The sequence below is a fragment of the Streptomyces sp. NPDC007917 genome (assembly GCF_042959105.1).
In the GTDB taxonomy this organism is placed as follows: Bacteria; Actinomycetota; Actinomycetes; order Streptomycetales; family Streptomycetaceae; genus Streptomyces.
In genome coordinates this window covers 516,759-574,309 of the sequence record NZ_JBIBKK010000001.1, presented here as the reverse complement: position 1 = coordinate 574,309, position 57,551 = coordinate 516,759, and the positions used below count along the sequence as shown (strand labels likewise).

Here is a 57,551-nt window from a genome sequence, read left to right as displayed (position 1 = left end):
GCGCTGCTGCGCCTGCTGGCCGAGGGGCGCGTGACGGGGTGACCGGCCGCGGCCGGCGCGTGAGCCCCGGGACCACGCGGCGGAGCCGCATACCGATACTGCGCCGACTGTGTAAACGGCTACAGCCGCCCGAGCTCCGGGCCGCGACCCTGAAGAAGGCACAGGGAGCGGGACCGTGTGCGACGGGGGTGCACGCGGCCCAGCGCCCGGCACCGGAGAAGGGCGGCGGAGCGGAGCACGGGGGCAGAGCCCCGCCGCCCACTTCGGCCGGAGCCCTGTGACGTGACACGAAGGACGGCGGGGCGATGAGCGGACCGGAAGCCACCCACACGGACGGCCGGACCTGGCGGACCACTTCGCGGGAGGGCTTGCGGGAGGACTCCCGGGAGGACTCGTGGGAGGAGCGGACCGGCACGCGCCTGGACCTGCCCGGGCACGGCATGGACAGCCCGCTGGGCACCGTGGGCGAGGCGGGCGGCGCCCGGGCGGCCCGCGAGGCGTGCGCGAACCTGCACACGGACGCGCGTCCCCACACCGCCCGCCACCCGGACGGGGCCGCCCCGGTGGGCCCGCTCCCCGAGGGGCCGGTGGCCCACGACGAGCTCGCCCGGCTGCGCCGTATCCACCGCCGGGGCCCGGGCTACGCCGCCATGCGGGAACACCTGCGCCGCACCCATCTCCTCGCGCTGTGCGGCGAGCCCGGCTCCGGGCGCGGCTGGACCGCGCTCGCGCTCCTGGCCGAGCCGGCCGAGGCGACGGGCGGCGGGGTCTGGCGGCTCGGCGCGGCGCCCTGCCCGGCCGCCGGTCACGGCGCCGAACACCCCGCCCCGGTGGGCGAGAAGACCGAGCGGGGCCACGGCTATCTGCTCGAACTGCCCGCCGGGCCCCCCGCGGAGGCCCTGCTGGACCGGTTGCGCGCCCACTTCGCCGAGCACGAGGCGTTCTGCGTCGTCCTTGTTTCCGGCGTTTCTGGCGTTTCCGGCGTTTCCGGCGGCGAGGCCGCCGACCGCCTGCTGCGCGGCCGCCGGCACGCCATGGCGTACGAGCCCCCGGCCGCCGCCGACGTGCTCGACGCACACCTGGCCGACCTGCTGGCCGACGAGCCGCCCGACCTCCTCCGCCGGGCCCGCGCGAGCGCCGTGAGCGCGGAGGTGACCGAGGCCCTGGGCCTGGAGGAGCCGCTGCCCGCTGAGGCGGCCCGGCTGGCCGGGCACCTCGCCGAGCACGCCCGGGGCGCGCTGTCCGAGGCGGAACTGCTCGCGCGCTGCCGGTCGTTCGCCCCGCGCCAGGCGCGCGAGTGGTTCGCGGACGCCGGCCGGCCCGGCACCCTGCCCGCCGCGCTGCCCGCGCTGCGCCGGGCGGCGCAGCGCATCGCCCTCGCCGTCTTCAACGGCTCGGCCCACAGCGTTACCGCCGAGGCCGCCGAACTGCTGGCCTGGGAGCTGGCGGTCACCCTCGACCCGCAGTACGCGCCCGGGCGCCCGCCGTTCACCGCGCCCGCCGACGCCCTGTGCGCCGTCGCCCGCGCGGTGCCGGGGGAGGGCGTGGAGGACCTGGGTGAGGCGGCCGTGCCGGTCCGTACGGTGTGGTTCCGGGGGCGCGCACTGGCGCCCGCGGTGCTCTTCGAGGTGTGGGACCACCACCACAACACCCGCGGCCCGATGTCCCGCTGGCTGCGCGGGCTGTGCGACGACCCGCGGCCCCAGGTGTGGGTGCGCGCCGCCGTCGCCGCGGGCGTGCTCAGCGCCCGCGACTACCTGTACGGCCTCACCGAACTGCTGCTCCCGCTGGCCCGCGGCGACAGCCCGGTGCAGCGCATGGCGGCGGCGACCGCGCTCGCCGAGGCGGCGCGCGACGCCGACGTACGCCCCGCCGTGGCGGGCCTGCTGAGCGGCTGGGCGGCGGGCGGCGACGAGCGGGAGCGCGAGACCGCCGCGCTCGCCCACGGCTACGGCCTGGTGGCCGGCTCGGTCACCGCGTCCCTGGAGGAGCTGGCCCGGATCGCCGCCGCCGACGGCGGCTCCACCGCCTCGTACAGCGCCGTGCGGCTGCTGGCCGGGGCGCAGCCCGGGACCGTACTGGCGCGGCTGGCCCACTGGCTGGGCGACACCCGCCGCTCCCGCCGCGACCTCGCGCTGCTGACGGTGTTGCGCGCGGTCGGGACCCGCACCTCGCATCTGTGGGGGCTGCGGGAGGTGCCGGAGCTGGCGCCGTACGCCGCCTGGCCGCTGGCCACGGCGCTGCTGGCGGCCCGCCCCCAGTGCCGGGCGGCGCTGGCCGAACTGCTGCGGGCCGCGCTGACCTGGGCCAGATCGGCCGAGGCGGCCGAGGACGCGCTCGTGGGCTGGATGCGGCGGGCGGCCGGGGACGAGCGGCAGCTGGCGGTGTTGTGCGACTTCCTGCCGCTGCTGGCGCAGGAGGGCCACGAACCGCTCGACGCGCGGGCCGCCGCGCGGATACGGGAGGTGCTGGAAGCGCTGTGAGGAGAACGACGGCGATGGTGGATGAGGAGATGTTGGACGAAGCGATGCTGGAGAAGCAGGGGGCAAAGGAGCCGGCAGAACGGACAGCGGACCACGGGGCGGACCCGGCGGATCGGACGCGCCCCGCCGCGAGCGGGCACCTCCCGGCGGTGGCCGGGGGAGCGCGGAGGCTGCGCGAGGCGCTGCGGCAGGGCGGCGAGGCGTTCCCCGCCGCGCTGCGCGAGGCCGACGACGGCCTGCTGCTGAGCGCGCTGGACGGCGGGATGCCCACCGACCGGGCCACCCGCGTCGTCGTGGAGCTGGTGCGCCGCGCCCCCGAGCGCGGTCCGGAGCTCGCGGACGCGGTCTGCGAGAAGGTGCTGCTGGCCAGGCTCTACCTCGACGCGGGGGAGCAGTCGGGCGCCGACGACCGGCTGCAAGTGCGCAACGCGCTGATGCTGTACGACGGCCTGGTCCGCCCCTGCGCCCAGCGCGGCGGCACCCCGGAACTGCTGGCGTGCGTGGTGCCCGCCCTGTGGGCCGCGCGGGGCGGCGCGGGCCGCGAGGTGGTGCGCCGCATCGTGGACTCGCGGCAGCCCACGGGGTTCGGCGAGCGGGCCTGGAAGGAGCTGTTCACCGGCGCGGCCGAGGAGTGCCGCGAGCACGAGGCCGCGGCGGCCGCCACCGCCCGGAGCGGGGCGCGCCGCTGGTGGCCGCGCCGTGGGAGGCCGCGCCGGGAAGGTGACGGCGGCCGGATCGATCTGCAGCCCGGTCAGCTGTGGGTGTCCGTGCTGCTGGGGCTGATCTCCGTGGCCCTGGTCCTGATCGTCGTCCTGGCCGCCCGGTAGCGCGGGCCCCCACGGCCCTGGACGCCCGTACGGAGTTCACCGCGGGGGCGCAGCGGCGAAGATGGAGGCATGGGATTCCATGTGGACTCCGAGGCCGGGCGGCTGCGCCGCGTCATCCTGCACCGTCCAGACCTGGAGCTGAAGCGGCTCACACCCTCCAACAAGGACGCGCTACTCTTCGACGACGTCCTGTGGGTGCGCCGGGCCCGCCAGGAGCACGACGGCTTCGCCGACGTGCTGCGCGACCGCGGCGTCGAGGTGCATCTCTTCGGGGACCTGCTGGCCGAGAGCCTGGCCGTCCCGGCGGCGCGGGCGCTGGTGCTGGACCGCGTCTTCGACGAGAAGGAGTACGGCCCGCTGGCCACCGGCCATCTGCGGGAGGCCTTCGCCGAACTGGGCGGCGCCGAGCTGGCGGGGGCGCTGATCGGCGGCATGACCAAGCGGGAGTATCTGGAGCGGTATCCGGAGCCGGTCTCCATCCGCTTCCACACCATGGAACCGGACGACTTCCTGCTCAACCCGCTCCCCAACCACCTCTTCACCCGCGACGCCTCCGCCTGGGTGTACGACGGGGTGTCCATCAACGCGATGCGCTGGCCCGCCCGCTGGCACGAGACGGTCCACTACGAGGCCGTCTACCGCCACCACCCGCTGTTCGCGGACGGCGGCTTCCACGTCTGGTCGGAGGGGCAGGCGGCCTATCCGTCGACGATCGAGGGCGGCGACGTCCTGGTGATCGGCAATGGCGCGGTGCTGATCGGAATGAGCGAGCGGACCACGCCGCAGGCGGTGGAGATGCTCGCGCGCGGGCTGTTCGCGGCCGGCTCCGCCCGGACCATCGTGGCGCTCGACATGCCCAAGGGGCGGGCGTTCATGCACCTGGACACCGTGATGACCATGGTCGACGGGGACACCTTCACGCAGTACGCGGGCCTGGGGATGCTCCGCTCGTACACCATCGAGCCGGGCGGCGCCGACCAGGAGCTCAAGGTCACCGACCATCCGCCGGAGCACATGCACCGGGCGATAGCGGCCGCGCTCGGCCTGGACGCCATCCGGGTGCTCACGGCCACGCAGGACGTGCACGCGGCGGAGCGCGAGCAGTGGGACGACGGCTGCAATGTGCTGGCCGTGGAGCCGGGGGTGGTCGTCGCCTATGAGCGGAACGCGACCACCAACACCCATCTGCGCAAACGCGGGATCGAGGTCATCACGATCCCGGGCAGCGAGCTGGGGCGGGGGCGGGGCGGGCCGCGCTGTATGAGCTGCCCGGTCGAGCGGGACCCCGTCTAGCCGGGCGCGACCCCCTGCAGGGGCGTGCCCACGATCGCAGGGCCGAACGGGCTTCCGTATATATGCGGTGTCTCGTATAGACTTCCACTGTTCTCTCGCGATCGCACCCTAGGAGCCCGACATGGCGACAGATCTCACCGGCCGCCACTTCCTCAAGGAGCTGGACTTCACCGCCGAGGAGTTCCGCCACCTGATCGCCCTGGCCGCCGAGCTGAAGGCGGCCAAGCGCGCGGGCGCCGAGGTCCGCCGGCTCACGGGCAGGAACATCGCGCTGGTCTTCGAGAAGACCTCCACCCGCACCCGCTGCGCCTTCGAGGTCGCCGCCGCCGACCAGGGTGCCTCCACCACCTACCTGGACCCGGCCGGCTCCCAGATCGGCCACAAGGAGTCGGTGAAGGACACCGCGCGCGTGCTGGGCCGGATGTTCGACGGGATCGAGTACCGCGGCAGCGGGCAGGACGTCGTCGAGGAGCTCGCCGCGCACGCCGGAGTGCCCGTCTACAACGGCCTGACCGACGAGTGGCACCCCACCCAGATGCTCGCCGACGTGCTCACCATGACCGAGCACAGCGACAAGCCGCTGGAGGAGATCCGCTTCGCCTACCTCGGCGACGCCCGGTACAACATGGGCAACTCCTACCTGATCACCGGCGCGCTGCTGGGCATGGACGTGCGGATCGTCGCCCCCCGCGGGCTGTGGCCCGACGAGGCGGTGGTGGAGCGGGCCCACGGGCTCGCGAAGGAGTCGGGCGCCCGCGTCACCCTCACCGAGGACATCGCCGAGGGCGTGGCCGGGGCCGACTTCGTCGCCACCGACGTCTGGGTGTCGATGGGGGAGCCGAAAGAGGTCTGGGCCGAGCGCATAGCGCTGCTCGGCCCCTACGCGGTCACCATGGACGTGCTGCGCGCCACCGGCAACGACGACGTGAAGTTCCTGCACTGCCTGCCGGCCTTCCACGACCTGGGCACCGCCGTCGGCCGTGAGATCCACGAGCAGTACGGGCTGACCTCGCTGGAGGTCACCGACGAGGTCTTCGAGTCCGCTCACTCCGTCGTCTTCGACGAGGCCGAGAACCGGATGCACACGATCAAGGCGGTGCTGGTCGCGACGCTCGGACGGGCCTAGCGCGCCCCGGCCGGGAGGGTGAACCACACCGCCTTGCCCTCGGGGGTGGGGCGGTAGCCCGCCTCCGCGCTGAGGGTGCGGAGCAGCTGCAGGCCACGGCCGCGCTCGGGGACGTCGCGCGGGTCGGGGGAGCCGGAGCGGTGCGGGCCGCCCGGCGCGCCGGGCCCGCTGTCCGGTGCGCCCGCGTCACCTGGTGCGCCGGGGCCGCCGGGCGCGCCCGGCCCGTCCTGTGCGCCGGGGCCGCCGGTCGTGCCCGTGTCGCGGAGGGCGGCCGGCGGGGCCGGGTCCCGGTCGTGCACCTCGACCTGCCACTGGCCGGTCGGCGCCAGCCCCATCACCAGCTCTATGGGCTCGTCCCCGTCCGTGTGCTGCACCGCGTTGGCGACCAGCTCGGCCGTCAGCAGCTCCGCGGCGTGGCGGTCCACGGGCGAGCCGGTGTCCGCGAGGGTGTTGCGGACCAGCGCGCGGGCCAGCGGGACGGCCACCGGAGTGTGTGGCAGGGCGAAGCGCCAGGAGGCGATCGCGGAGGTGGGGTCGGGCACGGGCACGGCTCGGTCCAGTCGGTGTCGGAACCTCGCGGTCTATGGGCGGCGGTCATCGGGGGCGCCTCCCCGTGGTGGCCGGAGGAGGTATGAAGCGGACGATAGCGCCGTAAGAGGCTAGGGACCACTCTTGATGTGACTTATTACCACTCAGTTATCGGGGCGCGGCCTCTCGGGCGGTTCTCCTGGCCGTATTTATCGCGTACTCGTGACGATGGTCACAGGCGAGTGATAACTTCGGAGGGCAGGCACCAGCCGCCCGGCTGAAGGAGGCCCTGGCCCATGAGTCCGTTCACCGGCTCCGCGACCGGGACCGGGGAGTGGCGCCATCTGCGCCTGGCCCTCGACGACGGCGTCGCGACCGTCACCCTCGCCCGCCCCGAGAAGCTCAACGCGCTCACCTTCGGTGCCTACGCCGACCTGCGCGATCTCCTCCCCGAGCTGGCCCGCGAGGGCTCCGTACGGGCCCTGGTGCTGGGCGGGGAGGGCCGCGGCTTCTGCTCCGGCGGCGATGTCGACGACATCATCGGCGCCACGCTCGCCATGGACACCCGCGGACTGCTCGACTTCAACCGCATGACCGGCCAGGTCGTGCGCGCCCTGCGCGAGTGCCCCTTCCCCGTCGTGGCCGCGGTGCACGGGGCCGCGGCGGGCGCCGGCGCGGTGCTGGCCCTGGCCGCCGACTTCCGGGTCGCCGACCCGTCGGCGCGCTTCTCGTTCCTGTTCACCAAGGTGGGGCTGTCCGGCGGCGACATGGGCGCCGCGTATCTGCTGCCGCGCGTCGTGGGCCTCGGCCACGCCACCCGGCTGCTGATGCTCGGCGAGCCGGTGCGCGCGCCCGAGGCCGAGCGCATCGGCCTGATCAGCAAGCTCGTCGACGAGGGCCGGGCGGCGGCCGAGGCAGCGGCGCTGGCCCGCCGCCTCGCCGACGGGCCGGCGCTCGCCCTCGCGCAGACCAAGGCGCTGCTCACGGCGGAGCTCGACATGCCGCTGGGCGCGTCGATCGAGATGGACGCGGCCACGCAGGCGCTGCTGATGAACAGCGCCGACTACGCCGAGTTCCACGCCGCCTTCACCGCCCGGCGCCCGCCCGGCTGGCAAGGACGATGAGCCGGCCGACGCCCCGGCCCACGCCCCAGCCCGCCGCCGAGGCCGCCGCCGTGCCCGCTGCCCAGGCCGCCGCTGAGGCAGTCGCCCAGACCGCCCACGCCCCCGCCCAGCCCGCCGCCCAGGACTCGTCGCGTGCCCGGCGCCCCGGTCGCCGCCCTCTGCGGATCGCCGTGGTCGGCGGCGGTCCCGGCGGGCTGTACGCGGCCGCGCTGCTGTGCCGGATCACCCCCGGGCCCGAGGTCACCGTCTGGGAGCGCAACGCCCCCGACGACACCTTCGGCTTCGGTGTCGTCCTCTCCGACGAGACCCTTGGCGGCATCGAGCACGCCGACCCCGCCGTCCACGCCGCCCTGCGCGAAGCGTTCGTCCGCTGGGACGACATCGACGTCGTGCACCGCGGCCGGACGCTGACCTCGGGCGGCCACGGCTTCGCCGCCCTCGGCCGGCGCCGCCTGCTGCGCATCCTGCACGAGCGCTGCCACGCCCTGGGCGTCCGGCTCCGGTTCGGCACCCCCGCGCCGCCCGCCGCCGAACTGGCCCGCTCGTACGACCTGGTGATCGCCGCCGACGGGGTGCACAGCGCGACCCGCCAGGCCCACCCCGATGTCTTCAGGACCCGGCTGACCACCCACCGCTGCCGCTACATCTGGCTCGCCGCCGACTTCGCCTTCGACGCCTTCCGCTTCGAGGTGGCCGAGACCGAACACGGCGTACTGCAGCTCCACGGCTACCCCTACGCACCCGGTGCCAGCACCGTCATCGTCGAGGCCCGCGAGGAGGTCTGGCGCCGGGCCGGCCTGGACCGGCTGGACGAGCGGGAGTCCACGCGGCGGTGCGCCGAGCTCTTCGCCGACGCCCTCGGGGGCCGCCCGCTGCACGGCAACCGCTCCCAGTGGACCGCCTTCCGTACGGTCGTCAACGAGCGCTGGTGGCACGGGAACACGGTGCTGCTCGGCGACGCCGCGCACACCGCGCACTTCTCGATCGGCTCCGGCACCAAGCTCGCCATGGAGGACGCCGCGGCGCTCGCGCACCACCTCGCGGACCACATCCAGGGACGCTCCTCACTGCCCGAGGCGCTCGCGGCGTACGAGGCCGAGCGCCGCCCGGCCGTCGAGTCGACCCAGCGCGCGGCCCGCGCCAGCCTGGAGTGGTTCGAGAACCTGGCGCTCTACGTGGACCAGCCGCCCCGCCGGTTCGCCTTCAACCTCCTCACCCGCAGTCGCCGCGTCACCCACGACAATCTGCGGCTGCGCGACACCGCCTTCGTGACGGCGGTCGAGCGCGAGGCCGAGCTGCCCCAGGCCACCCCGCCGATGTTCACCCCCTTCCGGCTGCGCGGTCTGACCCTGCGCAACCGCGTGGTCGTCTCGCCCATGGACATGTACTCGGCCCAGGACGGCACGCCCGGCGACTTCCACCTCGTCCACCTGGGCGCGCGGGCGCTGGGCGGCGCGGGCCTGGTGATGACCGAGATGGTGTGCGTGAGCCCCGAGGGCCGCATCACCCCCGGCTGCACCGGCCTGTACGCAGACGCGCACGACACCGCCTGGCGCCGGGTCGTCGACTTCGCGCACTCCGCCTCCCCCGGCACGGCCCTCGGCGTCCAGCTCGGCCACAGCGGCCGCAAGGGTTCCACCCGGCTGATGTGGGAGGGCATGGACGACCCCCTTCCGCACGGCAACTGGCCGCTGGCCGCCCCCTCCCCGCTGCCCTACCGCCCCGGCGTCGGCCAGGTCCCCCAGGCCCTGGACGCCGCCGGGCTCGCCGAGATCCGCGAGCAGTTCGTCGCCGCCGCGCGGCGCGCCGCCCGCGCCGGCTTCGACCTCCTCGAACTCCACTGCGCGCACGGCTATCTGCTCTCCAGCTTCCTGTCCCCGCTCACCAACCACCGCACCGACGCCTACGGCGGCACCCTCGCGGCCCGGCTGCGCTATCCGCTCGAAGTCTTCGACGCCGTACGGGAGGTGTGGCCCGCCGACTCCCCCATGACGGTCCGCATCTCCGCCACCGACTGGGCCGAGGGCGGCACCACCGCCGATGACGCGGTCGCCGTCGCGGCCGCCTTCGCCGCCCACGGCGCGGACGCCGTCGACGTCTCCACCGGCCAGGTCGTCCCCGACGAGCGCCCCGACTTCGGCCGCTCCTACCAGACCCCGTACGCCGACCGGATCCGCAACGAACTCGGCGTCCCTGTCATCGCGGTCGGGGCCATCTCCTCCTGGGACGACGTGAACTCCCTGCTGCTGGCCGGCCGAGCCGACCTGTGCGCGCTCGGCCGCCCCCATCTCTACGACCCGCACTGGACCCTGCACGCCGCCGCCGAACAGGGCTACACCGGCCCCGGCGCGCCCTGGCCGCTCCCGTACCGCGCGGGCAGCAGAAAACCCCCGACGGGCCGCGCCGAACGGTGAAAAATGGCCGGCATGACCATACGCAGAAGGGCTGAGCTGTTCGTCCCCGAGGAGCAGGACCGGCGGCTCGACGCGCCGACGACCGGTGACGAGCGGGGCATCCTCGCCGGCATCCTGGCGGCCCAGCGGGCGACCCTGGAGCTGAAGTGCGCGGGCCTGGAAGGGGAGTTGTCCCGGCGCTCGGTGGAGCCCTCCACGCTCTCGCTGCTCGGCCTGGTCCGCCATCTCGCCGATGTGGAGCGCCGCTGGTTCCGGCGGGTGCTGGCCGGGCAGGACGTGCCCCTCCTCTTCTCCACCGAGGCCGAGCCCGACGGGGACTTCGACGGCGCCGTGCCCGATCCCGCGGTCGCCGCCGAGGCCTGGCGGGCGTGGCGCGCGGAGGTGGCGTTCTCCGAGGCCTTCGTCGCCGCCGCGCCCCACCTGGACATCACGGCCGACGACGGATGGCGCGGGGCGGTCTCGCTGCGCTGGGTCCTCATCCACATGATCGAGGAGTACGCCCGGCACAACGGCCACGCCGACCTGCTGCGGGAGCGGATCGACGGCGCGATCGGCGTGTGACGTGCCACCCGCCACGCGTCACCCTCCACCCGCCACGCGCCAGGCGTCAGGCGCGTGTGGCCGACAGCGCTTCCCGTACGTACGCGGCGCCCGCCTCGTACAGCCGGTCGTGCAGCGCCGTGAACACCTCCGCCGCCCGGGCGCCGGGCCAGTCCCGCGGCAGCAGGGCGGGCGGCAGCCCCGGGTCGGCGTAGGGGAGGAAGCGCCAGGAGTCCAGGGCGAGGACGTAGTCGCGGTAGGCGTCGCCTCGTGCAGGGGCGGCCGGTATGGCGCGTCCCGCCCAGCGCTCGAGCACCGGTTCCTGGGCGTCCAGGAAGGCGCGGTGCAGCTTGGCCAGCTGCTCCAGGTCCCACCAGCGGCGCACCGCCCGCTCCGTCGGCTCGAAGGCCGCGTGGGCGCCGCGGAAGAGGTCGACGTACGGGGAGAGTTCGAGGCGGGCCAGGGTGTGCCGGGTCTCGTCGTAGAGGTGGTCGGGGGCGATCCACACCCCGGGCGCGGCGGTGCCGAAGCCGAGCCGGGCCAGCCGTGAGCGCAGCAGATGGCGCTTGTGGCGCTCCTGTTCGGGGACCGAGAAGACGGCGAGCAGCCAGCCGCCCACGGCCTCATCCGCGCAGCCGTCGGGGCGGGCGTAGATGCGGCGGTCGCCGTCGTCGAGCAGCTGGCGCGCGTCCTGGGAGAGCGCGTATCCGGCGGCCCCGGCGTCCGTGCGGTCGGCGACCAGCAGCCCGCGCCGCTTGAGGCGGGAGACGGCGGAGCGCACGGAGGGCGCGTCCACGCCCACCGCGCCCAGCAGCCGGATCAGCGCGGCGATGGGGACGGGGCCGGCGGGGCGGCCGGCGCCGCCGCGGCCGTAGGCGCCGTAGAAGGTGACGATCAGGGAGCGAGGGGTGTGCTGGCCGGTCACGCGCTTACTTTAAGGCGCTGTTCGCACCCGGCTCACCGCGCTGCGCGCTCCCGTCCCGCAGCAGATAGCGCTGGAGCTTGCCGGTGGCGGTGCGGGGCAGGGCGTCCAGGAAGACGAACTCGCGCGGGCACTTGTACGGGGCCAGCTCGGCGACGGTGAACTCCCGCAGCGCGTCTGTGGTTTCGTCCGTACGCGCCACGCCCGGCCGCAGCACCACGTGCGCGACCACGACCGTGCCCCGCCGCTCGTCCGGCCGCCCGGTCACCGCGGCCTCCACCACATCGGGGTGGCGCAGCAGCGCGTCCTCGACCTCGGGGCCCGCGATGTTGTACCCGGCCGAGATGATCATGTCGTCGGCGCGTGCCACATACCGGAAGTAGCCGTCCGCGTCGCGGACGTAGGTGTCTCCGGTGAGGTTCCAGCCGTCCCGTACGTACTCGCGCTGCCGCTCGTCCGCCAGATAGCGGCAGCCCGTGGGCCCGCGCACCGCCAGCAGCCCGGGTTGGCCGTCCGGAACGGGCCACAGCCCGCCATCCGCGACGTCATCCGCGAAGTCCACCACCCGCGCCTCGAACCCCGGCACCGGGACCCCGGTCGTGCCGGGTCGGATCGCGTCGTCGGCGGCGGAGATGAAGATGTGCAGCAGCTCGGTCGCCCCGATGCCGTTGATGATCCGCAGCCCGGTCGCCCGGTGCCATGCCTGCCAGGTCGTCGCGGGCAGGTTCTCACCCGCCGATACGCAGCGGCGCAGCGAGGAGATGTCGTACGGGCCGCCGTCCGGCGCCGCGCCGTCCAGCCGCGCCAGCATCGCCCGGTAGGCGGTCGGCGCGGTGAACAGCACGGAGATCCGGTGGTGTGCGATATCGGCCAGCAGCCGCTCGGGGCCGCCCCAGTCGGACAGCAGCGCGGAGGCGCCCGCGCGCAGCGGGAAGACGACCAGGCCGCCGAGGCCGAAGGTGAAACCGAGCGGAGGGCTGCCCGCGAACACGTCGTCCGGGCGCGGCCGCAGCACCTGCGCCGAGAAGGTGTCGGCGATGGCCAGCACATCGCGGTGGAAGTGCATACAGCCCTTGGGCCGCCCGGTCGTCCCCGAGGTGAAGGCGATCAGCGCCACGTCGTCGGCGGAGGTCGCCACCGCCTCGTACGAGGCGGGCGCGGTGGCCGCGAGCCGCAGCAGGTCCCCGGGGCCGTCCCCGCCGTAATACGTCGTCCGCAGCCCCGGCACCGAGGCCTTCGCCAGGTCGTCGGCGCACCGGATGTCGCACAGCGCGTGGCGTATCCGGGCCAGTTCGCAGACCGTCGCCAACTCCCGGGACCGGTGGGCGGCCAGCACGGTCACGGCGACCGCCCCCGCCTTCATCACCGCCAGCCAGCAGGCGGCCAGCCACGGCGAGGTGGCCCCGCGCAGCAGCACCCGGTTGCCGGGCACCACGCCGAGCGGGCCGGTGAGGGTGTGTGCGATCCGGTCGACGTGGGCGCGCAGTTCGCCGTACGTCCACACCTCGCCCGTGGCGGCGCGCACCGCGACCCGGTCCGCGCCGAACCGCTCGACGGTGCGATCCAGCAGCTCGGCGCCGCAGTTCAGGCGATCGGGGTAGGGCGGCCCCGGCAGGTCGAGGAGGAAGGCCGGCCACTGCTCGGCGGGCGGCAGATGGTCGCGGGCGAAGGTGTCGGTATGGGCCGAAGGCCTGAGCTCCATCGAGGACGCGCCCCCTATGCCTGCCCCTGTGCCTGCACATGCCTGCCTGAAGTCGCCTTGTCAGCGTAACGTGATGGTGACGACAGTCAACAGATCGCGATAAACACTCCACGCCGAAGGGGCTGAGGCGCCCCGGAGGCAAAACCGAGTTACTGGGGGTGACCGGTGCCGTCGTTCGCACTCGATCCGAAGCAGCGGCGCTGGTGCGCCGAAGTGCGCTCCCTCGCCCGCGACCTGCTGCGCCCGCTCGCCGGGAGCGGCCGGCCCGGCCGGGTCAACCGGCCGCTGACCGCCGCCCTCGGCGAACTCGGCCTGCTGCGCCGGCTGTTCCCCGACGACGGGCCGGTGCGCGCCCTCGACCTGTGCCTGCTGCGCGAATCGCTCGCCCGGGAGTGCACGGAGGCCGAGACCGCGCTCGCCCTCCAGGGCCTGGGCGGCTATCCGATCGTGCTCTCCGGCAGCCCGGAGCAGTACGCGCGCTGGATGCCCGAGGTCCGGGCGGGCCGCGCGGTCGCCGCCTTCGCGCTCAGCGAGCCGCAGGCCGGCTCCGACGCCGCCGCGCTCGGCCTGCGGGCCGACCCCGACGGGGCCGGCGGCTGGCGGCTGACCGGCGAGAAGTGCTGGATCTCCAACGCCCCGGAGGCCGACTTCACCGTCGTCTTCGCCCGCACCACCCAGGGCGCGGGCTCGCGCGGCATCACCGCCTTCCTCGTCCCCGCCGACCGGCCGGGGCTCACCGGCGAGCGTCTTGAGATGCTCAGCCCGCACCCCATCGGCAGCCTCGCCTTCGACGGCGTCCCCGTCACCCGCGAGGACGTCCTGGGCACGCCCGACAAGGGGTTCGGCGTCGCCATGCGCACCCTCAACCTGCTGCGGCCGAGCGTCGGCGCGTTCGCCGTCGGCATGGCCCAGGCCGCGCTCGACGCGTCCGTGGCCCACGCCGGGGAGCGCACCGCCTTCGGCGGGCCCTTGAAGGACCTTCAGGCGGTCTCCCACCAGCTCGCCGAGATGGCCACCCGCACCGAGGCCGCCCGCCTCCTGGTCTACGCGGCCGCCACCGCGTACGACGAGGGCGCGCCGGGCATCGCGCGGAGTTCGGCGATGGCCAAGCTCCTGGCCACCGAGACCGCCCAGTACGTCGTGGACGCCGCCGTACAGATCCATGGGGCGCGGGCGCTGCGCCGCGGCCATCTCCTGGAGCACCTGTACCGCGAGGTCCGCGCGCCCCGGATCTACGAGGGCGCGACCGAGGTCCAGCGCACGATCATCGCGAAGGAGCTGTACCGGTGACCGAGGAGCGAGAGCCGTCCGAACCACCCGCGCTGTCCGAACCGTCCGGGCGCCCCGAGGCCGCCACCCGCCCGTCCCTGCGGCGCACCAACCCGCCCGAGCTCTCCCCACCCACCGGATTCAGCCACGCCGTCACGGCCACCGGCGGACGCCTGGTCTTCCTGGCGGGCCAGACCGCGCTGGACGGCGCGGGCGCGGTCGTCGGCGCCACGCTCCCGGACCAGTTCCGGCGCGCCCTGGCCAATCTGCTCACCGCCCTGGCCGCGGTCGGCGGCACCCCCGCGGACCTGGCCCGGCTCACCGTGCACACCACCGACGTCGCGGCCTACCGGGCGTCCGCCCCCGAACTCGGCCGGATCTGGCGGGAGCTGGCCGGGCGCGACTACCCCGCCATGGCGGTCATCGGCGTCGTCCGGCTGTGGGACGAGGCGGCGATGGTCGAGCTGGACGGCATCGCGGTGCTGCCGTAGCGCATCACGCCGGATGGCGCGGTATTGGCCGGGCCCGCGCGGCGCGGTACCGTCGGTGCGATATCGACGACGGCACGACGGAAGCCGGTGGGAACCCGGCACGGTCGCGCCACTGTGAACGAGACGTTCCAAACGCTCCAAGGGATGTCTTGTGAGTCAGACCCGTAGCTGTCGTCCAGTGCACCACCGAGATGGGACGCGAACTCCCTAAGGAGGCCCTGCCATGGCACAGCATGTCGCTCAGCCGACCGCCACCACCCCCGCTCTCCCGGCAAAGTTGCCGATCGGTGCGATCGTTCCGTGGGCGGTGTTCTTCGGCATCCTGATGCTGGTCCTGCTGTACTTCGTCGGCGCCGAACAGGGCGCCACCTCCGTCGTTTCCGGCGAGGACGTCCACGAGTGGGTGCACGACGCCCGCCACCTGCTCGGCTTCCCCTGCCACTGACGCCAGGGACACCGACACCCTCATGAATTCCGCAACGGTACGGAATCTGCTCGTCCGTGGCATGCTCGCCGGCCTCGGGGCCGGCGTGCTCGCCCTGATCGTCGCCTATCTCCTTGGGGAACCGAATGTCGACAAGGCGATCGGCTTCGAGGAGTCCCACGCCCCGGCGCATCACCACGAGGTCGAACTCGTCTCCCGCAGCCTGCAGTCCACCGCCGGCCTGGCCACCGGTGTGCTGATCTACGGGGTCGCCTTCGGCGGCATCGCCGCCCTCGCCTACTGCTTCGCCCTGGGCCGCGTCGGCCGCTTCACCCCGCGGGCCACCGCGCTGCTGCTGTCCGGCTGCGCCCTGCTCGCGGTCTACGTCGTGCCGTTCCTGAAGTACCCGGCCAATCCGCCCGCCGTCGGCAACCCCGACACCCTCGGCGAGCGGACCAATCTGTACCTCCTGATGATGGTGCTCAGCGTGCTCCTCGCGATCGCGGCGACCATCCTCGGCAAGCGGCTCGCCCCGAAACTGGGCACCTGGTACGCCACCGTCGCCGCGGTGGCCGCCTTCGCCCTGGCCATCGGCCTGGCGTACGCGTTCCTTCCGGCCGTGGGCGAGGTGCCCGCCGATTTCCCGGCCACCGTGCTGTGGCGGTTCCGGCTCTCCGCGCTGGCCATCCAGGTCGCGTTGTGGGGAGGGTTCGGACTCGTCTTCGGCGAGCTGGCCGAGCGTCTGCTGAGACCTGAGCCCGCCACCAGGGCCCCGGCCTCGACGGTCGCCGCCGCCGGCCGGCCGTGACGCGACCGTCTCCCTGACCCCCCGCCGGGGCGGCCGCTCCTGTCAGGGGCCATTGAGCGGCCGCCCCAGCCCGAGGTTCCAGCGTCCGGCCCGTCCGCTGACCCCGGTCGCCGTCAGCGGGGGAACGTCGGCACGCCAGAAGGCCGCCGCGGGCGCGCCCAGCACATGCACCACCACGGCCCGCACCACGTCCGGCTCCACCACGGCGAGCGTATGGCCGTCGGTGTGCGACGCGGTGTCCAGCCACCGTCCGATCCGCCGGCACATGTCCCGCACCGACTCCCCGCCGTGGGGCGCGGCCGCCGGGTCGGCCAGCCACCGGGCCACCGACTCCGGCTCGGCGGCAGCGACCTCGTCGAGGGTGAGGCCCCGCCAGCGGCCCGCGTCCAGGCCGGCCAGCTCCGCACGGGGCTCGGCCGCGCCGAGCCCCAGCGCCGCTGCGGTCTCCCGGCAGCGCAGGCCGGGGGAGGTGACGACGCGAGCGGCCGGAGGCAGCACCCCGGCCGCGGCGCGGGCCCGCGCCGCGCCGCCGTCCTCGAGAGGGGCCGTGCCGTCGTCGAACCGGGCCTGGCGCAGCGAAGGGCTCATCGCGGCCGCGATGAAGATGACACGGCTGGTCACGCGGTCACTCCTGCTGTCTGCGCCATGGGGCACGAGTCTCCCTCGGGTACGGCACCCACGTAACCACCGGTGGGCCCTCACCTGCCACATATCCGACCGCAGCCACATATCCGACCGCACGGCGGGCTTGGTAGCCTCTGGGGGCCAGTCGAGCCACATCCGAGGCCAGGGAATCCGGTGCGAATCCGGAACTGACGCGCAGCGGTGAGGGGGACGGGCGGGGCACGTCGCCACTGGAAGACCGGGAAGGCGCCTCGTCCGGACGAACCCGAGTCCGAAGACCTGCTGGCACCTCCGCGCCCCGGCGCGGCGGTCGTCCACAGGCCAGGCTCCGCGTACGAGCCCCGACCACCGAGGCAAACCCGTGCTCCGTACCGCTCTTCGCCCCGCCGCTCTGCTGCTCGCCCCCGCCTTTCTGCTCACCGCGTGCGGTGGCTCACAAGGCGGCGCGGATGCCGGGAAGCCCGCCGGTTCGGGCTACCCGCGCACCATCGAGAACTGTGGCCACAAGGTCACCTTGAAGGCGGCCCCCGAGCGGGCCGTCTCCCTCAACCAGGGCACCACGGAGATCCTGCTCTCCCTCGGCCTCGCCGACCGCATGGCCGGTACGGCGACCTGGACGGACCCGGTGATGAAGGGCCTGGAGAAGGCCAACGCGTCCGTGCCGCGGCTGGCGGACAACGCGCCCTCCTTCGAGAAGGTGCTGGACGCCGACCCCGACTTCGTCACCTCCTCGTTCGTCTCCACCCTCGGCAAGGGCGGTGTCGCCACCCGCGAGCAGTTCGAGAAGCTGGGCGTGCCCACGTATGTCTCCCCCTCCGACTGCTCGGCGGGCAAGGACAACGACAGCGGTGGCGACGGAGCGCGCGGCGCACCCCTCACCCTCGACACCGTCTACGGCGAGATTGCCGACCTGGCCAGGGCGTTCGGGGTGGAGGAGCGGGGGAAGAAGCTCGTCGCCGGGCTGAAGGCGCGGGTCAGCAAGGCCACCGCCGGGCTGCACGCCTCCGGTGTCTCCCTCATGTACTGGTTCGCCAACTCCCAGTCGCCCTACCTGGCCGGCTGCTGCGGCGCGCCGGGCGCCATCACGCGGGCGGTCGGCGCGGAGAACGCATTCGCCGACACCCACGACGAGTGGCCCCAGATCAACTGGGAGACCGTCGCCGACCGCGACCCCGACGTCATCGTGCTCGGCGATCTGACCCGTAAGCAGCAGACCGCCGAGAGTGCCCAGGCCAAGATCCGTTTCCTGGAGCGCAACCCCGCCACCCGCAACCTGACGGCCGTGAAGAAGAAGCGGTACGTGCTGCTGAGCGGGCAGGCGATGAACCCGTCCATCCGCACGGTCGAAGGGATCGAGAAGGTCGCCGCGGGCCTGCGCGACCTCGGGCTCGCCACGTGAGGGCCCGCACGCTGCTGCTGACCGGCGGCGGGTCGGCCGCGCTGATCGTATCGGTCGCCGTCGCGGTGACGATCGGGCCGGCCGACATCTCCACGGGGGATGTGTGGGCCTCCGTCGCCGCCCATCTCGGCATGAGCGTAAGCGCGCTGACGCCGCTGCGGGACGGCATCGTGTGGAACCTGCGGATGCCGCGCACCCTGCTCGCCGCCGTGTGCGGGGCCGGGCTCGCCGTGTGCGGGGCGGTGATGCAGTCGCTGCTGCGCAATCCGCTGGCCGATCCGTTCGTGCTCGGGGTGTCCTCCGGCGCGTCCACGGGGGCGGTCGCCGTGGTCGTGCTCGGCGTGGGCGGCGGAGCGGTGTCCCTGTCCGCGGGCGCCTTCCTCGGCGCCCTGCTCTCCTTCGCCCTGGTGCTGCTGCTCAGCCACACGCTCGGCGGCAGCACGGACCGGGTCGTGCTCTCCGGGGTGGCCGCCATGCAGCTGTTCTCCGCGCTGACCTCGTTCACCGTGCTGACCTCCGCCGACGCCGACACCACCCGGGCCGTGCTGTTCTGGCTGCTCGGCTCGCTCACCGGCGCCGACTGGGGGCAGGTGCTGCTCTGCGCCGCCGTCCTGGCCGCCGTCCTCGCCGTCTGCCTCGGATACGCCCGCACCCTGGACGCGTTCGCCTTCGGCGACGAGGCGGCGGCCGGACTCGGCGTCCGGGTCGCCCGTACCCGCCTGGTCCTGCTCTCGGCGACCGCGCTGCTCACCGCCGCCCTGGTCAGCTGTGCCGGGGCGATCGGCTTCGTCGGCCTGGTCCTCCCGCACGCCACGCGCGCCCTCACCGGCGCCGGCCACGCCCGCCTCCTGCCCGTCACGGCGCTGACCGGAGCCGTCTTCCTGGTGTGGGTGGACACCCTCGCCCGCACCGCCCTCGATCCCCAGGAGGTCCCGGTGGGCGTGGTGACGTCCCTCATCGGCGTACCGGCGTTCGTGGCTGTGCTCTACCGCGGGCGGAGCAAGGCGTGACCGGCCCGCCGGAGCAAGGCATGACCGGCCTGCGCGCGGACCGGGTCGGCCGCCGTACCGCCGGCAAGGTCACCGTCGACGGCCTCACGCTGACCCTCGGCCCCGGCGAGACGGTCGGACTGCTCGGCCCCAACGGCTCGGGCAAGTCGACGCTGCTCAGACTGCTCGCGGGCGTCCTCGCCCCCACCTCCGGAGTCGTCACCCTGGACGGGCGCCCGCTGCCGGAGGCAGGCCGCCGCGCCATCGCCCGGCGCATCGCCACCGTCGAACAGCACGCCCACACCCGGACCGAACTGACCGTCCGTGACGTCGTGGCCCTCGGCCGCATCCCGCACCGCCGCGCCTGGACACCGCCCACGGCGGCCGACGCCGAGGCCGTCACCGCGGCCCTGGCCCGCACCGGACTGACCGACCGGGCCGCCCAGTCCTGGCACACCCTGTCCGGCGGCGAACGCCAGCGCGCCCAGATCGCCCGCGCCCTCGCCCAGGAGCCCCGCGAGCTCCTGCTCGACGAACCCACCAACCACCTCGACATCCAGCACCAACTCGACCTGCTGGACCTCGTCGCGGGCCTCCCGGTCACCACCGTGATCGCCCTGCACGACCTCAACCTCGCCGCGATGTACTGCGACCGGCTGCTCGTCCTCCGCGACGGCCGCGCCGTCGCGGAGGGCACCCCGGCCGAGGTCCTGACCCCCGCCCTCATCGAGCGGGTCTACGCGGTCCGCGCCGAGGTCACCACCGGCCCGGGCCACCCCGTGATCCGCTTCCTGCGCCGCGCGGCCCAACAGCCGCCGCGGGCCGGAGCGGCCCAACAGCCGCCCCGGCCCGGCTGAGCGACGGGCCGGGGCGGCCGGGGCGGCCGGGGCGGCCGGGGCGCGGCGGCGGCCGGTCTCCGGAGCGGGCTCAGATGTCGCGGAAGATCTCGATCTGCGCGCCGATCGAGTTCAGCCGCTCCGCCAGGTCCTCATAACCCCGGTTGATCACATACACATTGCGCAGCACCGACGTCCCCGGCGCCGCCATCATCGCCAGCAGCACCACCACCGCGGGGCGCAGCGCCGGCGGGCACATCATCTCGGCCGCCCGCCACCGGGTCGGGCCCTCGACCAGAACCCGGTGCGGGTCGAGGAGTTTGACGTGGGCGCCGAGGCGGTTCAACTCGGTCAGGTAGATGGCCCGGTTGTCGTAGACCCAGTCGTGGATCAGCGTGGAGCCCTGCGCGGAGGCGGCGATGGCCGCGAAGAAGGGCACGTTGTCGATGTTGACGCCGGGGAACGGCATCGGGTGGATCTTGTCGATGGGCGCCTGGAGCTTGGAGGGCCGCACGGTCAGATCGATCAGCCGCGTACGGCCGTTGTCCGCCGCGTACTCGGCGCTGCGCTCGTGGTCGAGGCCCATCTCCTCCAGTACGGCCAGCTCGATCTCCAGGAACTCCACCGGCACCCGCCGGATCGTCAGCTCCGACTCCGTCACCACCGCGGCGGCCAGCAGGCTCATCGCCTCGACCGGGTCCTCCGACGGGGCGAAGTCCACGTCCCGGTCGATCTCGGCGAGGCCGTGCACGGTGAGCGTGGTGGTCCCTATTCCCTCGACCTTGACCCCCAACTCCTCCAGGAAGAAGCACAGATCCTGGACCATGTAGTTGGGGGAGGCGTTGCGGATCACGGTGACGCCGTCGTGCCGGGCCGCGGCCAGCAGCGCGTTCTCGGTGACCGTGTCGCCGCGCTCGGTCAGCACGATCGCGCGGGTGGGGGCCACCTCGCGGTCCACCCGCGCGTGGTACATCCCGTCCGTGGCGGTCACTTCGAGGCCGAAGGGGCGCAGCGCGGTCATGTGCGGCTGCACGGTGCGGGTGCCGAGGTCGCAGCCGCCCGCGTACGGGATCTTGAACTGCCGCATGCGGTGCAGCAGCGGGCCGAGGAACATGATGACGCTGCGGGTGCGGCGGGCGGCCTCGGTGTCCATGGCGTCCAGGTCCAGTTCGGCCGGCGGCACGATCTCCAGATCGGCCCCGTCGTTGATCCAGCGGGTGCGGACGCCGATGCTGCCCAGCACCTCCAGGATGCGGTAGACCTCCTCGATCCGGGCGACCCTCCTCAGGGTCGTACGGCCCGAGTTGAGCAGTGTGGCGCACAGCAGCGCGACGCAGGCGTTCTTGCTCGTCTTGACGTCGATGGCGCCCGAGAGACGACGGCCGCCGACGACCCGCAGATGCATCGGCCCCGCGTATCCGAGCGAGACGATCTCACTGTCGAGGGCCTCGCCGATCCTGGCAATCATCTCAAGGCTGATGTTCTGGTTGCCTCGTTCAATGCGGTTGACCGCGCTCTGGCTGGTGCCGAGCGCCTCCGCGAGCTGCGTTTGCGTCCAGCCACGATGCTGTCGTGCGTCGCGGATGAGCTTGCCGATACGGGCGAGGTAGTCGTCGGTCATACGGTAGAGACTATCTCAAATATGAGATGCGGGCGCGACGGGGGTGGCATTCGGGTGAAGGGGCGGAAGACGTCCTGCCCGGCGAGACCATTGTTCTAGTTGCATGCGAACAACTATGCTGTGAACACCTGAACAGGAGGCATCCGTGCATCAGTCGCTGCGCCGCACCCTGGTGGTCGTCCTCCCCTTCGCCCTCGCCTGCGCCGCCGTCCTCACCACCTACGCGGCCCTGCGCGACCGGCTCCCCGATCCGCTCGCCACCCACTTCCCGGCGAGCGGCAAGGCCGACGGCTTCTCCAGCGCGACCTCCTTCGTCTGGGTGGCCACCGGCCTCCTCGCGGTCCAGGGGGCGGTCTTCGCCGTCCTCGTCCACCGCTCCGGCCGGGGCACCCGCCCGCTGACCGCGGTCGCGTACGGGGAGTCGGGGCTGCTGGGCTACGCCTTCCCCGCCACGCTCTTCGCCAACGCCGACGTCCCCGACGCCGCCGACGTCCGCTTCCCGATGTGGCAGCTGGCCGTGGCCCTGGCCTGCGCGCTGCCCGCCGCGGCGGCGGGCTGGCTGCTGGCCGGGGCGGACGCCCCGCCCGCCGCCGGGCCCGCCGACCAGCCGCGCCGCCTGCCGCTGGGCGAGGGCGAGCTCGCCAGCTGGACGCGCACCGTCACCTCGCGCGTGCTGCTCGGTGTGGGGCTGGCCCTCGCGTGCGCGGGCGCGGTGCTGGCCATGACCGTGAGCCCCGTGAGCGGGCTGCCGATGGCCGTGATGGGGGTGGTCGCCGTGTTGCTGTCCGGCTGCCGGGTCACCGTCGACCGGCGCGGTCTGACCGTGTCCCCGCCCGTCGTCCGGCTGCCCCGTCTGCGAGTGCCGCTCGGCCGCATCGAGGAGGCCACCAGCCGTCAGGTGAGCGCGTACGGCGACTTCGGCGGCTGGGGCTACCGGATCAGGGCGGGGCGCAGCGGGCTGGTGCTGCGCTCCGGGGACGCGCTGTGCCTGCGGCTGACGACCGGCAAGGAGTTCGTGGTGACAGTGGACGACGCCCACACCGCCGCGGCGCTGCTCAACACGCTCATCCACCGGACGGACCGCGGCGCGGGCCGCCCCCTGGACGCGAGCTGACATGCTGTTCACGGTCGACCCCGGCTCCCCTGTCCCGCTCGGCGACCAGATCGCCGCCTGCGTACGCCGCGCGATCGCCGACGGCACGGTCCACCCCGGTGAACGCCTCCCGGCCGCCCGCGCCCTCGCCGACTCCCTCGGCGTCAATGTGCACACCGTCCTGCGCGGCTACCAGAGGCTGCGCGAAGAGGGCCTGATCGAACTGCGCCGCGGCCGCGGCGCCGTGGTCACCGGCGCCCCCACCTCCGCCGGCCGCGCCCGCCTCGTCGAGGGCGTCCACGGCCTGGTCACCCAGGCCCGCGCGATCGGCCTCTCCGACGACGAACTGCTGGCCCTGGTGCGCAACGGCCTCGCGGGCGGCTGAGGCGGCTGAGGTGTTTCGCCCCGGCGTTCACTCGTACCGGTGACCGCCCGTCCCCGCCCCCGCCGCCATCCCCGTCACCAGCTCCGCGAAGTCCGCCGCCGGGTCGTGCAGGGGCGCCCCGTGGAGGAGCAGCTCGACGCGGTGGACCAGGCGCGGGGAGATCAGGGGCACCGCGACGACGCCGGGGGCGCCCCCGGTGGCGGAGTGGGGGAGCAGGGTCAGGCCGTGGCCCGCGGCGACCAGGGTGAGGAGCGCCCGTACGTCGGTGCCCTCGTACCGCAGGGCCGCGCGGAAGCCGTCGGTGCCGGTGGCGGCGCGCAGGCGGCGCAGGGGGACGGCGGCGTCGGGTGCGTCCAGCCAGCGCCAGCGGGCGTCGGCGAGGTCGGTCAGCCGCAGGCCGAGGCGGCGGGCCAGCGGATGGCCGAGGGGGAGGGGCACGACGAGCGAGCCCTCGGCGACGGCCAGGGCGGACAGCGGGCCGGGGCCGGGCGGCGGCAGGGGGTCGCCGGGCGCCGTCAGGCCGTCGGTCAGCCCGAGGTCGAGCTGCCCGGTGGCCACGGCCGCGGGGATCTCGTCGCGGCCCAGCAGCCGTACGGACGTCCGTACGCCCGGGTGGGCCCGGCGCACCTCGGCCAGGGCCGCCGCGACCCGGGGCGTCATGGCCGGCGGCGAGGCGCCGAGCGTCAGCCGGGCGGTGGCGGCGCCGGCAAGGCGCTCGATGTCCGCGCGGGCCGCGTCCAGCCGGTGCAGCAGCGGACCCGCGTGTTCCAGCAGCCGCGCGCCCGCCGCGGTCGGCGCCACCGGACGCCGGGTCAGCAGCGGGGTCCGCAGGTCCGCTTCGAGCGTGGCGATGTGCCGGGACACGGCTGCCGGGGGGAACCCCAGGTCGCGGGCGGCCTCCGCGAAGGACGCGCGGCGGGCCACGGACACGAAGGTGCGGAGCAGGTGCGGATCCATCGCCTCAGTATTCCGGCTCGCGCGGCGCCCGACGGCCCCATCCTGGGGCGCCTGACGCTCAGGGAGCGGCACCTGGGCGGGTGTTCGAATCCGGGGTGTCCGGCGGCCGGGCGACCAGCCGCGCGTACCAGGCGGAGGAGGCCACCACCTGGCCGATGGCCAGTGCCGCCACCACGATCAGGAACATCGCGATGAGCCAGGACAGGAGGGTGAAGACGGGGCCGACGGGGCCGAAGTCGGCGAGGCTGCGGTTCATCGCCAGCGGCATGACCAGCCGGGAGCCGAAGCCCAGCATCACGGTGCCGGTGCCCGCGAGCACCGCCCCGGGCAGCAGCGGCAGCCACCCGACCCGGCCGCCCAGCAGCAGGTGCTGGGTCCACCACCACAGCAGGACGGCCGACAGCAGGGACAGGACCAGCCCCGAGACGATCCCGGTGCCGAAGCCCCTGCGCAGCGGCGCCTGGACGAGCAGCACCGCCAGCCAGACCAGCAGCCACAGCAGCCAGCGCCACGCCGTCACGCGGAGCTTCGCCCTCGGCAGTTTCCAGCACCGTTCGCAGACCGACTGGAGCGCCCGGCTGAAGGCCGTCGCCGACACCAGCGCCACCACCAGGCCCACGGCGCCCGAGGGGTTCCGCGTCTCGCCGGACGCGGCGAGGGCCCGGCGCACCTGGTCCAGCGTCGTGCCGCGCACCCCGACCACCGAGCGCAGGGAGTCCGCGAGCAGGCCCTTCATGCCCTCGGGGGCGAAGGCCGCCACCGCCATCAGCAGCGGCAAGGCCGTCAGGAACGCCTGGGCGGCCAGCCGCATGGCGGCCTCCACGGTGTTCACCGCCAGCAGCCGCTCCACCAGCCTGGTGAGCAGCCGGGTGACGGACGGGGCCCGCGCCGCGGCCAGGACACTCCGTGCTCCGCCGAACCGGGGTGGCCGGTGTTCGTCTCCGCCGGAAGTCACCGCCTGCCTCCTGCGTTCCAGGCTGCCACCTCGGTCGGCCGTACCCGTGCGGGGCCGCCGCCACCGATAAGGAGTGCTCGTGACGTCCGCCAGCCGCCGCCGCGAGGATGCCCAGCAGCACCAGGACGAGGACGACGACGCCCAGGACGAGCGCCACGGAGGCCGGGGTGGGGTGGTTCCACAGGACGAGGGCGAGCGCGCCTGCGGTGATGGCGGCCCCGGTGGTCCAGCCGCGGTGGGTGTCCAGCCAGCGGCCCGTGCCACCCGTGCGCACCCCGGCGCGGGCCAGGGCCCGGGCGGTGGCGCCGGTGGCGCGGGCCGCCCCCGAGCGCACGGCGCGGGCGGCGCGCCCGGGGCCGTACAGATAGCCGGACAGCACGGTGATCACCGCGATGACCAGGATCGTGCGGGTGGACTCGCGCAGGAAGCGCACGAGGGTGTCGTAGATGACGGCGGCGGCGTTCTCGGGCAGCGTGGTGGGCGGGACGGAGTCCAGATAGACCCGGCGCGCCACGGCGAGGCCGACGAGCAGCACCAGCATCATCACCGCGACGCCGACGCCCACGCTCATCAGCGCCACCCGGTGTGCGGGCGCCGTCCCCACGGCGAGGGCGGCGAGCACGATCACCGTGACCGGCAGCCAGACGCCCACCACATTGAGCAGCCGCATCGCGTCCTGCGCCTTGTCGAGCTTGTCGGTCCGCAGCAGGGGGACCGTCCGCTCCACGGTGGGGATGTGCGCGGCCTTCTCGTAGCCCGCGTCGACCAGCCTGCGTTTGACGTTGTCGACCAGGGTGCCGATGTCCAGGACGATGGTGTCTCCCCTGGCCTGGACGGCGCTGGGCCCCTCACCGGTGAGGACCTTCACCACGGCGGCGTGCGCCCGGCGGTTGGCTGCGGTCCACACCTGGGCGAACTGGTCGCTGCGCACCACCTTGGTCACCACGTCGTGGACGGCCGTGGTGAGGGCGGTCTCCAGCGGCCCGGTCAGCAGCCGGGCGCTGTCGGCCACCCGGGGCGGGGCGCCGACGCGGTCGAGTGCCTTGGTGAGCGAGGCGGTGAGGGCGGCGACGTCGACGTTGCCGACGACGCGCTTGGTGAGCCGGTCGGTCACCGCGTTCTGTACGGCGGGGTCGGAGGCGAGCGGCGCCACGGTCCGGACGTACCGGTCGGTGTCGGAGACCTCTTCGTGCGCCCAGGTGGCGACCAGGGCGAGCGGTGCCAGCAGCACGGCCAGCACCAGCAGCACCGACGCCGCCGCGTACCGCAGCCGGCGGTGGCGGACGGCGACCGCCTTGCGCAGCCGCTCGTACTCCTGGCGCTCGGTGGCGCTCAGCGGAGATCCGGCGGAAGGCTCCGGAGGTGGTTCCGAGGAGGGAGTGCCCGAGGAGTCCATGCGGTCCTCCTTCGCATGATCCTCATGGTGCGCGGAGCCGCGGATGATCGCCATGCGGGGCGCGTGCGGGCTTCCCGGGTGTGAGAAACGGATCACGGCAGCGCGGGCCCCCAGTGCGGCGGTCCATGTACTAGGGTTATCTTGACATCGAGATATCCGCCGGAGGGCGCACCGCAGCCGCACTGGTAAGGCTTACCTAACTAAGTCTGACCTTACCTGATGGGCGAGGGCATGTGACGGCAGGATTGCGGCAATACGCGCGAGATCATGCATGAAGGAGACAGTCGTGTCGGCGAACAGCTTCGACGCCCGTAGCACGCTGCAGGTGGGCGACGAGTCGTACGAGATCTTCAGGCTGGACAAGGTGGAGGGGTCCGCCCGTCTGCCGTACAGCCTCAAGGTGCTGCTGGAGAACCTGCTCCGCACCGAGGACGGCGCGAACATCACCGCCGACCACATCCGCGCGCTGGGCAGCTGGGACCCCAGCGCCCAGCCCAGCCAGGAGATCCAGTTCACGCCGGCCCGCGTGATCATGCAGGACTTCACCGGCGTGCCCTGCGTCGTGGACCTTGCCACCATGCGCGAGGCCGTCAAGGAACTGGGCGGCGACCCCGCCCGCATCAACCCGCTCGCCCCCGCCGAGCTGGTCATCGACCACTCGGTCATCGCCGACCGCTTCGGCACCCCCGAGGCCTTCACCCAGAACGTGGAGCTGGAGTACGGGCGCAACAAGGAGCGCTACCAGTTCCTGCGCTGGGGCCAGACCGCGTTCGACGAGTTCAAGGTCGTCCCGCCGGGCACCGGCATCGTCCACCAGGTCAACATCGAGCACCTGGCCCGCACCGTCATGGTGCGGAACGGCCAGGCGTACCCCGACACCCTGGTCGGCACCGACTCGCACACCACCATGGTCAACGGCCTGGGCGTGCTGGGCTGGGGCGTCGGCGGCATCGAGGCCGAGGCCGCGATGCTGGGCCAGCCGGTCTCGATGCTGATCCCGCGCGTCGTGGGCTTCAAGCTCACCGGCTCGCTGCCGACCGGCACCACCGCCACCGACCTGGTGCTGACCATCACCGAGATGCTGCGCAAGCACGGCGTGGTCGGCAAGTTCGTGGAGTTCTACGGCGAGGGCGTCTCCTCCATCCCGCTCGCCAACCGCGCCACGATCGGCAACATGTCGCCGGAGTTCGGCTCCACCGCCGCGATCTTCCCGATCGACGGCGAGACCATCAACTACCTCAAGCTCACCGGCCGCAGCGAGCAGCAGCTCGCGCTCGTCGAGGCGTACGCCAAGGAGCAGGGGCTGTGGCTGGACCCGGCCGCCGAGCCGGACTTCTCCGAGAAGCTGGAGCTCGACCTGTCGACGGTCGTCCCGTCGATCGCCGGCCCCAAGCGCCCGCAGGACCGGATCATCCTGGCCGAGGCCGCCGAGCAGTTCGCCCAGGACGTGCGCAACTACGTCGCGGAGGACGAGGAGACGGGCAAGGAGTCCTTCCCGGCCTCCGACGCCCCCGCGCGCGACCACAACGGCATGCCGACCAGGCCGACCCCGGTCATCGCCCCCGACGGCAGCCAGTACGAGATCGACCACGGCGCCGTCACGGTCGCCGCGATCACCTCCTGCACCAACACCTCCAACCCGTATGTGATGGTCGCCGCCGCCCTCGTGGCCAAGAAGGCCGTGGAGAAGGGCCTGACCCGCAAGCCGTGGGTCAAGACCACCCTGGCCCCCGGGTCCAAGGTCGTCATGGACTACTACGACCGCGCCGGCCTCACCCCGTACCTCGACAAGCTCGGCTTCAACCTCGTCGGCTACGGCTGCACCACCTGCATCGGCAACTCCGGCCCGCTGCCGGAGGAGGTCTCCAAGGCCGTCAACGAGGCCGACCTCGCCGTCACCTCCGTGCTGTCCGGCAACCGCAACTTCGAGGGCCGGATCAACCCGGACGTCAAGATGAACTACCTGGCGTCCCCGCCGCTGGTCGTCGCGTACGCCATCGCGGGCTCCATGAAGGTGGACATCACCAAGGACGCGCTCGGCACCGACCAGGACGGCAACCCGGTCCACCTGGCCGACATCTGGCCCTCCGAGCAGGAGGTCGAGGAGGTCGTCGCCTCCGCGATCGGCCAGGAGATGTTCAACACCAGCTACGCCGACGTCTTCGCGGGCGACGCGCAGTGGCAGGCGCTGCCCATCCCGACGGGCAACACCTTCGAGTGGGACCCGGAGTCCACCTACGTCCGCAAGCCCCCGTACTTCGAGGGCATGGCCATGGAGCCGGCCCCGGTCCAGGACGTCACCGGCGCCCGGGTGCTCGCCAAGCTCGGCGACTCGGTCACCACCGACCACATCTCCCCGGCCGGTGCCATCAAGGCCGACACCCCGGCCGGCAAGTACCTCACCGAGCACGGCGTCGAGCGCCGCGACTTCAACTCCTACGGCTCGCGCCGCGGTAACCACGAGGTCATGATCCGCGGCACCTTCGCCAACATCCGCCTGCGCAACCAGATCGCGCCGGGCACCGAGGGCGGCTTCACCCGCGACTTCACCCAGGACGGCGGGCCGGTCTCCTTCATCTACGACGCGTCGCAGAACTACCAGGCCGCGGGCGTCCCGCTGGTGATCCTGGCGGGCAAGGAGTACGGCTCCGGCTCCTCCCGCGACTGGGCCGCCAAGGGCACCGCGCTGCTGGGCGTCAAGGCCGTCATCGCCGAGTCGTACGAGCGCATCCACCGCTCCAACCTCATCGGCATGGGCGTGCTGCCGCTGCAGTTCCCGGAAGGCGCCTCGGCGCTGTCGCTGGGCCTGACCGGCGAGGAGACCTTCTCCATCTCGGGCGTCACCGAGCTGAACGAGGGCACCACCCCGCGCACCGTGAAGGTCACCACCGACACGGGCGTCGAGTTCGACGCGGTCGTCCGCATCGACACCCCCGGTGAGGCCGACTACTACCGCAACGGCGGCATCATGCAGTACGTGCTGCGCTCGCTGATCCGGAAGTAATCCCCGGGCGCAAGCCCGACGGACGGTCGGACGGGCCGCACTCCCCGGCGCGGGGGGTGCGGCCCGTCCGCGTGCTCAGGAACCTCGGCGCGGCAGCTCGACCTTCACCGGGCCGCAGCCCAGCCGCTCCGCCTCGGCTGTGGCGTAGCGGGGGAGGAGCTTGCGGGGAAGGTCGTCCATGCCGGTGCCGTCGTCCTGAACGAGGAAGATGACCAGACCGGTCTGGCACATGGTCTGGTACAGAGCCAGGTCCCGGCCGACTGAACTCCTGCCTCGCTTGCCGTAATCGGGCGCTTCGCTGCGGTCGGTCCGGTCGGACAAGACCTGGGCGAACCACGGATTTTCGATGGTGACCAGCCGCAGCCGCGGACGCCCCCGTATCGTGATGTCTCTGGTGCCGACGCCGCAGACGCGGGCCGTCCCGGGGCTGTGCGTGAGCAGTGTGCCGTCGTGCCAGTCGTGGTCCTGGGCCTTGGGGAGGGCCAGCGTCAGCCCGTCGACGCCGCAGAGCCGGCGTGGCTCGGTGTTCTTGCGGAGAGGGACGGCGGGAAGACGACCCGGGAGCGGGAACGTGCCGTCACAGCCCAGGGCGCGCATGGCGCCGTTGGCCAGCCGGACGGTCGCCCGCGCCATCTGATCCCGCCAGTGAGGGTCCTCGTCCAGGCTCATGGGCGGCCTGCCCCAGGACGCGTCGACGACCGCCGGCGCGTTGACGCCTCCCCCGTCGCCGCAACCCCTGGGGAGCGCCAGCCAGGTCCGGCTCTCCGAGGCCAAGCCGACGAATCCCTTACCGAACGGCACCGCCAGCGGGGAGAGGAAGTCCGTCAGCCAGCCCGCGGACTGCGCGTCGTACCGCCCGTCGAGGTGGTGGAGCCGGAAGTCGACATGCGCGACGGGGCGGCCGTGCTCGTCCAGCGCCAGGAGCCGACAGGCGCCCTGGACAACCGCGCCCCCGCGGGTCGGGCGGATCTCCTCCGCGCGGACCGAGCGGTCGGGGAGGAACAACGCCTCCGCCTCCTTCTTGGAGAGCGTCCCCCAGCACACGGCCTGTTTCTCGTCCGACCACGGAAGGCTGTCGGTCTGCCAGGCGGTCAGCAGACTGCCGATGAGCGCGCTCACGACTCCCACGGTGATCAGCTGACCGGGGCGGGACCGCAGCAGGCCCCAGGCCCGGCGGCCACGCCGCCTCCACCGGCCCTTGCGCGCCGCCGCGGCGGCGACGAGGAAGTGCTCCTGCCGCCGTAACTCCTCAGGGCTGCTCATCTTGAGTCTCCGTGTGGTGTGACGGCGGCGCAGCCGAGGCGCTTGGCCACGGCGGCGGCGTAGACGGGGAAGATACGGGACGGTGTGGCGAACGGGGTGTCGTCGGCGACGTCCGTCCGCTCCATGGACATCACTGTCGTACGGCCCGAACACCGGGTCCGGACGAGCGCGCCATCCGCGTCCATAAAGCCCTGGCCGCGCCAGCCTCGGGCGGGCGGGGCGCTGCCGGTAAGGCCGTCGAGGAGCTTCACCAGCCGGGGGTGGGCGGTCGTGGCGAGCCGGGCGGCCACCGTGCCGTACCAGCGGACGACACAGGTCTGGAGGTCGTCGCTGACCGGGCCCACGGTTGAGTCGAGGCCCTTGCCGTCGCCCTCGCCACCGCCCGGCGCGGGTCTCAGTCCGTCAATCCGGCAGGCGCCCGAGGAGTAGCCGGTGACGAAGGTGTCGTCAGGCACGTATCCCGGCGGTATGGGGGCGGTGAAGCCCAGCGGCTTCTCCGGCGCGCAACCGGCCTTCTCCATACCGCGGTTGGCGATGTCCACGAGCAGCTGCCCGGCCTGCCACCGCTCGAAGGAGACATCCGGCAGGGTGGCGGTGTCGTCTTTGCCGTCGCTCTGCACACCGCTGATGGTCACGACCGAGGGGCGGCCGTCGACATCGCACTTCTCGGGGAGCACCAGCGTGGCGGAGCCCTCGCTGACGAAGCCCGGCAGCCCCTCGGGAAGCTGATCTCCCGCGCCGGCGAAGAGCTCGGCCAGCCAGACGCGGCGCTTCTTCGCGTCTTTCGGGCCCGCGCCGTAGCTGACGGAGATCTTCTCATGGACCTCGTTGATGCCGTTGTCCCAGCTCGTGGTGATCGTGCAGGAGCCGCGCGGGCGTTCGGGTGTCGGGGCCGTCTCCCGGAAGGCGCGGTTGTCGTCGTGGAAACGTAACGGCTCCTCGCCCTGCGACCAGGCGCCCCAGCAGTATCTCTTCGCCGCGTCGGCGTCGGCGTCGTCGCCGGCCCTGACGATCAGCCACCCCGCCACCAGCGCGGCGACGAGCCCACCCGCCAGCGCCGCGCGTGCGCGCCGCGCCGCCAGGGCGCGGCGCAGCCGTCCACCACCCCCACCGGCGGCGTCACTGTCGCCCGTCGTCTGTTCGTCCATCTGGCTTCCCCCCGAAAGCATGTCGGTGCCGCAGATCGTATCGGGCGGCACTGACATGCCATCAGAGAAAGGTGCTGGACGGGATGTACGGAGTCGGCGGCCGCATCCCGCGCAGGCACACATAGCCCCCGGTGGACAGCTCGAGCCCCGCCGCCAGGCCCACGTCCACCGCCCACTCCTGCTCGGCCGTCAGGCTCGGGACCCGGGCCTCGGTGCCCTCCGGGAGGCTGAGCAGCGCGGCGGTCAGCAGCCGCGTCGCCAGCCGCCGGGAGGTCGCGGCCAGCAGCTCGACCTTGCCGTCGTCGCCGACGTAGCAGTATCCGCTGCCCGCCAGGTCGTCCGAGACGAACAGCCGGCACTGGCGCAGCAGCAGCTCGTGGTCGGGCCCGTGCGCCCCGCCCCGGGTGCGGCGGTCGACGGAGTCCATCATGTCCCGCTGTCTGGCCCCGCCCTCGAACACCGCCCCGTCCGGTGGAGGCAGCCGATCCTTGCTGACGATGCCGCGCAGCCGGATCGCCGGGTGCAGGGTGAAACCCGCTTGCCGGTACGTGGCGGCCGCCCGCGGGTCCTCGGAGCCGACGATGATCCCGCGCAGACACGCCCGCCCGTACGCGAGCGCCGCCGCCAGCAGCTCCCGGCCCAGCCCCCGCCGCTGCGCCCGCGGCAGCACCGCGAACAGCGCCAGCCCCCAGGTGCCCTCCCGTCTGTGGGACAGCGCCGCGCCGACCGGCATCCCGGCGTCGTCCACGGCGAGCCAGCAGCCGCCGGGGTCGGTGCGGGCGAGGTGCCGGTTGCGGCCGTGTGCGGAGGCGATGCGGTGCGGCGGCCACTCGTCGTCGTTCTCGCCGGGGAGGGCGCGGGAGGCGCCGAAGGCGGCGGTGGCCACGGTCCGTACCGCCTCGGCGTCCTCCTCGGTGTCGCGTAGCTGGCGGACAATCATGGGCCCATGATGGCGGGCCGGTTGGCGGGGGCGCGAAGTGTGTTGTCGGGTGGGTGGACGTGGCTTGGTCGGCCCAGGAACGCGACAACGTTGTCAAAGGGGTTCCAGGGACGACGCCGAGGTGACGGTGACCGGCGAGGGCACGGACGTCGTCCAGCCGGTCACGGTGACCGTCGCAGGGCCCGGCAGCCTGCTCGCCGCGTACAACAACGTCGGCGCCACCGACGACGGGGGCGAGCACGACGAGGGCGACTACGACGGCGGCGGCTGGAGCTACTCGCGCCAGGCCCTGACCGAGGCCGGGCTCGCGCCTGGCGCCCGGGGCACCGTCCAGGGACTGGAGTTCACCTGGCCCGGCTCGCCCGCCGGCCGCCCCGACAACGCCTCGGCCGACGGCCAGACCATCGACCTGCCGGCCTCCACCGCCCTGTCGTTCCTCGGCAGCGCGGTCAACGGCAACCAGAAGACCACCGCCGAGGTCACCTACACCGACGGCAGCTCGGACAGCACCGAACTGTCCTTCACGGACTGGACGGTGGGCGGCGGCGGAGGGACGGTCCAGTACGGCAACGTGACCGTCGCCAGGACCCCGTACCGCAACGTCAGCGGCGGGGACAAGGACGTCGTGGACGCCTACGTCTTCGCGACGAAGGCGTTCCGGGCGCCGGACGGCAAGACGATCAAGAGCGTCACACTGCCGGACAACGCGGACCTCCACGTCTTCGCGATCGCCCGCGGCTGACCGCCCAGGGGCCTGACCGGAGGTACGGGGTGTTCGCCGGCCCACCCCGGCCGGCGAACACCCGGTCCCGGCAACACCCTTGCGCCCCGGCGACGCCACGCCCTTTACCGGGGACTCTTGCAGAAAGCCCCGGTGTTCACGCCGGGGATGAATGCATCTTAAGGCTGCTCTGACGTGCACTTTAGAGTGGACGTTTTTGCTGCTCGATGTACTGGCGGACGATTGCCAACGGTGCTCCGCCGCACGATGCGGAGAAATACGAGGGCGACCACAGGTGCCCGTGCGTGATGGCGCGGTTGATCCGGCCGGTGAACTCCTGCCGTATCCGGCGAGCGGAGACGCCCTTGAGGCTGTTGACCAGCTTCGAGACGGCGACCTTGGGCGGGTAGTGCACGAGGAGGTGGACGTGATCGCGTTCGCCGTTGAACTCCTTCAGCTCCGCTTCGAAGTCCTCGCAGACCTTGCGCATGATCTCTTCGCAGCGCGTCAGCATCTCATCGTTGAACACCCCGCGCCGATACTTCGTCACGAAGACCAAGTGCACATGCATCGCCGAAACAACGTGCCTGCCAGGCCTGTAGTCGTTCTGCCCATCCATGAGACCAACCGTAGTAGGGTCTTGGGTGTGCAGCTCCGCTACAACTACCGGGCCTACCCGGACGCCTCCCAGCGCCGTGCGCTGGCCAGTGCGTTCGGGTGCGCCCGCGTAGTGTGGAACGACTGCCTGCGCGACCGGAAGGAAGCGCACGCGGCAGGATGGCCGTACGTGAAGTCGGCCGAGCTGTCCCGGCTTCGCATCACCCAGGCCAAGCGCACCGCGGAACGCGCCTGGCTCGCCGATGTGTCGGCGGTCGTCCTGCAACAGTCCCTGCGGGACCTGGACACCGCCTACAAGAACTTCTTCGACTCGGTGAAGGGCAAGCGGCGGGGCCGCAAGGTCGGCCCTCCCCGCTACAAATCGAAGAAAGACACCCGGCAGTCCATCCGCCTCAATACCAACGCCTTCTCCCTCCAGGACGACGGCACGGTGTACGTGGCCAAGGTCGGCAACCTCAAGGTCAAGTGGTCCCGCCGGCTTCCGGCCGCACCCACGTCCCTGACCGTCACCAAGGACAGTTCCGGCCGGTACTTCCTCAGCTTCGTCGTGGACACCGAGCCGGACATTCTCCCCGGCCTGGAGGCAGACGTCGGTCTCGATCTCGGCCTGTCCGCCTTCGCGGTCCTGTCCGACGGCAGCAAGATCCACAGCCCCCGCTTCCTGCGCCGGGCCGAGAAGAAGCTCAAGCGGCTTCAGCGGGAGCTGTCCCGCAAGGTCAAGGGATCGAAGAACCGGGCCAAGGCTCGCATCAAGGTCGCACGCCAGCACGCCAGGGTGGCGGACCGGCGCCGGGACTGGCACCACAAGGCATCCACACAGATCATTCGCGACAACCAAGCGGTGTATGTGGAAGACCTCGCGGTGTCCGGCCTCGGCCGCACCCGGCTCGCCAAGTCCGTGCACGACGCGGGATGGTCCGCGTTCGTCGGCATGCTGGAGTACAAGGCGGCTCTGCACGGCCGTACCTTCGCCAAGGTGGGCCGGGCCTTCCCGTCCTCTCAGGTCTGCTCGGCCTGCGGATTCCGGGACGGCCCCAAGCCCCTGCACGTCCGTGTGTGGACGTGCGGACAGTGCGGAACCGTGCACGACCGCGACCACAACGCAGCAGGTAACGTCCTCTTCGAAGGACGCCGCATCGTCGCCGCCGGACGGGTGGAGACGCTAAGCGCCTGTGGAGTGCCGGTAAGACGGGCACACGTGCCCGCACAGCGCGTTGAAGCAGGAAGCCCCCGGAATGGTCAGACGACCCAGGCCGGAATCCCTGGACTTTGGGCCAGGGAGCACGTCAATTGATCGCTGCCCGGCGGCCGCCCGTGCGACGGCCGCCGCCCGTACCGCCCTGCCGCGACGGCGGGCCAACACCGGAGGTGGACCACATCAGCACGCGGCCCCTGACGTTCGTCGTCGGCACCGGACGCAGCGGCTCGACCGCGCTGTCGCACGTCCTGAACCTGCACCCCGGCATCCTCAGCGTCAACGAGCTGTTCACCTCCCTCGGCGCGGAGCCCCACCGCCATCCGCTGCCCGGACGGGTGATGACCGGCGCGGACTTCTGGCAGCTGATCACCCGGCCGAACGAGGAGTTCGACCGGATGATCCGCAGCGGCACCCCGGCGCCTGAATTCCTCTACCACCGGCGACCCGGCCGCTTCTCGGCGGAGACCACCGGCATCCCCGCCCTGTGCATGATGGTCCTGCCGCATCTCACCGACGACCCGGACGCGCTCTTCGACGAGCTCGCGCCGCGGGTGGCGGCGTGGCCCGGCGGCCCCGTCGCCCGGCACTACGAGGCGCTGTTCGAGCTGCTGGCCGACGGGTTCGGCGGCGGCGTGGTCGTCGAGCGCTCCGGCGGCTCCCTGAGCTGGGTGCCCTGGATCAGGGAGGCGTTTCCCGAGGCGCGGTTCGTCCATATGTTCCGGGACGGGCCGGACTGCGCGCTGTCGATGAGCCGCCACCCCGGCTTCCGGATGATCCTGCGCACCATGGACGCCAGGAGCGCGTCCGGGGCGGGCCCGCTGGTGCCCCGGCTCACCGACCAGCACCTGAAGACCCTGCCGCCCGACCTCGCGGGGCTGTTCGCCGAACGGTTCGACCCCGCGCTGCTGATGGAGGCGCCCGTGCCGGTCGCCCGGTTCGGCGAGATGTGGTCGCGCCTGATCAGCCGGGGCCTGACGGCGCTGTCACGGGTCCCGGAGGGCTCCGTCGCGGCCCTGTCCTACGAGGGACTGCTCGACGCGCCCCGGTCGGAGCTGACCCGGCTGGCGGAGTTCGTCGGCGTCGAGGCCACGGAGGACTGGCTGACGGCGGCCGAGGCCACGCTCGACCACAGCCGGCGCGGCTCCGCCCTCCGCCTCCCCGCGGACGAGCTGTCCGCTCTGCGGAAGTCCTGTGCCCCGGGCACCGAGGCGCTGCGCGCGGCCCTGGCGCGGGCGTAGCGCTCCGGCTCCGGCTCCCCGCGGGATTCCGCTCCTCACTCGGGATTCCGCCCACGGCATGTCTGCTCACGGCATACGCCGATTCCGCCGGCGGCGCCCGGCGGGCAGAGTCACCGTCATGAGGCTTCTGCTGCTGGGCGGTACGGAATTCGTGGGGCGCGCCGTCGCCGAGGAGGCGCTGGCGCGCGACTGGCAGGTGACGGCGTTCCACCGGGGACGCCACGACCCGCCCCCGGGCGTGGCCGCCCTGCGGGGCGACCGCGGTGCTGCGGGCGGCCTGGCGGCCCTGGCGGCACCCGGGGCGGGGGAGTGGGACGTCGTCGTCGACACCTGGTCGGGCGCGCCGTCCGCCGTGCGCGACACGGCCCGGCTGCTGGCCGGGCGGGCGGGGAGTTACGTCTACATCTCCAGCCGGTCCGTCTACGCCTACCCCGCCCCGGCCGGGCTGGACGAGGACGGCGCGTTGGTGGAAGCGTCGCCGGACGCGGGGGAGGTCGAGTACGCCCAGGCCAAGAGGGGCGGGGAGCTGGCGGCGCAGGCGGCGTTCGGCGAGCGGGCGCTGCTGGCCCGCGCGGGGCTGATCCTGGGCCCGTACGAGAACGTCGGCCGGCTGCCGTGGTGGCTGACGCGCCTCTCCCGGGGCGGCCCGGTCCTGGCACCGGGGCCGCGCGAGCTGGGGCTGCAGTACATCGACGTCCGCGACCTGGCCATCTGGGTGCTGGACGCGGCCGAGCGCGGGCTCGGCGGCCCGTACAACCTGGTGAGCCCGCCGGGCCACGCGACCTTCGGCGAGCTGCTGGAGGCCTGCGCGGCCGCCACCGGGTCGGACGCCGAGCTGCGCTGGACGGACCCGGAGGCGGTCCTGACGGCCGGGATCGAGCCGTGGACCGAGCTGCCCGTCTGGCTGCCGCCGGGGGAGCTCTGCGACACCATGTACCAGGGCGACGTGTCCCGGGCGCTCGCCGCCGGCCTGCGCTGCCGCCCCGTCGCCGAGACCGTGGCCGCCACCTGGGAGTGGCTGCGTGAGCTGGGCGGCCGGGCACCCCACCGCCCCGACCGCCCTCCGGTGGGACTCGACCCGGAGCGGGAGGCGAAGGTGCTGGCGGCCACGGACAGGGCCTGAGCCAGGCCTAAGCCTGCGGTGTCGGACGCGGCCCGGGGACCTGCCGTACGGGGTGCTTGCTCATGATCGAGACCCGGTTGAAGGCATTGATGGCGATCGCCACCCAGATCACCGCCGAGATCTCGTCGTCGGTCAGCACCTGGCGCGCCTCCCCGTAGGCCGCCTCCTGCGCGGTGGTGTCCGCGGGGCTGGTGGTCGCCTCCGCGAGGGCGAGCGCGGCCCGCTCCCGCGCGGTGAACATCTCGGTGTCGCGCCATGCCGCCAGCACACCCAGGCGCTGTGGCGTCTCGCCGGCCCGCAGCGCGGCCTTGGTGTGCAGGCTGAGACAGAACGCGCAGCCGTTGACCTGGGACACCCGCAGGTTGACCAGCTCGACGAGCAGCCGGTCGAGCCCGGCGTCGGCGGCGGCCGCACGGACCGCCTCGGCGGTCTGGAGCATCGAGCTGTAGGCCTGCGGGCTCTGCTTGTCGACGAAGACCCGTCTGCTCCGCCCGTCGGCGGAGGTCGCCTTGTCGTCGGAGGTCGCTGCCGCGTCAGTCACCTGCACTCCTTCACCGGGCCGCTGTGGCCACTTCCCGATAATGATCGCGCACCTCACCGAGGTGCGGATCTATCATCGCTATTGTTGAGCGTAAAACTATCCCCCCTTTGGGAGGCGTCGCGCCATGAGCAACACCGAGACCCAGCCCGCCGTGCAGCGCTGCGGCGCCTCCCCGGACGGGGAGAGCGGCCCCCGGGTGGAGGTCCTGACCCCGCGCGACGTCCCGCTGGGCGGCCCGCGCGCGATGACCGTACGACGCACCCTGCCACAGCGGGCCCGGACGCTGATCGGCGCCTGGTGCTTCGCCGACCACTACGGACCCGACGACGTCGCCCTCAGCGGCGGGATGGACGTCGCCCCGCATCCGCACACCGGTCTGCAGACGGTGAGCTGGCTGTTCAGCGGGGAGATCGAGCACCGCGACAGCCTGGGCAGCCACGCCTTCGTACGGCCGGGCGAGCTGAACCTGATGACCGGCGGCCACGGGATCAGCCACTCCGAGGTCTCCACCGCCCGGACCACGGTCCTGCACGGCGTCCAGCTGTGGGTGGCGCTGCCCGAGGCGCACCGCCACACCGACCGTGACTTCCAGCACTATGTGCCGCGCCCCGTCGCCCTGCCCGGGAGCCGGCCGGCCGGGGACGGGGCGACGGGTGACGGGGCTGCCGGGGACGGGCCCGCGGGCGAGGCCAGGGTCTTCCTCGGCTCCCTCGCCGGCGACACCTCACCGGTGCCCACCTTCAGCCCCCTGCTGGGCGCCGAAATCACCCTCGAGCCGCACGCCACGGTCAGCCTGGCCATCGACACGGCTTTCGAGCACGGCGTCCTCCTGGACCGCGGCGAGGTCCGCATGGCCGACACGCTCCTGAACCCCGCCGAACTCGGCTACCTCGCCCCCGGAAACGGGACGCTCGAGCTGACGAACACCACCGACTCCGCCGCCCGGATGGTGCTGCTCGGCGGGACGCCGTTCGGGGAGCAGATCGTGATGTGGTGGAACTTCATCGGGCGGTCGCACGAGGACATCGCCCAGGCCCGCGAGGACTGGACGACCGGCTCCCGCTTCGGCGAGGTGACGGGCTACGACGGCGACCGGCTGCCCGCGCCCGAGCTGCCGAACGTGCCGCTGAAGCCGCGCGGAAACGCGCGCCATGGGCTCTCGTAGCCCTGGGGAGGCGTGTGCGCGGCTCGTGATCACGGTGTGCGGAGTGGGAACGCGGTGGCCGGTCGTTGGACACTGGAAGCAGGGGGCCGGCCGGTACGTGAAGTGGCCGCGGCTCGAAGACGAGGAGGTCCCCGGTGTCTGAGACTCCGCACCAGGTGAGCGACGTGATGACGCGTACGGTGGTCGCTGTCGGCCGCGACGCGTCGTTCAAGGAAATGGTCAGGACCATGGGGCAGTGGCGGGTGAGCGCCATGCCGGTCCTCGAGGGTGAGGGGCGAGTGGTCGGTGTGGTCTCGGAGGCGGATCTGCTGCCCAAGGAGGAGTTCCGGGCCAGTGACCCGGATCGCTTCGAGCAGTTGCGGCGCCTCCCCGATCTGGCGAAGGCGGGGGCGGTGACGGCGGAGGAGCTGATGAGCGCTCCGGCGGTCACCGTGCACGCGGACGCCACCCTGGCCGAGGCGGCTCGGATCATGGCCGTTCGGCGGGTCAAACGGCTTCCCGTGGTCGACGATGAGGGGATGCTGCGGGGCATCGTCAGCCGGGGTGATCTTCTGAAGGTCTTCCTCCGGTCGGACGAGGAGATCGAGGAGGAGGTTCGGAGAACGGTGGTCTCCTATCTCTTCCCCGAGGTCAGCCATGCCGTGCGGGTGCGGGTGGCTGAGGGAGTGGTCACTCTGGGCGGGCAGATCCCGAACGCCGCGATGATCCCTGTGGCCGCGCGCCTCATCCGTGCGGTGGAGGGTGTCGTGGATGTCGAATGCCACTTCACGGCCGCTGGACGAGTCCGGGCGGCACATGGTTCCTGAGGCCGCGGCGCCCGGCCGGGCCCTGTCGTCGAAGTGCCGGCCGCGACGTGCGCTCGCCCACCCGCGGCTGACCTGAGCCCGATGCGGTGAATATGTGCGTCCGGTCCTGGGGACACGCTCGCGGGGTGGACGGGGACCGACCGAGGCGAGTGTCCGAAGGGAGTCGGGACATGCACCACAGGACGGTCGGGGAGCTCATGACCCACCACGTGGTCCGGGCCCCGCGCGAGATGCCGTTCAAGGAGATCGTGGAGCTCCTCGCGGAGAACGACGTCACGGCCGTGCCGGTCGTGGACGGCTCCGGTCACCCGCTCGGGGTGGTGTCCGAGGCCGATCTGCTGCGCAAGTCCTCCGGCCAGGCCGATCCCTCCGGCCGGGTGCCGATCCCGCACCTGGAGGCGTGGGAGCGCGCGAAGACGGAAGGAAGAAGGGCGGAGGAGCTGATGTCGGCTCCCGCGGTGTGTGCGCGGCCGGAGTGGAGCGCCGTCGAGGCGGCCCGGCTGATGGCGGTCCAGGGCGTCAAACGGCTCCCCGTGGTCGACGAGACCGACAGGCTGCTCGGCATCATCAGCCGCGGCGACCTGCTGCGGACCTTCCTGCGCCAGGACGACGCGATCCGCGAGGAGATCGAACGGGATGTGCTGCGCCACACGTTGCGCCTGGCCCCCTCGGCGGTGACGGTCGAGGTGCGGGAGGGCGAGGTCACCCTGCGCGGCTCGGTGGAGGCCCGGAGCCTGGTCCCGGTCATCGAGCGGCTGTGCCGGAGCGTGGACGGGGTGGTGTCGGTCACCGAGCACATCGCCTACGGAACCGATGACACCCAGGGGCCTGCCGTCGCCACCTGAGACGCCGTCCAGAGCGTCGGCCCGGTCGGGGGCGGGCCGTGCGGCGCATCGTCACGGCTGCTCCGGCACGACGGCGACCGGACACACCGAGTGGTGCAGCACGGCGTGGCTGACCCGGCCGAGTTGCAGCCCGGTGTGGCCAGGGCGGCGGAGGGCTCCGACCACCAGCAGGTCGGAGCGCGCCGACGCGTCCAGCAGAACCCGGTGCGCCGGTCCCTCGACCACATCACGCCGACACGTGGTGTCCTCGTGTTCGCGCTCGACCCGGTCCAGCACCTCGGTGAGGATGCCCGCCGCCTGCTCCTCGTAGAGCAGGGTGGTGGCCTCCTGCGCGAGCAACGGCCGGCCCGCGTGCCGCTCCGCCGGGCACAGCCAGGTCCGTACGGCGTGCACCTCGGCGTTCCGTACCCGTGCCTCACGGAATGCGAACCGGGCCGCCGCCGAGCCCTCAGCGGGGTCGCCGACCGCGAGGAGGACGCGTCCGAAGCCCCCCTCTCGGTTCTGCTCCTCGCCGCGCACCACGATCACCGGGCAGACGGCGCGGGCCGCCACCGCCAAGCTGACCGACCCCAGGAGCGACCCGGCGAGTTCGCCTCTGCCCCGGGAGCCGGTGACCACGGCGAAGGCCTCACGGCTTTCGGCCAGCAGTGCCGTCACGGTGTCCTCGGCCAGCGTCTCCGCGGACACCTTGACGTCCGGCTCGCGCAGCGCCGCGCGTTCGGCTGCGGAGGCGGCGATGTGCTCGGCCAGGATCGCCCCGGAGCTGCGGCCGGTACCGAAGGAGGGGAGGCCCAGCTCGTACCGCTCCCAACGAGACGCGTAGACCAGACGCAGTGGCAGCCCGTGGCGCGCCGCCTCGTCCACGGCCCAGTCCACCGCCTGCAGACTCGACCCCGACCCATCGACACCCACGACCAGCGAGAGTGACATCGTCCCCACCGCCTTCCTGCGGCCGACTCGTGCGCCTCGGGTACCCCTGCGTTCACGGTCGCATCGCCCCGGTACGGGAACACTCGTCCGGCAACCCCGGCGGACGGGCCGTGGCGCGGCGGAGTGGTTTTCCGAATGCGACACTGGCCCCGTGGGCGACCGCGGCTTCGGCGACCTGTGCGCCCGACCACGCCGCCGTGCTCCCGGCACCCGATCGCGAAACCCGTGGCGAAGGGGCTCACGGATGACGGACACGGCACACCGCCGCGACACGGTTCACGCGCTGCTCGCCGACGGCAGCACCGTGGAGATACGGGCCGCCCGGCCACAGGACCGGGACGAAGTGCTGCGCATGCACCAGGAGATGTCAGCGGAGGACCTGCGGCTGCGGTTCTTCGCGGCCAACCCGAGGTACGCCAGCGAGGCCGCGGCACGCGTCTGCGCGCCCGCGCGCCCCGGCTACCTCGCGCTGCTCGCGGTGGCGCGGGGGCGGGTGGTCGGCGTGGCGGAGTACACGGCCCTCCCGGCGGCCCCCGGTGAACCGGTGTGCGCCGACATGGCCCTGTCCGTGGCCGAGGGCCGCCACGGGCAGGGCATCGGCACGCTGCTGATCGAACACCTGGTTACTGCGGCCAGGGACGCGGGGATCTCGGCCTTCACCGCCGAAGCGCTCGCCGAGAACCACGCGGTCCTGAAGGTGTTCGCCGATCTGGGCCTGCGCACCTCCCGCCACTTCGACGGCACCGATGTGCGCTGCACCGTGCACCTGGAGGAGGACGAGCGCTATCTGTCGGCGGTGGACGAGCGCGGCCGGATCGCCGATGTGGCCAGCCTGCGGCCACTGCTGCGGCCGCGTTCGGTGGCCGTCGTCGGAGCGGGCCGGCGTCCCGGGTCGGTGGGGCGCGCGGTGCTGGGCAACCTTCGCTCCGGCGGGTTCGACGGGCCCCTGTGCGCGGTCAACCCGCACACCGATGTCATCGAGGCAACGCCGGCGTATCCGAGCGTGGCGGCCCTTCCCCTCGTCCCGGAACTCGCCGTGCTCGCCGTGCCCGCGCCCGCCGTCCCCGAGACGGCCCAGCAGTGCGGGGCCCTGGGGGTCCGTGCGCTGGTCGTCCTGACGGCGGGCCTCGACGCGGGGCAGGCCGAGGCGCTGTTCACCACCTGCCGCCGGTACGGGATGCGGCTGGTGGGCCCCAACTGCCTGGGCATCGCCAACACGGCCGACGAGGCGCGCCTCAACGCCACCTTCGCCGCTCACCCGCCGCTGCCGGGGCGGGCGGGGGTCGCCGTGCAGTCCGGAGGGGTGGGCATCGCGCTGCTCGAGCGGCTCGGCCGCCTGGGCGTGGGCATCTCCAGCTTCGTCTCACTCGGCGACAAGTACGACGTCAGCGGCAACGACATGCTCCAGTGGTGGGAGTCCGACCAGAGCACCCGCCTCGCCGTCCTCCACCTGGAGTCCTTCGGCAACCCCCGTGCCTTCTCCCGCACCGCCCGACGGGTCGCCCGCAGCATGCCGGTCCTCACCGTGGACGCGGGCCGATCGGATGCCGGACGGCGCGCCGCGGCCTCCCACACCGCCGCCGCGGCCACCCCCACCATGACCCGCCGGGCCCTGTTCACCCAGGCCGGGATCATCGCCACCCACAGCATCGCCGAACTGGTGGACACGGCGGCCTTGCTGTACGCCCAGCCACCGCCCGCCGGTGGCGACGTCGCGGTGGTCAGCAACGCGGGAGGCGCCGCAGTGCTCGCAGCCGACGCCTGCGTCGAGGCGGGGCTGAACGTCCCCGCCCTCGACACCGCCCTCGCCGATGAACTCCGCACGCTCCTGCCGCCCGGGGCGGCCACCGCCAACCCCGTGGACACCACGGCCGCGGTGACCGCCGACCGGCTGCGCGCCTGCGTGGACCGGCTCACCGCACACGGCGCCGTCGACGCGGTACTGGTGGCCCTGGTCCCCACCGCGCTGGCCACCGGCACCGACCAGGACCCACTGCTCGCCCTCACCGGCACCCCGGGCCGACACCCCCGGCCGGTCCTCGCGGTCCTCCTCGACCAGGAGGCACCCGTACGGCTGCTCATGAGCACCGACGACCGTGCCGTCCCGGCCTACACCGAACCCCAGTCGGCCGCCCGCGCCCTCGCCCACGCCGTCCGCTACGCCCGCTGGCGCGCCGAGCCGCCGGGCACCGTTCCCCCGCTGTCCGGCGTCGACACCGCCGGCGCGGTGGCCATGGTGGAGGAACACCTCACCCACCACCCCGACGGAGGCTGGCTCGACCCCCGCGCCTGCGCCGCCCTCCTCGACCGTTACCACATCCCGCAACTGCCCTGGGCCTGGGCCGAGGACGAGGACAGCGCCGCCGCGGCCGTCCGCCACCTCACCGGAGAGGACACCCGGTGCGCCCTCAAGGCGTACTGGCCCGGACTGGTGCACAAGAGCGACCAGGGAGCGCTGCGGCTCGACTTGGAGGGAGCGGAAGAAATCCGCACCGCCTACCGCGAGCTGCGGGAACGCTTCCACGACCGTATGACCGGCGCGCTGGTGCAGCCGATGGCACAACGTGGCACCGAGCTGTTCGCCGGCGTCGTCCAGGACGAGGTGTTCGGACCCCTGGTGCTCTTTGGCCTCGGGGGAACCGCCACCGAACTGCTCGCCGACCACGCCGCCAGGCTCGCACCACTCACCGACCGTGATGTCCACACCCTCATCACCTCCCCGCGCTGCGCCCCGCTGCTCTTCGGCTACCGGGGCAGCCCGGCCGTGGATCTCGAAGGTCTGGAACAGTTGCTGCTGCGGCTGTCCCGGATGGCCTGTGACCTTCCGCAACTCGCCGAGGCCGACCTCAACCCGGTGGTCGCCCGGCCCGACGGCGTGGTGGCGCTCGACGTCAGGCTGCGCGTCCTGCCCCGCCACGCCCACGACCCCTATCTGCGTCGGCTCCGCGCCGTCAGAGCCCGGCACGCGCCCTGACGAAGGGACCTGAGGAGGCAGTGATACGTCCGGATCGACACCCGCGTCCGGATTGCGACCTTATGCGGCTGCCCCCACGATGAGGTCATGGTCCCCGTAGGTCCTGCGGACCGTTTCGACGCGTTCCGGGCCCTGGCCGCCCGCCGTGGACGGCCGGGAGACCGGCTGATCGAGTCGCTGGCGGAGGCCCGGGCGGGAACGTCGGACAGCCCCGGGGTGTGGGCTCCGGCTGTCGCCGCCGGTTTCGGTCTGCCCGCCGCCGCCGCGCTGGGACCGGCCGGTTACTACGCGGACCTCGCCGCCCCGCACGGCCGCCGTCACGTCCGGGTCTGCGCGGCGACCGCCTGCTTCGCCGCGCAGGCCGGACAGCATCTCACGGACGTGGAACACGGGCTGGGTATCCCCGAGGGCACGGCGTCGCCCGACGGGGAGACGTCGTTCCAGGGCGTCCGTTGTCTGGGGTACTGCTACGCGGGTCCTGCGGCGCTCGACGGTGATACGCCGTGCACGGGGCGGACACTGGCCGCTCAGCTCGCGGGGCGCGAGCCCCCTCGGGCTCCGGGGATCCCGGTGGCCGATGACACCGGCGACCCCGTTCTGCTGGGCCGAGTGGTGGCCGGTGAGCTTCCGTGGCAGGTGTGGCCGCAGGTGGTGACGGCCGGCAGTCCGGACCGGGTTCAGCTGGAGGTGGCCGCGTCCGGGCTGCGGGGCCGCGGTGGCGCGGGGTTCCGGGTGGCCGCCAAGTGGGAGGCCGCCGGCCGGGCATCCGGCACCGTGGTCGTGGCCAATGGAGACGAGGGGGACCCGGGCTCGTACGCCGATCGGCTGCTGATGGAGTCGGACCCGGAGCGGATGCTGGAGGGCCTGGCTCTGGCCTGCTTCGCGTGCGGGGCGCGCCGGGGGGTGGTGCTGGTGCGCTCGGAGTATCCGCGTGCGCTCGCCCGCGTGCGGGAGGCCGTCGGACGGGCTTACGTCGACGGGCACTTCGGCCCTTCCGTTCACGGAACGGACACCGCCTTGGACGTGGAGGTGGTGGAGGGGGCCGGTTCGTACGTCGCGGGTGAGGAGACCGCCCTGATCGCGAGCCTGGAGGGGGACCGAGGCTGCGCACGGCCGCGACCGCCCTACCCGACCCAGCGAGGGCTGTGGGGCGCGCCGACGGTGGTGAACAACGTGGAGACCCTGGCGGCTGTCCCATGGATCGTCTCCCGGGGCGGAGAGGCGTACGCCCGGCGCGGGGTCCCAGGCGAGACGGGAACGAAGCTGGTCTGCCTGTCGGAGCGGTTCGCCCGGCCGGGGGCGTACGAGGTCGAGCTGGGCACCCCGCTGCTGCGGATCGTCACCGAGCTGGGCGGCGGTCTGCGGGACGGTTGCGAGCTGACCGCGTTGCAGGTCGGCGGGCCGCTGGGCGGTTTCCTCGCCCCCGATGCGCTGGATGTGCCGCTGACCAGCGCCGATCTCACGGCCCGGGGTGCCGCTCTCGGCCATGCCGGACTGGTCGCCTTCGACCAGCGCGTGGCACCGGAGGAGGTGCTGCGGCACCTCTGGCGGTTCGCCGAGGCCGAGAGCTGCGGTGCCTGCTCGCCCTGCCGTGTGGGCTCGCGCCGCGGCCTGGAGCTGGCGTCCGCCGGCACTCCGCCCGAAGCTGAATGGGAACGACTGGCGCGTGTTCTGGCGGAGGCGAGCCTGTGCGCCTTCGGCCGGCGGATCCCGCCCGCCGTGCACAGCCTGGCCCGCGCCTATGGCGACCGGCTGACGGGATGGGGGCCATGACCGGAACCGAGATCGAGATCGAGGTCGACGGCACCGGCGTCGCCGTGCCCGAGGGAGCGTCGCTGCTCGCGGCGGCGCGGGCGGCGGGGATCGAGCTGCCCTCACTCTGCTTCGACGAGCGGCTCAGCCCTGCCGGCTCCTGCCGTACCTGTCTCGTGCGGGCCGACGGGCGGATCGCGGCGGCCTGCGTGACCCCGGCCGCATCCGGCGCCCGCGTCGAAATCGACACCGACGAACTCCGGCGGCTGCGCAGGGAAGCGGTGGAGGTCATCGCATCCGCTCTGCCGCCCCGTGCGCTGGCCCCTGGCAACCCCAGCGAACTGGCACGACTCTGCCGGTCGATGGACATCGGCCCCCAGACGGCACGGGGTGCCGGGGGCCGGGGCGGGGACGGCTCCCACCCGTACGTCCATCTGGACCGGGACCTGTGCATCGCCTGCGGCCGGTGCGTCCGCATGTGCGCCGACGTACAGGGCACCTTCGCCCTCACCCTGGTCGGCCGGGGCGCCGACACCGTAGTCGCCCCCGGCACCGGCGGGCCCTGGATCGAGTCGGACTGCGTGGCCTGCGGCGGCTGCGTCGACACCTGCCCCACCGGCGCGATCACCGAGCCCGGCCCCGGCAGCGGGCTCAGCTCCGCCCACCGGCCGACCGCCACCCGGACCACCTGCGGATACTGCGGCGTCGGCTGCGCGCTGGACGTCGTGACCCGCGACGGCGAGGTCACGGCGGTCCTGCCCGCCCGGGACGGCCCGGTCAACCAGGGGCACGCCTGTGTGAAGGGCCGCTTCGCCCACGGCTATCTGACCTCCCCCGAACGGCTCACCCGGCCCCTGCTACGGCGCGACGGCCGCCTGGAGGCCGTCGGCTGGGACGAGGCACTCGACGAGGTCGCCCGCGGGCTGCGCGCGGCCGTCGAGGCGGGCGGCCCGGACGCCGTGGCGGCGATCTCCTCGGCCCGCGCCACCAACGAGGAGAACTACCTCGTCCAGAAGTTCATGCGGGTCGTGGTCGGCACGAACAACGTCGACAACTGCTCCCGGCTGTGCCACTCCCCGTCCGCGGCCGGCCTGACCGCCTCTTTCGGCCTGCCCGGTGGCACCGACACCTTCGACGACGTCGAGCGCTCCGACTGCCTGCTGGTGGTCGGGGCCAACCCCGTCGAAGCGCACCCGGTGGTCGGAGCGCGGCTGCTCCGGCGCGTGCTGCACGGGGCCGAGCTGGTCGTCGCCGACCCCCGTGCCATCGGCCTCGCCCTGCACGCCGACGTGCATCTGCGTCCCCGGCCCGGCACCAATGTCGCCCTCTTTCACGGGCTCGCCCACGTCCTGCTCGCCGAAGGCCTCGCCGACGAGGAGTTTCTGCGCGAGCGGGCCACCGGCCTGCCGGAACTCACCGCGCTGCTGAATGACTACCCGCCCGACCGGGTCGCGGACATCACCGAAGTGCCCGCGGCGGACCTGGTGGCCGCCGCCCGGCTGTACGGCCGCGCCCGAGCGCCCGCCATCGTCTACGGCCTGGGCGTCACCGAGCACCTGCACGGCACCGACGGGGTCCGGTCCCTGGCCAACCTGGCGATCCTGCGCGGCGCCGTGGGCACCGACCGCGGACACGGGGTCAGCCCGCTGCGCGGCCAGAACAACGTCCAGGGCGCCTCGGACATGGGCGCGCTGCCCGACCTCCTGCCCGGCTACGGAAAGGTGACCGACCCCGCCGTACGGTCCCGGGCCGAGGCGGTCTGGGGGGTACCGGTTCCCGCGCGGCCCGGCCTGCGGATCCCGGCCATGTTCGCCGCCGCCCGGGCCGGGGGGCTGCGGGCGCTGTGGATCATCGGCGAGGACGTCTGCGCCACCGACCCCGACGCGAACCGGGTGGCCCGCGCCCTGGACACCTGCCCGCTCGTGGTCTGCAACGAACTCTTCCTCTCCGAGACCGCCCGCCACGCCGACATCGTCCTGCCGGCGGCGTCCTGGCTGGAGAAGGACGGCACCTTCGTCAACTTCGACCGACGGTTCCAGCGGGTCAGACCCACCGTTCCCCCGCCGGACGAGGCACGGACCGACTTCGAGATCGTGCACGCCGTCGCGACGGCCATGGGCACCGACATCGGCTGCCCCACACCGGCCGAAGCCCTGGCCGAGTGCGGCCGGGTCGCCCCCGTCTTCGCCGGCCTCCGCCACGAACGGCTGGACCGCGACGGCGCCATCCCCTGGCCGTGCCCGGACCCCGGCCGCCCCGGAGAAGCCAAGCTGTACCAGGAACGGTTCGCCACCCCCGACGGACGCGCCCACCTCGCCGCACCCCCCTATCTGCCACCCGGCGAGCAGCCCGACGACGACTATCCGCTGGTCCTGGTCACCGGGCGGCGCTGGGCCCACTACAACTCAGGGAGCATGACCCGCCGCGGCGCCAACCTCACACTCGATCCGACCGACTTCCTCGACCTCAACCCCGACGACGCCCTCCGGTACGCGGTGCGCGACGGCCTGCCGCTCACGGTGGAGAGCCGGCACGGCCGGGCCCACCTCATCGCCCGGGTCAGCGAGCAGACGGCCCCCGGCCAGGTCTTCTGCTCCTTCCACTTCCCCGCGAGCGGGGTGAACCGCCTGACCTCCGACCACGCGGACACCGTGACGTCCTGTCCCGAGTACAAGGTCACGGCCGTACGCGTGTCCGCGCCGTGACAAGGACGGCAGGGGCACACGCCGATGGGCACCGGAACCCCCGTCCTGACACCCGGTGACGGAGGCCACGGACAGGCTGCGCCGAACGGGGCGCCTGGCCCTGCGGTGCAGACCCTGCGGACCAGGGAGGTCTTCGCCGCGCTGGACACCTCGCCGCGAGGACTGGCCTCAGCGGACGCGGCGGCGCGGCGTGACCGGTGCGGGCCCAACGAGCTGCCGCCCGCGGCGCGAAGGGGACTGTGGCGCGACCTCGCCGGACAGTTCACCGATCTCTTCGCCGTGGTGCTGCTCGTCGCGTCGGCGATCACGTTCCTGGCCTACGGCCTGCAACAGCCTCGTGAGGTGGGCACCTTGCAGCTGGCCGCGGCGATTGTGTGCGTGGTGCTGTTGAACGCGGCCATCGGCTTCGCGCAGGAGTACTCCGCCGAACGGACGGCTCAGTCGCTGCAGGCGATGGTGCCGCACACCTGCCGGGTGCTCCGCGACGGAGAGCGGCAGGAGCTGCCCGCGCACGACCTCGTGCCCGGAGACGTCGTCGTCCTGGAGGCCGGGGACGCGGTGTCGGCGGACTGCCGCCTGGTGGAGGCGCACGAGGTCGCGGTGAACAACGCAGCCCTGACCGGAGAGAGCGACGCCGTCGGGCGCACGGGCGAACCGGTGGCGGCCGGCCCGGTACTCCAGGCCCGCAACTGCGTCTTCATGGGCACCGATGTGGTGGCGGGCTCCGCGAAGGCGGTGGTGTTCGCCACCGGTACGGCAACGGAATTCGGACGCATCTTCCGGCTCGCCGCGGCAGCGCCGCGGCAGAAGACCCCGCTGCAGCGCCAGGTCGCCCTGATGGCCCGACGGGTGGCGGGCGCGGCGCTGGCGATCGGGGCGACCCTGTTCGCCGTGCGCGTGCCCACAGGGCAGCCCTTCGTGCAGACCTTCGTGTTCGCCCTCGGGGTGATGGTCGCGCTCGTCCCCGAGGGACTGCCCGCGACGCTGTCGGTGTCACTGGCCATCGGCGTACGGCGCATGGCCCGGCGGCACGCGCTGGTCAAGCAGCTGCTGGCAGTGGAAGCGCTCGGTTCCACCACCGTCGTGTGCACGGACAAGACCGGGACACTCACCCAGGCCGAGATGACCGTGATCCAGGTGTGGGCCGGCGGTGTGCCGCACGCCGTGTCCGGGGTGGGGTACGCGCCGGTCGGTACGGTGGCCGATCCCTGGCCGGTGCGCGAGCTGCTCCGCGTGGCGGGGTTGTGCTGCAACGCCCGGCTGGTCGCTCCCCCGGCTGACGCCGGGAGGTTCCCCCGGCCGGACCGTGAGGGCTGGCGCGTACTCGGCGACACGACGGAGGGAGCGCTGCTCGTCGCGGCGGCGAAGGCCGGGCTCGACCTGAACGCCGAGGAAGCCGCCGCCCCGCGCGTGGCGGAGTTCCCCTTCGACTCGGTCCGGAAGCTGATGAGCACCGTCCACGGCGGCGCTGACGGCGGATACCGTGCGCACGTCAAAGGCGCCCCGCAGGAGGTGCTCGGGCGCTGCGACGCCATCGACTGGAACGGGGCGCGGCTGCCGCTGACCAGCGAAATGCGTGCGGCCGTCATCGCCGCGAACGACGGCCTGGCCTCCCAGGGACTGCGGGTCCTGGCGGTCGCGTCGCGGTCGGTGACCGATTCCCACCCGGTCCAGCAGGATGTCGAAGCGGGGCTCACGCTCCTGGGCCTGGTGGGCATGCTCGACCCGCCGCGACCGGAGGTCCGCGGCGCGGTCGACGCCTGCCGGCGGGCCGGGATCCGGCTCGTCATGGTGACGGGCGACCACCCGCTGACCGCGGAGGCCGTCGCCCGCCGCGTCGGCATCGTGCGGCGCCCCGACCCGACCGTCGTGACCGGCAGCCGACTGGACGCACTGGACGATCACGCCCTGGACGGTCTGCTCGGCGAGTCCGCTGAACTGCTGTTGTGCCGGGTCAGCCCCGAGCACAAGATGCGGGTGGTCACCGCCCTGCAGCGGCGCGGCGAGGTCGTCGCGGTCACCGGCGACGGCGCCAACGACGCGCCGGCCCTCAAGCACGCGGACATCGGCGTGGCGATGGGCGCCTCCGGCACGGACGTCGCCAGGGAGGCGGCGGTGATGGTGCTGCTGGACGACTCGTTCGCCTCCATCGCCGCAGCGGTGAGACTGGGCCGGTCGGTCTACCAGAACATCCGCAAGTTCCTGGTCTACCTCTTCAGCCACAACATCGCCGAGCTCGTCCCGATCCTGGCCGCGACCTTCGCGGGCTTCCCCTTGGTGCCGATCACCGCGGTGCAGATCCTCGCCATCGACCTCGGCTCCGATGTCCTGCCCGCCCTGGCGCTCGGCGCCGAGCCACCGGAACCCGACGTCATGGACCGCCCGCCGCGCTCCCGGCGCGAGCGCCTGTTCTCGACCGCCGTGATGGGACGCATCCTCTTTCTGGGCGGCATCCAGTCCCTCGGCGTGTGCGCGGTGTTCTTCTGTCACATCCACGCCTCCGGAATCCCGTATTCCGACTTCACCGAGGACAACCCCGTCTACCGGGAGGCGATCACCATGGTGCAGGCGGGGATCGTGGTCAGCCAGTTCTTCAACGCGCTCGCGGTGCGCACCGACCGGCAGAGCGTGTTCAGGATCGGGGTGCTGTCCAACCCGTGGCTGCTGGCCGCCGGATGCTTCGGCACGGCCCTCATGGCGGCCATCAGCTATCTGCCCCCGTTGCAGGTCGTCTTCCATACCGCGCCGCTGGACATCGCCGACTGGGCGGTCCTGGCGGGCTTCGGGGTGCTGCTGCTGGCCGCCGAGGAAACCCGTAAGTGGTGGTTGCGGCGCCGCGGGCCCGTGAAGGCCGTGAAAGCCGTGAAGGCCGTGAAGGGGGAAGGAGGAGAACGATGAGGGTGATCATCGCGGGCTGCGGGCGAGTGGGGTCCACGCTCGCCGTGCAGCTCGTCGCCGAAGGCCACGACGTACGGCTCATCGACCGCCTGTCCCGGGTCCGCAGGCTGTTGCCCGCCGGCTTCCCCGCCCAGTTCCACGAAGGCAACGGCTACAGCCGCGCGGTGCTGGAGGCCGCCGGGATCGAGCACGCCGACGCGTTCGTCGCCGTCACCTCCGGGGACAGCAGCAACATCGTCAGCGCGCGGACGGCCAAGGAGACCTACCGGGTCCCCATCGTCCTGGCCCGCATCGACGATCCCCGTCGCGCCGCCATCTACCGCGAGCTGGGCATCCCCACCATCGCCAGCGTCCGCTGGACGGTGCACCGGATCCACCAGATGCTGCTGCACCGCCACCTCACGCCCGAACTCACCTTCGGCAACGGAGAAACCCTCCTCGTCCGCTCCGAGCTCCCCTCCTACCTGACCGGGCGGCGGCTGACCGAATTCGACGTCGACGGCGAGATCCGCGTCGTGGAGGTCACCCGCGCGGGCCGCTCACTCGTGCCCGCCCACAGCACCCCCGCCGAACCCGGCGATCTGGTCACCTTCGCCGTGGCCGCCACCGCCCTCGGCCGCCTGCGTGGCTTCCTGGACAAGGAGTTGGGGACGTGAGGGCCCTCATCGCGGGCGCCGGCCGCCTGGGCACCCGGATCGCCCAGGTCCTCGCCGCCGCCCGCAACGACATCACCCTCGTCGACATCGACGACGACCGCATCGCCGAACTCGAAGGCCACCTGCCCGTACGCCTCATGGCCGGGGACGCCTGCGAGCCCTCTTTCCTCGAACACGCGGACGCACGCACCTCCGACCTCGTCATCGCCACCACCGGCAACGACGAGGACAACCTTGTCATCAGCCTGCTCGCCAAGCGGAAGTTCGCGGTCCCCCGCGTCGCGGCACGCATCAACGACACGGAGAACACCTGGCTCTTCGACCAACGATGGGGTGTCGACATCGCAGTCCCCGCCGCCACGCCCCTCATCTCCCTCATCGAGGAAGCCACCGGCGCGACCGACACCGTGGCCCTGCTGCGCCTGAGCAAAGCGGGCGTCGACGTGATCGAAACCGCCATCACACCGCAGTCCCGCGCCGCAGGACACGCGCTCGCCGAGATCGCCCTCCCCGCAGGCACCGTCATCGCCACCATCATCCGCGCAGGTCAACCCACCGTCCCCACCCCCGGTACGCGGCTCCAGCCCGGTGACGAACTCCTCGTCGTCTCGCACGCCGCCACCGAGCAGGAGATCCACGCCGCCTTCCAGTGAGGTCCGGGCTCACGCGCCGACCCGATGAATCAGCTACAGCACGACGCCTCCTTCAGCGGCACGTACAAAGGGTTGAATCTCTCGTGGATGTACACCTGGGGATCGCCCTGCTCGACCAGGACGTACGCCTTGTAGGCGCAGGGCTCGCCGCCCAGGGAGTCCTCCCACAGGTCCTCCCCTGTCGCGACGATATGACGGGATTGACTCAGCCCGAGCGAGACCAGCCCGCGACCCAGCGGCGCCCTCGTGTTGCTCAACAGGCTCAGCATCGGGCTGTGGTCACCCTGCCGTGCCACCACCAGATTCTTCGAGATCGATTCTCCGGACGCGGTCCGCAGCCGCGACCGCCGCACCAGTAGTTCGGATTCCGCGCCGGCCCCGATGGAGCCCGGTATCTCCGGCGGGAGATCCCGTGCGGACGCCCTGCCCTGGCAGAGGACATCGACGGTGAGCTCGCCACCGGTCAGCGCCTCGAGCAGCAAGGTGGTCGAACCGTCGGAGGCCAGCAGCATGCGGGTTGTCGCGGGGCTGAAAGGAGGTGAAACCGATGAGAGTTTCACGACCCACCCTCCTTTCCGTGAGCAGCCGTGGAATGCGGTGGGAGCGTGGACGCGAGCCATTCCTGGATCGCCTGGGCGGTCCGGAGTGAGTCCGTGCCGACCATGGCGAAGTGGTCGGACGGTACGGTCCTGAGATCGTGGGTGGGCTCGAAGGGGTGCGCCGGCCCGCGGTCCGCATCCGGGCCGGAGCCCGCGAGCGCCTTCTCGGCCTGGACGAAAAGGACCGGCGCGGCGACCGGGTCGAAGGTCAGCTCCGACATCACCGCGAGCCAGCGCCCCATGGCGGACAGCCGGTCGCCGGTGATTCCGCCGAATCCCTGGTCATCGGCGAATATCCGGCGCAGTACGTGGCCGACGGGGGCCGCGGCGTCGCCGGGCCGGAATGTGTCGAGCATGACGACCGCGGCGGGCCGGATTCGGTGTTCCGTCTCCAGATGGTGGGCCACGGCGTAGGCCAGCGCTCCCCCCGAGGAATATCCCAGCAGGACGAACGGACCGCCTTCGGCGGCTTTCCGCACGCATTCGGCCGCCACCGCGACCGCCGCACCGGCGGTCGCGGGCAGTTTCTCGTCCGGCGCGAATCCCGGCAGCGGCACCGCCGAGACGGGCATGGTGTTCTGGAAATGCGCGGCGAGCCGCGCGTGCTGATGCACTCCGCCGTTGGCCATCGGCGAGCTCAGGGCGATCAGCCGGGCGCCGTGCGGCCCGTCGGCCAGGGGTGTCGGCGCGGGAACGCGCCGCAGATCGGCGACGGAGGCGAACGTCGGCCTGAGGTCCGCCACCGCGCGCATGAGGTGGAAGGCCTGCTCCGTGTTCCCCTCTTCCGCGGCGCGCCGCACCAGCAGGCGGACGGAGTCGGAGTCGGAGTGCGGTGCCTTGGCCGGCGGAGCCGTCTCGCGGGCGCCGTTCACCAGGCTTTGCTCGCTCATCGCGCCGCTCAGCCACTCGGCGAGTGCGGCGGGGGTCCTGGCGTCGAACACCGTCATGGGGGTCAGACGCAGTCCGGTCGCCTCAGCGAGCCTGTTGCGCAGTTGGGTCGCCGAGAGCGAATCGAACCCGCTCTGCAGGAAGGGGCGGTGGAGATCCACGTCGGAGGGATCGCGATGACCCAGCACGGCGGCGGCACGGGACCGCACCAGCTCCTGGAAGATCCGTGTCCGCTCGGTCGCGTCGAGCCCGGCGAGCCGCCGGCGCAACGAGTCCGGTGTCCCGGCGCCCGTCCCCGCACCGGCCGCACCGGCCTCGGCGGCCGTGGTGCGTGTGCTCGGGGGCCGTACGATGCCGTGCCAGATCGGTGCCGGCAGACCGGACCGCAGCGCCGTGAGGTCGATGCGCACCGCGGCGAGCAGCGCCGGGCCCGCGGTGAGGGCGGCGTCGAAGAGCGCGAGCCCGTCCTGGTCGGCCAGGGCGCCGATACCGCTCTGGGAGAGCCTGTGCCGGTCGGCGTCCGTCATCGCGCCGGTCATGCCGCTGGCCCGCTCCCACAGGCCCCATGCCACGGACACGGCCGGCAGGCCAAGCGCCCGGCGGTGTGCCGCCAGCCCGTCCGCACAGGCGTTGGCCGCGCCGTAGTTGCCCTGGCCGGAGCTGCCGAGCAGGCCCGCGACCGATGAGAAGAGGACGAACAGGTCCAGGGGGCGGTCCCGGGTGAGCTCGTGGAGATGCCGGGCGGCATCGGCCTTCACCCGCAGCACCGCGTCGAGCCGCCGCGCGTCCAGCGAGCCGATGACGCCGTCGTCGAGCACGGCCGCCGCGTGGACGACACCGGTCAGCGGATGATCCGGGTCGATCCCGGCCAGCACGGCGGCGAGGGCGGCACGGTCGCCGACGTCGCAGGCGACGATGTCCACCCGGCAGTCGGCGGCGGCCAACTCCTCGCGCAGCGCCTCGGCCCCGGGCGCGTCGGGCCCCTGCCGGGAGACCAGCAGCAGATGGCGCGCCTTGTACCGGTCGACCAGGTGCCTGGCCAGCAGCCCGCCGAGGGTCCCGGTCCCACCGGTGATCAGTACCGTGCCCTCCGGGTCCAGGGTCACCGGTTCGCCGCCCGCCGCCTGCCGGGCCAGCCGGGGCACCAGGAGCGAGCCGGAGCGGATGGCGCATTCGGGCTCCCGGAGGGGCACGGTCCCCTCGAACGACGCCGGGTCGTCGGTGTCGGCGAGGACGAAGAGGCCGGGGTCCTCCCGCTGGGCCGAGCGCACCAGACCCCACACGGCGGCCTGGGCGGGATCGACGTCCTCCCGGTCCGCCGTGGCCACCGCACGGCTGGTCAGCACCACCAGCCCGGCACCCCGCGCCGCCTTGTCCCGCAGCGCGGTCAGCACCCGGGTGAGCGCGGTCCGCGGGTCCCGCTCCGCGCTCACGTCCAGCACCTCGCGGCCGTCGGCCGACCGGGGTCCTGCCGCCGTCCAGTCCACCCGGAACAGCGACTGCCGGGCGACCGTGTCCTGCTGGAGCCGGCCGCCCGCCAGGCGGCGGGTGATCAGGGAGTCCACCCGGGCGACCGGGAAACCCCGGTCGTCGGCGATGTCCAGGGCGGTGCCACCGGTCCGTTCGTCCGGCCACAGGCGCACCCGCAGCGCCGTGGCGCCCGTCGCGAACAGGCTCACCCCCCGCCAGCAGAACGGCAGCGCGGGACCGGCGGAGTGGTCGTGGGCCAGCGCCGTCGGGTGGAGCGCCCCGTCCAGCAGCGCGGGGTGCAGGGCGAAGGGGAGCGGCCCCTCCCGCAGGTCCTCGTCCAAGGTGACGTCGGCGAACAGCTCGCTGCCCCGCCGCCACACCGCGCGCAGCCCGCGGAAGGCCGGGCCGTGCACCACACCGGCCTCGACGAGAGGTTCGTACACGGCGTCCAAGGGCACGGGCCGCGCGTCCGGGGGCGGCCAGGAGGCCGGTGCGAACCCGGCGGACCCGGGGGGTTCCACATCCGGCGTGACCACCCCGGTCGCGCACGTCGTCCAGGGCTCCTGCCCCTCGTTCCGCGCGTACACCGTCAGTGCCAGGCGCTCGCCCGGCTCGGCCGGTGAGGTGTCGCCCACCCGTACCTGGACCTGGACACCGATGTCGTCGGGTACGGCCAGCGGGGCCTGGAGGATCAGCTCCTCGACCCGCCCGTGGCCGAAGTGGTCCCCGATGTGGGCCGCCAGCTCCAGCAGCGCCGTGCCCGGGAGCACCGCCGTGCCGGCTATCCGGTGGTCGGCCAGCCAGGCGTGCTCGGCCACCGAGATCCGGCCGGTGAACACCGCGCCACCGGCACCGTTGTCGGGGTGCTCGACGAGCGCCGCCAGCAGCGGGTGGGCGACACTCCGCTGGCCCAGCCCTGCCGCGGACGACCGCGTCGCCGCGTCGAGCCAGTAGCGGCGGCGCTGGAAGGGGTAGGTGGGCAGGTCGATACGGCGGGCCCCGCTGCCGTCGAACCGGCTCGCCCAGTCGACGGCCAGCCCGCGCACATACCCCTCGGCCAGCGATGTCGTGAACCGGTCGGCCCCGCCCTGGTCACGGCGCAACGTGGCCAGGGCGAGGCCGGCTTCGCCCACCGTCTCCTGGATCGCGGCGGCGAGTACGGGCCGGGGGCCGGCCTCGACGAAGTGGCTGAACCCCGCCGACGCCAGGG

The 57,551-nt window shown here is 73.3% G+C and carries 46 protein-coding genes, 1 pseudogene and 2 riboswitches (2 of these 49 cut by a window edge); of the genes and pseudogenes, 32 read left to right on the top strand and 15 right to left on the bottom strand.

Features of this window, described 5'->3' with window-relative positions:
• The 5 genes from ACFZDL_RS02435 to argF all read left to right on the top strand — a co-directional run.
• A protein-coding gene (locus ACFZDL_RS02435; protein ID WP_353590957.1) for a Crp/Fnr family transcriptional regulator crosses the window boundary here: on the top strand, positions 1 to 42 show its final stretch. The gene continues 651 nt to the left of window position 1, outside the view; 42 of the gene's 693 nt are visible here — the last part of the coding sequence; its start codon lies beyond the left edge, outside the window; the stop codon is at positions 40 to 42.
• Positions 43 to 305: 263 nt separating this feature from the next.
• Positions 306 to 2,483, top strand: coding sequence for a hypothetical protein (locus ACFZDL_RS02430; protein ID WP_353590958.1), 2,178 nt, complete (start codon positions 306 to 308; stop codon positions 2,481 to 2,483).
• Between the two features lie 14 nt (positions 2,484 to 2,497).
• Positions 2,498 to 3,310 carry a hypothetical protein gene (locus ACFZDL_RS02425; protein ID WP_353590959.1) on the top strand — a complete coding sequence of 271 codons (813 nt, stop codon included), beginning with the start codon at positions 2,498 to 2,500 and terminating at the stop codon, positions 3,308 to 3,310.
• A 69-nt stretch (positions 3,311 to 3,379) separates the two neighbouring features.
• Positions 3,380 to 4,603, top strand: a complete 1,224-nt coding sequence (locus ACFZDL_RS02420; RefSeq protein ID WP_353590960.1) for an arginine deiminase — start codon at positions 3,380 to 3,382, stop codon at positions 4,601 to 4,603.
• Between the two features lie 121 nt (positions 4,604 to 4,724).
• Complete coding sequence (argF, locus tag ACFZDL_RS02415) at positions 4,725 to 5,729, top strand: ornithine carbamoyltransferase (RefSeq protein ID WP_353590961.1); 1,005 nt, start codon at positions 4,725 to 4,727, stop codon at positions 5,727 to 5,729.
• Here the strand turns inward: argF and ACFZDL_RS02410 are convergent.
• A complete protein-coding gene (locus ACFZDL_RS02410) occupies positions 5,726 to 6,271 on the bottom strand; it encodes an ATP-binding protein (RefSeq protein ID WP_391190199.1) in 546 nt (181 codons plus the stop codon). The genes argF and ACFZDL_RS02410 overlap by 4 nt on opposite strands.
• Before the next feature lie 282 nt (positions 6,272 to 6,553).
• Between ACFZDL_RS02410 and ACFZDL_RS02405 the strand changes: the two genes are divergently transcribed.
• The 3 genes from ACFZDL_RS02405 (at position 6,554) to ACFZDL_RS02395 (ending at position 10,356) form a co-directional block, all read left to right on the top strand.
• Positions 6,554 to 7,381 carry an enoyl-CoA hydratase family protein gene (locus ACFZDL_RS02405; protein ID WP_353590963.1) on the top strand — a complete coding sequence of 276 codons (828 nt, stop codon included), beginning with the start codon at positions 6,554 to 6,556 and terminating at the stop codon, positions 7,379 to 7,381.
• Positions 7,382 to 7,539: 158 nt separating this feature from the next.
• The gene (locus ACFZDL_RS02400) at positions 7,540 to 9,795 is read left to right on the top strand and encodes a bifunctional salicylyl-CoA 5-hydroxylase/oxidoreductase (protein WP_353591096.1); all 2,256 of its coding nucleotides are present in this window, start codon (positions 7,540 to 7,542) and stop codon (positions 9,793 to 9,795) included.
• 12 nt (positions 9,796 to 9,807) lie between these two features.
• The gene (locus ACFZDL_RS02395; protein WP_353590964.1) at positions 9,808 to 10,356 is read left to right on the top strand and encodes a DinB family protein; all 549 of its coding nucleotides are present in this window, start codon (positions 9,808 to 9,810) and stop codon (positions 10,354 to 10,356) included.
• A 46-nt stretch (positions 10,357 to 10,402) separates the two neighbouring features.
• Here the strand turns inward: ACFZDL_RS02395 and ACFZDL_RS02390 are convergent, their stop codons facing one another.
• On the bottom strand, positions 10,403 to 11,260 hold the full coding sequence (locus ACFZDL_RS02390) for a PaaX family transcriptional regulator C-terminal domain-containing protein (RefSeq protein ID WP_353590965.1): 858 nt from the start codon (positions 11,258 to 11,260) through the stop codon (positions 10,403 to 10,405).
• A gap of 4 nt (positions 11,261 to 11,264) precedes the next feature.
• On the bottom strand, positions 11,265 to 12,959 hold the full coding sequence (locus tag ACFZDL_RS02385) for an AMP-binding protein (protein WP_353590966.1): 1,695 nt from the start codon (positions 12,957 to 12,959) through the stop codon (positions 11,265 to 11,267).
• A gap of 165 nt (positions 12,960 to 13,124) precedes the next feature.
• Between ACFZDL_RS02385 and ACFZDL_RS02380 the strand changes: the two genes are divergently transcribed.
• The 4 genes from ACFZDL_RS02380 to ACFZDL_RS02365 all read left to right on the top strand — a co-directional run bounded on the left by ACFZDL_RS02380 (position 13,125) and on the right by ACFZDL_RS02365 (position 15,951).
• Complete coding sequence (locus tag ACFZDL_RS02380; RefSeq protein WP_353590967.1) at positions 13,125 to 14,249, top strand: acyl-CoA dehydrogenase; 1,125 nt, start codon at positions 13,125 to 13,127, stop codon at positions 14,247 to 14,249.
• A 32-nt stretch (positions 14,250 to 14,281) separates the two neighbouring features.
• Positions 14,282 to 14,719 carry a Rid family hydrolase gene (locus ACFZDL_RS02375; RefSeq protein ID WP_391190195.1) on the top strand — a complete coding sequence of 146 codons (438 nt, stop codon included), beginning with the start codon at positions 14,282 to 14,284 and terminating at the stop codon, positions 14,717 to 14,719.
• A 79-nt stretch (positions 14,720 to 14,798) separates the two neighbouring features.
• Positions 14,799 to 14,881: riboswitch (cobalamin riboswitch) on the top strand.
• 61 nt (positions 14,882 to 14,942) lie between these two features.
• Complete coding sequence (locus ACFZDL_RS02370; protein WP_147998663.1) at positions 14,943 to 15,164, top strand: CbtB-domain containing protein; 222 nt, start codon at positions 14,943 to 14,945, stop codon at positions 15,162 to 15,164.
• Positions 15,165 to 15,186: 22 nt separating this feature from the next.
• The gene (locus tag ACFZDL_RS02365; RefSeq protein WP_353590968.1) at positions 15,187 to 15,951 is read left to right on the top strand and encodes a CbtA family protein; all 765 of its coding nucleotides are present in this window, start codon (positions 15,187 to 15,189) and stop codon (positions 15,949 to 15,951) included.
• A 42-nt stretch (positions 15,952 to 15,993) separates the two neighbouring features.
• Here ACFZDL_RS02365 and ACFZDL_RS02360 read toward each other — a convergent pair whose 3' ends face one another.
• Positions 15,994 to 16,572, bottom strand: a complete 579-nt coding sequence (locus ACFZDL_RS02360; protein ID WP_353590969.1) for a histidine phosphatase family protein — start codon at positions 16,570 to 16,572, stop codon at positions 15,994 to 15,996.
• 128 nt (positions 16,573 to 16,700) lie between these two features.
• A riboswitch (cobalamin riboswitch) is annotated at positions 16,701 to 16,877 on the top strand.
• 59 nt (positions 16,878 to 16,936) lie between these two features.
• Here ACFZDL_RS02360 and ACFZDL_RS02355 point away from each other — a divergent pair.
• The 3 genes from ACFZDL_RS02355 to ACFZDL_RS02345 are packed head-to-tail and all read left to right on the top strand — an operon-like array spanning position 16,937 to position 19,820.
• Positions 16,937 to 17,974, top strand: a complete 1,038-nt coding sequence (locus ACFZDL_RS02355) for an ABC transporter substrate-binding protein (RefSeq protein WP_353590970.1) — start codon at positions 16,937 to 16,939, stop codon at positions 17,972 to 17,974.
• Entirely contained in the window at positions 17,971 to 18,984 is a 1,014-nt protein-coding gene (locus tag ACFZDL_RS02350; protein WP_353590971.1) for an iron chelate uptake ABC transporter family permease subunit, read from the top strand. The genes ACFZDL_RS02355 and ACFZDL_RS02350 overlap by 4 nt, the downstream gene beginning before the upstream one ends.
• Positions 18,985 to 19,004: 20 nt before the next feature.
• On the top strand, positions 19,005 to 19,820 hold the full coding sequence (locus ACFZDL_RS02345; protein WP_353590972.1) for an ABC transporter ATP-binding protein: 816 nt from the start codon (positions 19,005 to 19,007) through the stop codon (positions 19,818 to 19,820).
• Between the two features lie 70 nt (positions 19,821 to 19,890).
• On the opposite strand, the gene ACFZDL_RS02340 is transcribed toward ACFZDL_RS02345, so the two are convergent.
• Positions 19,891 to 21,420: a UDP-N-acetylglucosamine 1-carboxyvinyltransferase gene (locus ACFZDL_RS02340; protein ID WP_353590973.1), complete on the bottom strand. Its 1,530-nt coding sequence runs from the start codon at positions 21,418 to 21,420 to the stop codon at positions 19,891 to 19,893.
• A 145-nt stretch (positions 21,421 to 21,565) separates the two neighbouring features.
• Here ACFZDL_RS02340 and ACFZDL_RS02335 point away from each other — a divergent pair, with 145 nt between their 5' ends.
• A complete protein-coding gene (locus ACFZDL_RS02335; protein ID WP_353590974.1) occupies positions 21,566 to 22,534 on the top strand; it encodes a DUF1648 domain-containing protein in 969 nt (322 codons plus the stop codon).
• A 1-nt stretch (position 22,535) separates the two neighbouring features.
• Positions 22,536 to 22,898 (top strand): GntR family transcriptional regulator, encoded by a 363-nt coding sequence (locus ACFZDL_RS02330; protein ID WP_353590975.1) that lies wholly within the window; start codon positions 22,536 to 22,538, stop codon positions 22,896 to 22,898.
• A gap of 27 nt (positions 22,899 to 22,925) precedes the next feature.
• On the opposite strand, the gene ACFZDL_RS02325 is transcribed toward ACFZDL_RS02330, so the two are convergent.
• Positions 22,926 to 23,855 (bottom strand): LysR family transcriptional regulator, encoded by a 930-nt coding sequence (locus ACFZDL_RS02325; protein WP_353590976.1) that lies wholly within the window; start codon positions 23,853 to 23,855, stop codon positions 22,926 to 22,928.
• 58 nt (positions 23,856 to 23,913) lie between these two features.
• The gene (locus tag ACFZDL_RS02320) at positions 23,914 to 24,810 is read right to left on the bottom strand and encodes a ribonuclease BN (protein WP_353590977.1); all 897 of its coding nucleotides are present in this window, start codon (positions 24,808 to 24,810) and stop codon (positions 23,914 to 23,916) included.
• Positions 24,811 to 25,610: 800 nt separating this feature from the next.
• Between ACFZDL_RS02320 and ACFZDL_RS02315 the strand changes: the two genes are divergently transcribed.
• Positions 25,611 to 26,225: a hypothetical protein gene (locus ACFZDL_RS02315; protein ID WP_353590978.1), complete on the top strand. Its 615-nt coding sequence runs from the start codon at positions 25,611 to 25,613 to the stop codon at positions 26,223 to 26,225.
• A gap of 267 nt (positions 26,226 to 26,492) precedes the next feature.
• Positions 26,493 to 29,210 (top strand): aconitate hydratase AcnA, encoded by a 2,718-nt coding sequence (gene acnA / locus ACFZDL_RS02310; protein WP_353590979.1) that lies wholly within the window; start codon positions 26,493 to 26,495, stop codon positions 29,208 to 29,210.
• A 75-nt stretch (positions 29,211 to 29,285) separates the two neighbouring features.
• Here the strand turns inward: acnA and ACFZDL_RS02305 are convergent, their stop codons facing one another.
• From ACFZDL_RS02305 to ACFZDL_RS02295, 3 genes are all read right to left on the bottom strand, one after another.
• Positions 29,286 to 30,473, bottom strand: coding sequence for a hypothetical protein (locus tag ACFZDL_RS02305; protein WP_353590980.1), 1,188 nt, complete (start codon positions 30,471 to 30,473; stop codon positions 29,286 to 29,288).
• Positions 30,470 to 31,621, bottom strand: coding sequence for a hypothetical protein (locus ACFZDL_RS02300; RefSeq protein ID WP_353590981.1), 1,152 nt, complete (start codon positions 31,619 to 31,621; stop codon positions 30,470 to 30,472). The genes ACFZDL_RS02305 and ACFZDL_RS02300 overlap by 4 nt, the downstream gene beginning before the upstream one ends.
• 61 nt (positions 31,622 to 31,682) lie before the next feature.
• Positions 31,683 to 32,561, bottom strand: a complete 879-nt coding sequence (locus ACFZDL_RS02295) for a GNAT family N-acetyltransferase (protein WP_353590982.1) — start codon at positions 32,559 to 32,561, stop codon at positions 31,683 to 31,685.
• Positions 32,562 to 32,673: 112 nt separating this feature from the next.
• Between ACFZDL_RS02295 and ACFZDL_RS02290 the strand changes: the two are divergent.
• Positions 32,674 to 33,303 (top strand): annotated as a pseudogene (locus tag ACFZDL_RS02290) (glycoside hydrolase family 92 protein); the annotation flags it as partial.
• A gap of 181 nt (positions 33,304 to 33,484) precedes the next feature.
• Here ACFZDL_RS02290 and tnpA read toward each other — a convergent pair.
• Positions 33,485 to 33,901, bottom strand: coding sequence for an IS200/IS605 family transposase (gene tnpA, locus ACFZDL_RS02285; protein ID WP_353590983.1), 417 nt, complete (start codon positions 33,899 to 33,901; stop codon positions 33,485 to 33,487).
• Positions 33,902 to 33,928: 27 nt separating this feature from the next.
• On the opposite strand from tnpA, the gene ACFZDL_RS02280 reads away from it, so the two are divergent.
• The 3 genes from ACFZDL_RS02280 (at position 33,929) to ACFZDL_RS02270 (ending at position 37,459) form a co-directional block, all read left to right on the top strand.
• On the top strand, positions 33,929 to 35,194 hold the full coding sequence (locus ACFZDL_RS02280; RefSeq protein ID WP_353590984.1) for an RNA-guided endonuclease TnpB family protein: 1,266 nt from the start codon (positions 33,929 to 33,931) through the stop codon (positions 35,192 to 35,194).
• Between the two features lie 74 nt (positions 35,195 to 35,268).
• Positions 35,269 to 36,336, top strand: a complete 1,068-nt coding sequence (locus ACFZDL_RS02275; RefSeq protein WP_353590985.1) for a sulfotransferase — start codon at positions 35,269 to 35,271, stop codon at positions 36,334 to 36,336.
• Positions 36,337 to 36,454: 118 nt separating this feature from the next.
• Positions 36,455 to 37,459 (top strand): NAD-dependent epimerase/dehydratase family protein, encoded by a 1,005-nt coding sequence (locus ACFZDL_RS02270; protein ID WP_353590986.1) that lies wholly within the window; start codon positions 36,455 to 36,457, stop codon positions 37,457 to 37,459.
• Positions 37,460 to 37,466: 7 nt separating this feature from the next.
• Here ACFZDL_RS02270 and ACFZDL_RS02265 read toward each other — a convergent pair whose 3' ends face one another.
• Positions 37,467 to 38,000: a carboxymuconolactone decarboxylase family protein gene (locus ACFZDL_RS02265; RefSeq protein ID WP_353590987.1), complete on the bottom strand. Its 534-nt coding sequence runs from the start codon at positions 37,998 to 38,000 to the stop codon at positions 37,467 to 37,469.
• A 124-nt stretch (positions 38,001 to 38,124) separates the two neighbouring features.
• Between ACFZDL_RS02265 and ACFZDL_RS02260 the strand changes: the two genes are divergently transcribed.
• The 3 genes from ACFZDL_RS02260 to ACFZDL_RS02250 all read left to right on the top strand — a co-directional run bounded on the left by ACFZDL_RS02260 (position 38,125) and on the right by ACFZDL_RS02250 (position 40,816).
• A complete protein-coding gene (locus tag ACFZDL_RS02260) occupies positions 38,125 to 39,165 on the top strand; it encodes a pirin family protein (RefSeq protein ID WP_353590988.1) in 1,041 nt (346 codons plus the stop codon).
• A 134-nt stretch (positions 39,166 to 39,299) separates the two neighbouring features.
• Positions 39,300 to 39,971, top strand: coding sequence for a CBS domain-containing protein (locus ACFZDL_RS02255; RefSeq protein WP_353590989.1), 672 nt, complete (start codon positions 39,300 to 39,302; stop codon positions 39,969 to 39,971).
• Between the two features lie 170 nt (positions 39,972 to 40,141).
• Positions 40,142 to 40,816 (top strand): CBS domain-containing protein, encoded by a 675-nt coding sequence (locus tag ACFZDL_RS02250; RefSeq protein WP_353590990.1) that lies wholly within the window; start codon positions 40,142 to 40,144, stop codon positions 40,814 to 40,816.
• A 51-nt stretch (positions 40,817 to 40,867) separates the two neighbouring features.
• Here the strand turns inward: ACFZDL_RS02250 and ACFZDL_RS02245 are convergent, their stop codons facing one another.
• Positions 40,868 to 41,746, bottom strand: a complete 879-nt coding sequence (locus tag ACFZDL_RS02245) for a universal stress protein (RefSeq protein ID WP_353590991.1) — start codon at positions 41,744 to 41,746, stop codon at positions 40,868 to 40,870.
• Between the two features lie 244 nt (positions 41,747 to 41,990).
• On the opposite strand from ACFZDL_RS02245, the gene ACFZDL_RS02240 reads away from it, so the two are divergent.
• The 6 genes from ACFZDL_RS02240 (at position 41,991) to ACFZDL_RS02215 (ending at position 53,384) form a co-directional block, all read left to right on the top strand.
• Entirely contained in the window at positions 41,991 to 44,720 is a 2,730-nt protein-coding gene (locus ACFZDL_RS02240) for a GNAT family N-acetyltransferase (RefSeq protein WP_353590992.1), read from the top strand.
• Between the two features lie 87 nt (positions 44,721 to 44,807).
• Positions 44,808 to 46,493, top strand: coding sequence for an NAD(P)H-dependent oxidoreductase subunit E (locus tag ACFZDL_RS02235; RefSeq protein ID WP_353590993.1), 1,686 nt, complete (start codon positions 44,808 to 44,810; stop codon positions 46,491 to 46,493).
• Complete coding sequence (gene fdhF, locus ACFZDL_RS02230; protein WP_353590994.1) at positions 46,490 to 49,177, top strand: formate dehydrogenase subunit alpha; 2,688 nt, start codon at positions 46,490 to 46,492, stop codon at positions 49,175 to 49,177. Before ACFZDL_RS02235 ends, fdhF begins: the two co-directional genes overlap by 4 nt.
• A 105-nt stretch (positions 49,178 to 49,282) precedes the next feature.
• Entirely contained in the window at positions 49,283 to 52,075 is a 2,793-nt protein-coding gene (locus ACFZDL_RS02225) for a cation-transporting P-type ATPase (RefSeq protein WP_353590995.1), read from the top strand.
• Complete coding sequence (locus ACFZDL_RS02220; RefSeq protein ID WP_353590996.1) at positions 52,072 to 52,731, top strand: TrkA family potassium uptake protein; 660 nt, start codon at positions 52,072 to 52,074, stop codon at positions 52,729 to 52,731. Before ACFZDL_RS02225 ends, ACFZDL_RS02220 begins: the two co-directional genes overlap by 4 nt.
• On the top strand, positions 52,728 to 53,384 hold the full coding sequence (locus ACFZDL_RS02215) for an NAD-binding protein (protein ID WP_353590997.1): 657 nt from the start codon (positions 52,728 to 52,730) through the stop codon (positions 53,382 to 53,384). The genes ACFZDL_RS02220 and ACFZDL_RS02215 overlap by 4 nt, the downstream gene beginning before the upstream one ends.
• A gap of 29 nt (positions 53,385 to 53,413) precedes the next feature.
• Here the strand turns inward: ACFZDL_RS02215 and ACFZDL_RS02210 are convergent, their stop codons facing one another.
• Complete coding sequence (locus ACFZDL_RS02210; protein ID WP_353590998.1) at positions 53,414 to 53,896, bottom strand: hypothetical protein; 483 nt, start codon at positions 53,894 to 53,896, stop codon at positions 53,414 to 53,416.
• Between the two features lie 44 nt (positions 53,897 to 53,940).
• Positions 53,941 to 57,551, bottom strand: the 3' portion of a protein-coding gene (locus ACFZDL_RS02205) for a type I polyketide synthase (RefSeq protein ID WP_353590999.1). The gene runs 4,246 nt beyond the window's last position; the window shows 3,611 of its 7,857 coding nt (coding positions 4,247-7,857); the start codon falls outside the window, past its right edge; it ends in the stop codon at positions 53,941 to 53,943.

Bases quoted from the DNA above. Each gene is read 5' to 3' on its own strand.
- ACFZDL_RS02385 (WP_353590966.1), bottom strand. From the start codon at position 12,959: ATGGAGCTCAGGCCTTCGGCCCATACCGACACCTTCGCCCGCGACCAT.
- ACFZDL_RS02405 (WP_353590963.1), top strand. From the start codon at position 6,554: ATGAGTCCGTTCACCGGCTCCGCGACCGGGACCGGGGAGTGGCGCCAT.
- argF (WP_353590961.1), top strand. From the start codon at position 4,725: ATGGCGACAGATCTCACCGGCCGCCACTTCCTCAAGGAGCTGGACTTC.
- ACFZDL_RS02340 (WP_353590973.1), bottom strand. From the start codon at position 21,420: ATGACCGACGACTACCTCGCCCGTATCGGCAAGCTCATCCGCGACGCA.
- ACFZDL_RS02250 (WP_353590990.1), top strand. From the start codon at position 40,142: ATGCACCACAGGACGGTCGGGGAGCTCATGACCCACCACGTGGTCCGG.
- ACFZDL_RS02420 (WP_353590960.1), top strand. From the start codon at position 3,380: ATGGGATTCCATGTGGACTCCGAGGCCGGGCGGCTGCGCCGCGTCATC.
- ACFZDL_RS02370 (WP_147998663.1), top strand. From the start codon at position 14,943: ATGGCACAGCATGTCGCTCAGCCGACCGCCACCACCCCCGCTCTCCCG.
- ACFZDL_RS02270 (WP_353590986.1), top strand. From the start codon at position 36,455: ATGAGGCTTCTGCTGCTGGGCGGTACGGAATTCGTGGGGCGCGCCGTC.
- ACFZDL_RS02395 (WP_353590964.1), top strand. From the start codon at position 9,808: ATGACCATACGCAGAAGGGCTGAGCTGTTCGTCCCCGAGGAGCAGGAC.
- ACFZDL_RS02315 (WP_353590978.1), top strand. From the start codon at position 25,611: ATGTCCAGGACGATGGTGTCTCCCCTGGCCTGGACGGCGCTGGGCCCC.
- tnpA (WP_353590983.1), bottom strand. From the start codon at position 33,901: ATGGATGGGCAGAACGACTACAGGCCTGGCAGGCACGTTGTTTCGGCG.
- ACFZDL_RS02300 (WP_353590981.1), bottom strand. From the start codon at position 31,621: ATGGACGAACAGACGACGGGCGACAGTGACGCCGCCGGTGGGGGTGGT.
- ACFZDL_RS02240 (WP_353590992.1), top strand. From the start codon at position 41,991: ATGACGGACACGGCACACCGCCGCGACACGGTTCACGCGCTGCTCGCC.
- ACFZDL_RS02305 (WP_353590980.1), bottom strand. From the start codon at position 30,473: ATGAGCAGCCCTGAGGAGTTACGGCGGCAGGAGCACTTCCTCGTCGCC.
- ACFZDL_RS02425 (WP_353590959.1), top strand. From the start codon at position 2,498: ATGGTGGATGAGGAGATGTTGGACGAAGCGATGCTGGAGAAGCAGGGG.
- ACFZDL_RS02260 (WP_353590988.1), top strand. From the start codon at position 38,125: ATGAGCAACACCGAGACCCAGCCCGCCGTGCAGCGCTGCGGCGCCTCC.
- ACFZDL_RS02245 (WP_353590991.1), bottom strand. From the start codon at position 41,746: ATGTCACTCTCGCTGGTCGTGGGTGTCGATGGGTCGGGGTCGAGTCTG.
- fdhF (WP_353590994.1), top strand. From the start codon at position 46,490: ATGACCGGAACCGAGATCGAGATCGAGGTCGACGGCACCGGCGTCGCC.
- ACFZDL_RS02430 (WP_353590958.1), top strand. From the start codon at position 306: ATGAGCGGACCGGAAGCCACCCACACGGACGGCCGGACCTGGCGGACC.
- ACFZDL_RS02295 (WP_353590982.1), bottom strand. From the start codon at position 32,561: ATGATTGTCCGCCAGCTACGCGACACCGAGGAGGACGCCGAGGCGGTA.
- ACFZDL_RS02330 (WP_353590975.1), top strand. From the start codon at position 22,536: ATGCTGTTCACGGTCGACCCCGGCTCCCCTGTCCCGCTCGGCGACCAG.
- ACFZDL_RS02365 (WP_353590968.1), top strand. From the start codon at position 15,187: ATGAATTCCGCAACGGTACGGAATCTGCTCGTCCGTGGCATGCTCGCC.
- ACFZDL_RS02345 (WP_353590972.1), top strand. From the start codon at position 19,005: ATGACCGGCCTGCGCGCGGACCGGGTCGGCCGCCGTACCGCCGGCAAG.
- ACFZDL_RS02325 (WP_353590976.1), bottom strand. From the start codon at position 23,855: ATGGATCCGCACCTGCTCCGCACCTTCGTGTCCGTGGCCCGCCGCGCG.
- ACFZDL_RS02210 (WP_353590998.1), bottom strand. From the start codon at position 53,896: ATGCTGCTGGCCTCCGACGGTTCGACCACCTTGCTGCTCGAGGCGCTG.
- ACFZDL_RS02235 (WP_353590993.1), top strand. From the start codon at position 44,808: ATGGTCCCCGTAGGTCCTGCGGACCGTTTCGACGCGTTCCGGGCCCTG.
- ACFZDL_RS02220 (WP_353590996.1), top strand. From the start codon at position 52,072: ATGAGGGTGATCATCGCGGGCTGCGGGCGAGTGGGGTCCACGCTCGCC.